At 60.8% G+C, this 57,671-nt stretch carries 49 protein-coding genes (1 of these 49 running past the window's edge); 20 read left to right on the top strand and 29 right to left on the bottom strand.

Translation table 11 applies throughout. The features are described 5' to 3' along the window. On the bottom strand, positions 1-311 hold the 5' portion of the coding sequence (gene rpiB / locus AO065_RS19400; RefSeq protein ID WP_004885473.1) for a ribose 5-phosphate isomerase B. 151 nt of this gene lie to the left of the window's left edge; the window shows 311 of its 462 coding nt (coding positions 1-311); it begins with the start codon at positions 309-311; its stop codon lies off the left edge, out of view. A gap of 278 nt (positions 312-589) precedes the next feature. Between rpiB and AO065_RS19395 the strand changes: the two genes are divergently transcribed. The 7 genes from AO065_RS19395 (at position 590) to dhaL (ending at position 8,000) form a co-directional block, all read left to right on the top strand. Beyond that, positions 590-2,077, top strand: a complete 1,488-nt coding sequence (locus AO065_RS19395; RefSeq protein ID WP_004885475.1) for a sugar ABC transporter ATP-binding protein — start codon at positions 590-592, stop codon at positions 2,075-2,077. Next, the gene (locus AO065_RS19390) at positions 2,074-3,051 is read left to right on the top strand and encodes an ABC transporter permease (RefSeq protein ID WP_004885477.1); all 978 of its coding nucleotides are present in this window, start codon (positions 2,074-2,076) and stop codon (positions 3,049-3,051) included. The genes AO065_RS19395 and AO065_RS19390 overlap by 4 nt, the downstream gene beginning before the upstream one ends. Before the next feature lie 52 nt (positions 3,052-3,103). Continuing rightward, on the top strand, positions 3,104-4,114 hold the full coding sequence (locus AO065_RS19385) for a substrate-binding domain-containing protein (protein ID WP_004885479.1): 1,011 nt from the start codon (positions 3,104-3,106) through the stop codon (positions 4,112-4,114). 285 nt (positions 4,115-4,399) lie between these two features. Next, on the top strand, positions 4,400-5,155 hold the full coding sequence (locus tag AO065_RS19380) for an SDR family oxidoreductase (protein WP_004885480.1): 756 nt from the start codon (positions 4,400-4,402) through the stop codon (positions 5,153-5,155). Between the two features lie 27 nt (positions 5,156-5,182). Beyond that, entirely contained in the window at positions 5,183-6,298 is a 1,116-nt protein-coding gene (locus AO065_RS19375; protein WP_004885482.1) for an erythritol/L-threitol dehydrogenase, read from the top strand. A 40-nt stretch (positions 6,299-6,338) separates the two neighbouring features. Then, entirely contained in the window at positions 6,339-7,340 is a 1,002-nt protein-coding gene (locus AO065_RS19370; RefSeq protein WP_004885484.1) for a dihydroxyacetone kinase subunit DhaK, read from the top strand. A 3-nt stretch (positions 7,341-7,343) separates the two neighbouring features. Next, positions 7,344-8,000 (top strand): dihydroxyacetone kinase subunit DhaL, encoded by a 657-nt coding sequence (gene dhaL / locus AO065_RS19365; RefSeq protein ID WP_004885485.1) that lies wholly within the window; start codon positions 7,344-7,346, stop codon positions 7,998-8,000. On the opposite strand, the gene AO065_RS19360 is transcribed toward dhaL, so the two are convergent. The 3 genes from AO065_RS19360 to AO065_RS19350 are packed head-to-tail and all read right to left on the bottom strand — an operon-like array spanning position 7,997 to position 11,585. Further along, positions 7,997-9,079: an aromatic ring-hydroxylating oxygenase subunit alpha gene (locus AO065_RS19360; protein WP_004885488.1), complete on the bottom strand. Its 1,083-nt coding sequence runs from the start codon at positions 9,077-9,079 to the stop codon at positions 7,997-7,999. The two genes, dhaL and AO065_RS19360, sit on opposite strands and share 4 nt — an antisense overlap. Continuing rightward, positions 9,076-10,668 carry a GH3 family acyl-acid amido synthetase gene (locus tag AO065_RS19355; RefSeq protein WP_004885490.1) on the bottom strand — a complete coding sequence of 531 codons (1,593 nt, stop codon included), beginning with the start codon at positions 10,666-10,668 and terminating at the stop codon, positions 9,076-9,078. Before AO065_RS19355 ends, AO065_RS19360 begins: the two co-directional genes overlap by 4 nt. After that, complete coding sequence (locus AO065_RS19350; RefSeq protein WP_004885491.1) at positions 10,668-11,585, bottom strand: fatty acid desaturase family protein; 918 nt, start codon at positions 11,583-11,585, stop codon at positions 10,668-10,670. Before AO065_RS19350 ends, AO065_RS19355 begins: the two co-directional genes overlap by 1 nt. 195 nt (positions 11,586-11,780) lie before the next feature. Between AO065_RS19350 and AO065_RS19345 the strand changes: the two genes are divergently transcribed. Next, positions 11,781-12,671 carry a metal-dependent hydrolase gene (locus AO065_RS19345; RefSeq protein WP_004885493.1) on the top strand — a complete coding sequence of 297 codons (891 nt, stop codon included), beginning with the start codon at positions 11,781-11,783 and terminating at the stop codon, positions 12,669-12,671. Continuing rightward, positions 12,671-13,591 carry a lipase family protein gene (locus AO065_RS19340; RefSeq protein WP_004885494.1) on the top strand — a complete coding sequence of 307 codons (921 nt, stop codon included), beginning with the start codon at positions 12,671-12,673 and terminating at the stop codon, positions 13,589-13,591. Before AO065_RS19345 ends, AO065_RS19340 begins: the two co-directional genes overlap by 1 nt. Before the next feature lie 9 nt (positions 13,592-13,600). On the opposite strand, the gene AO065_RS19335 is transcribed toward AO065_RS19340, so the two are convergent. Further along, positions 13,601-14,716: a hypothetical protein gene (locus tag AO065_RS19335; RefSeq protein ID WP_004885496.1), complete on the bottom strand. Its 1,116-nt coding sequence runs from the start codon at positions 14,714-14,716 to the stop codon at positions 13,601-13,603. Then, positions 14,710-15,375, bottom strand: coding sequence for a hypothetical protein (locus AO065_RS19330; RefSeq protein WP_032651903.1), 666 nt, complete (start codon positions 15,373-15,375; stop codon positions 14,710-14,712). Before AO065_RS19330 ends, AO065_RS19335 begins: the two co-directional genes overlap by 7 nt. Positions 15,376-15,593: 218 nt before the next feature. On the opposite strand from AO065_RS19330, the gene AO065_RS19325 reads away from it, so the two are divergent. Then, a complete protein-coding gene (locus AO065_RS19325; RefSeq protein ID WP_004885499.1) occupies positions 15,594-17,033 on the top strand; it encodes a fatty acid desaturase in 1,440 nt (479 codons plus the stop codon). A gap of 76 nt (positions 17,034-17,109) precedes the next feature. On the opposite strand, the gene AO065_RS19320 is transcribed toward AO065_RS19325, so the two are convergent. The 9 genes from AO065_RS19320 to AO065_RS19280 form a co-directional block, all read right to left on the bottom strand. Then, positions 17,110-17,709 (bottom strand): peroxidase-related enzyme, encoded by a 600-nt coding sequence (locus AO065_RS19320; protein ID WP_004885502.1) that lies wholly within the window; start codon positions 17,707-17,709, stop codon positions 17,110-17,112. Continuing rightward, positions 17,706-18,230: a CMD domain-containing protein gene (locus tag AO065_RS19315; protein WP_032651905.1), complete on the bottom strand. Its 525-nt coding sequence runs from the start codon at positions 18,228-18,230 to the stop codon at positions 17,706-17,708. Before AO065_RS19315 ends, AO065_RS19320 begins: the two co-directional genes overlap by 4 nt. A 71-nt stretch (positions 18,231-18,301) precedes the next feature. Next, positions 18,302-19,867 (bottom strand): ABC transporter substrate-binding protein, encoded by a 1,566-nt coding sequence (locus AO065_RS19310; RefSeq protein WP_004885505.1) that lies wholly within the window; start codon positions 19,865-19,867, stop codon positions 18,302-18,304. 57 nt (positions 19,868-19,924) lie between these two features. Beyond that, positions 19,925-20,938 (bottom strand): ABC transporter ATP-binding protein, encoded by a 1,014-nt coding sequence (locus AO065_RS19305; RefSeq protein WP_004885508.1) that lies wholly within the window; start codon positions 20,936-20,938, stop codon positions 19,925-19,927. Then, positions 20,928-21,932, bottom strand: coding sequence for an ABC transporter ATP-binding protein (locus AO065_RS19300; protein ID WP_004885509.1), 1,005 nt, complete (start codon positions 21,930-21,932; stop codon positions 20,928-20,930). The genes AO065_RS19305 and AO065_RS19300 overlap by 11 nt, the downstream gene beginning before the upstream one ends. Further along, positions 21,929-22,849 (bottom strand): ABC transporter permease, encoded by a 921-nt coding sequence (locus tag AO065_RS19295; RefSeq protein ID WP_004885511.1) that lies wholly within the window; start codon positions 22,847-22,849, stop codon positions 21,929-21,931. Before AO065_RS19295 ends, AO065_RS19300 begins: the two co-directional genes overlap by 4 nt. Beyond that, on the bottom strand, positions 22,846-23,820 hold the full coding sequence (locus AO065_RS19290; protein WP_004885513.1) for an ABC transporter permease: 975 nt from the start codon (positions 23,818-23,820) through the stop codon (positions 22,846-22,848). Before AO065_RS19290 ends, AO065_RS19295 begins: the two co-directional genes overlap by 4 nt. Further along, a complete protein-coding gene (locus tag AO065_RS19285; RefSeq protein WP_004885514.1) occupies positions 23,817-25,277 on the bottom strand; it encodes an NAD(P)-binding domain-containing protein in 1,461 nt (486 codons plus the stop codon). The genes AO065_RS19290 and AO065_RS19285 overlap by 4 nt, the downstream gene beginning before the upstream one ends. 213 nt (positions 25,278-25,490) lie before the next feature. Next, positions 25,491-26,441: a LysR family transcriptional regulator gene (locus tag AO065_RS19280; protein WP_004885517.1), complete on the bottom strand. Its 951-nt coding sequence runs from the start codon at positions 26,439-26,441 to the stop codon at positions 25,491-25,493. Between the two features lie 204 nt (positions 26,442-26,645). On the opposite strand from AO065_RS19280, the gene AO065_RS19275 reads away from it, so the two are divergent. Continuing rightward, on the top strand, positions 26,646-27,182 hold the full coding sequence (locus AO065_RS19275; RefSeq protein WP_004885519.1) for a sterol desaturase family protein: 537 nt from the start codon (positions 26,646-26,648) through the stop codon (positions 27,180-27,182). On the opposite strand, the gene AO065_RS19270 is transcribed toward AO065_RS19275, so the two are convergent. The 5 genes from AO065_RS19270 to fni are packed head-to-tail and all read right to left on the bottom strand — an operon-like array spanning position 27,112 to position 33,031. Beyond that, positions 27,112-28,065, bottom strand: a complete 954-nt coding sequence (locus AO065_RS19270; RefSeq protein WP_004885521.1) for a phytoene/squalene synthase family protein — start codon at positions 28,063-28,065, stop codon at positions 27,112-27,114. The genes AO065_RS19275 and AO065_RS19270 overlap by 71 nt on opposite strands. Next, a complete protein-coding gene (locus AO065_RS19265) occupies positions 28,062-29,552 on the bottom strand; it encodes a phytoene desaturase (RefSeq protein ID WP_004885522.1) in 1,491 nt (496 codons plus the stop codon). The genes AO065_RS19270 and AO065_RS19265 overlap by 4 nt, the downstream gene beginning before the upstream one ends. After that, positions 29,549-30,715, bottom strand: coding sequence for a lycopene beta-cyclase CrtY (gene crtY, locus AO065_RS19260; protein WP_004885523.1), 1,167 nt, complete (start codon positions 30,713-30,715; stop codon positions 29,549-29,551). The genes AO065_RS19265 and crtY overlap by 4 nt, the downstream gene beginning before the upstream one ends. Next, positions 30,705-31,985 (bottom strand): glycosyltransferase, encoded by a 1,281-nt coding sequence (locus AO065_RS19255; protein ID WP_054540850.1) that lies wholly within the window; start codon positions 31,983-31,985, stop codon positions 30,705-30,707. The genes crtY and AO065_RS19255 overlap by 11 nt, the downstream gene beginning before the upstream one ends. Further along, on the bottom strand, positions 31,982-33,031 hold the full coding sequence (fni, locus tag AO065_RS19250) for a type 2 isopentenyl-diphosphate Delta-isomerase (protein WP_004885527.1): 1,050 nt from the start codon (positions 33,029-33,031) through the stop codon (positions 31,982-31,984). Before fni ends, AO065_RS19255 begins: the two co-directional genes overlap by 4 nt. A 157-nt stretch (positions 33,032-33,188) precedes the next feature. On the opposite strand from fni, the gene AO065_RS19245 reads away from it, so the two are divergent. Then, complete coding sequence (locus AO065_RS19245; protein WP_100225938.1) at positions 33,189-34,100, top strand: polyprenyl synthetase family protein; 912 nt, start codon at positions 33,189-33,191, stop codon at positions 34,098-34,100. Here AO065_RS19245 and AO065_RS19240 read toward each other — a convergent pair. Beyond that, positions 34,072-35,163 (bottom strand): GGDEF domain-containing protein, encoded by a 1,092-nt coding sequence (locus AO065_RS19240; protein ID WP_004885529.1) that lies wholly within the window; start codon positions 35,161-35,163, stop codon positions 34,072-34,074. The two genes, AO065_RS19245 and AO065_RS19240, sit on opposite strands and share 29 nt — an antisense overlap. Before the next feature lie 315 nt (positions 35,164-35,478). Here AO065_RS19240 and yghX point away from each other — a divergent pair, with 315 nt between their 5' ends. Beyond that, entirely contained in the window at positions 35,479-36,366 is an 888-nt protein-coding gene (yghX, locus tag AO065_RS19235; protein WP_004885531.1) for a YghX family hydrolase, read from the top strand. A 263-nt stretch (positions 36,367-36,629) separates the two neighbouring features. Here yghX and ydiJ read toward each other — a convergent pair whose 3' ends face one another. Next, a complete protein-coding gene (ydiJ, locus tag AO065_RS19230) occupies positions 36,630-39,677 on the bottom strand; it encodes a D-2-hydroxyglutarate dehydrogenase YdiJ (RefSeq protein WP_004885537.1) in 3,048 nt (1,015 codons plus the stop codon). Positions 39,678-39,831: 154 nt separating this feature from the next. Between ydiJ and AO065_RS19225 the strand changes: the two genes are divergently transcribed. The 4 genes from AO065_RS19225 (at position 39,832) to AO065_RS19210 (ending at position 44,407) form a co-directional block, all read left to right on the top strand. Continuing rightward, positions 39,832-40,737, top strand: a complete 906-nt coding sequence (locus AO065_RS19225; protein WP_032651916.1) for a LysR substrate-binding domain-containing protein — start codon at positions 39,832-39,834, stop codon at positions 40,735-40,737. 12 nt (positions 40,738-40,749) lie between these two features. Next, positions 40,750-41,652 carry a LysR substrate-binding domain-containing protein gene (locus AO065_RS19220; RefSeq protein ID WP_004885542.1) on the top strand — a complete coding sequence of 301 codons (903 nt, stop codon included), beginning with the start codon at positions 40,750-40,752 and terminating at the stop codon, positions 41,650-41,652. A 188-nt stretch (positions 41,653-41,840) separates the two neighbouring features. Beyond that, positions 41,841-43,151 (top strand): MFS transporter, encoded by a 1,311-nt coding sequence (locus AO065_RS19215; protein ID WP_004885543.1) that lies wholly within the window; start codon positions 41,841-41,843, stop codon positions 43,149-43,151. Next, a complete protein-coding gene (locus tag AO065_RS19210) occupies positions 43,148-44,407 on the top strand; it encodes a metal-dependent hydrolase family protein (protein ID WP_004885545.1) in 1,260 nt (419 codons plus the stop codon). Before AO065_RS19215 ends, AO065_RS19210 begins: the two co-directional genes overlap by 4 nt. 249 nt (positions 44,408-44,656) lie before the next feature. Here the strand turns inward: AO065_RS19210 and AO065_RS19205 are convergent, their stop codons facing one another. Both AO065_RS19205 and AO065_RS19200 read right to left on the bottom strand, forming a co-directional pair. Further along, complete coding sequence (locus tag AO065_RS19205; RefSeq protein ID WP_004885547.1) at positions 44,657-45,556, bottom strand: polysaccharide deacetylase family protein; 900 nt, start codon at positions 45,554-45,556, stop codon at positions 44,657-44,659. A 90-nt stretch (positions 45,557-45,646) separates the two neighbouring features. Beyond that, on the bottom strand, positions 45,647-46,774 hold the full coding sequence (locus AO065_RS19200; protein WP_004885550.1) for a GNAT family N-acetyltransferase/peptidase C39 family protein: 1,128 nt from the start codon (positions 46,772-46,774) through the stop codon (positions 45,647-45,649). Between the two features lie 92 nt (positions 46,775-46,866). Here AO065_RS19200 and AO065_RS19195 point away from each other — a divergent pair, with 92 nt between their 5' ends. Continuing rightward, the gene (locus tag AO065_RS19195; RefSeq protein WP_032651919.1) at positions 46,867-48,453 is read left to right on the top strand and encodes a RimK family protein; all 1,587 of its coding nucleotides are present in this window, start codon (positions 46,867-46,869) and stop codon (positions 48,451-48,453) included. 6 nt (positions 48,454-48,459) lie between these two features. After that, a complete protein-coding gene (locus tag AO065_RS19190; RefSeq protein WP_004885554.1) occupies positions 48,460-49,389 on the top strand; it encodes a magnesium transporter CorA family protein in 930 nt (309 codons plus the stop codon). A 98-nt stretch (positions 49,390-49,487) separates the two neighbouring features. Here AO065_RS19190 and AO065_RS19185 read toward each other — a convergent pair whose 3' ends face one another. From AO065_RS19185 to lexA, 5 genes are all read right to left on the bottom strand, one after another. After that, positions 49,488-50,339 (bottom strand): urea carboxylase-associated family protein, encoded by an 852-nt coding sequence (locus AO065_RS19185; RefSeq protein WP_004885557.1) that lies wholly within the window; start codon positions 50,337-50,339, stop codon positions 49,488-49,490. Positions 50,340-50,410: 71 nt separating this feature from the next. Further along, positions 50,411-53,500 carry an error-prone DNA polymerase gene (locus AO065_RS19180; protein ID WP_004885558.1) on the bottom strand — a complete coding sequence of 1,030 codons (3,090 nt, stop codon included), beginning with the start codon at positions 53,498-53,500 and terminating at the stop codon, positions 50,411-50,413. Positions 53,501-53,502: 2 nt separating this feature from the next. Next, positions 53,503-54,918 (bottom strand): Y-family DNA polymerase, encoded by a 1,416-nt coding sequence (locus AO065_RS19175; RefSeq protein ID WP_004885560.1) that lies wholly within the window; start codon positions 54,916-54,918, stop codon positions 53,503-53,505. 7 nt (positions 54,919-54,925) lie between these two features. Next, complete coding sequence (gene imuA, locus AO065_RS19170) at positions 54,926-55,546, bottom strand: translesion DNA synthesis-associated protein ImuA (RefSeq protein ID WP_004885561.1); 621 nt, start codon at positions 55,544-55,546, stop codon at positions 54,926-54,928. Then, entirely contained in the window at positions 55,546-56,163 is a 618-nt protein-coding gene (lexA, locus tag AO065_RS19165; RefSeq protein WP_032651925.1) for a transcriptional repressor LexA, read from the bottom strand. Before lexA ends, imuA begins: the two co-directional genes overlap by 1 nt. A gap of 200 nt (positions 56,164-56,363) precedes the next feature. Here lexA and AO065_RS19160 point away from each other — a divergent pair, with 200 nt between their 5' ends. Then, positions 56,364-57,359, top strand: a complete 996-nt coding sequence (locus AO065_RS19160) for an aldo/keto reductase (RefSeq protein WP_004885565.1) — start codon at positions 56,364-56,366, stop codon at positions 57,357-57,359. The last annotated feature ends 312 nt before the right edge of the window (positions 57,360-57,671 follow it).

Here is a 57,671-nt window from a genome sequence, read left to right as displayed (position 1 = left end):
TCGTTGCTTTTGCGCGCCCGTTCTGCCGAATAAGTGTCATGGGCCTGCGCTGCACGAATGCCCAACACCTTGTTGGCCGAGATCGCCATGCCGATTCCCGTCCCGCACACCAGTATGCCCAGCCGCTGCTGCCCGGCATTGATGGCCGTTGCCACGGCAAGGGCAATGTCCGGATACAGCACCGGCGCTGTCGAGTGGGTGCCGAAGTCGGTTACCGGATGCCCCAGCGTTTCGATGTGCCGCTTCAACAACTCTTTGAGTTCATAACCCGCTTCATCGCACCCGATGGCCACCGGGAAAAGTGTGTTCATGGCGTTTGGCTCCACTGCCGGGGTCACATATCACTGACCAAATGTTCAATCGGTGAAATTCCGATCACTTATTTCTCAGATATTACCGGGATACTGTCAAGCAAGTTTTCGACGCAGATTCAAACGATCGCTTAAAAACCAGCTTTAACCGCGATTTAAAAGCCTTTCGAAATTTATCGAGGAAAGAGATTGACTGCACAGAATTTCATTTGATACACATATGCTCACTGAGCCACACCAGTGCACCTAATAAGAATTCACAGCACGAGGACACGCCGATGGCTATGCCATTACTGCTCCAGGCTGAACATGTCGCCAAGGCCTACGCCGGCATCCCTGCCCTGCGTGACGGTCGACTCTCATTGCGCGCAGGCAGTGTTCACGCCCTGTGCGGCGGCAACGGCGCAGGCAAATCGACCTTTCTCAGTATTCTGATGGGCATCACCCAGCGTGACGCGGGGACCATTCTGCTCAACGGCAATCCGGTGCAATTCAATCGCCCAGGCGATGCGCTGGCTGCCGGAATCGCGATGATCACCCAGGAACTCGAACCCATCCCGTACATGACCGTCGCCGAAAACATCTGGCTGGGCCGCGAGCCGCGTCGTGCGGGCTGCATTGTCGATACCCGCGAGCTCAACAGGCGCACCCGCGAGCTGCTTGAGAGCCTGGAATTCGAGGTCGAGGCCACCAGCCCCATGCATCGCCTCAGCGTGGCGCAGATTCAACTGGTAGAAATCGCCAAGGCCTTCAGTCACGACTGCGAAGTCATGATCATGGACGAGCCCACCTCAGCCATCGGCGAGCGCGAAGCGCAGACGCTGTTCAAAGCCATTCGCCGCCTGACCGCGCGAGGCGCCGGTATTGTCTATGTCTCACACCGCCTCAGTGAGCTGGCGCAGATCGCCGATGACTACACCATCTTCCGCGATGGGGCTTTTGTCGAAACCGGCCGCATGGCGGACATTGATCGCGCCCATCTGGTGCGCGGCATCGTCGGTCAGGAGCTGACACGCATCGACCACAAAGTCGGTCGCGAATGCGCTGCCGAATGCTGCCTGAACGTTGACAGCCTGAGTCGCAACGGCGAGTTCCACGACATCAGCCTTCAACTGCGTCAGGGCGAGATTCTCGGCATCTACGGCCTGATGGGCTCGGGACGCAGCGAATTTCTCAACTGTATATACGGACTGACCACGCCGGACTCAGGCACCGTTACCCTGCAGGGCAAGCCCATGCCGGTCGGCCTGCCCAAGGCAACGATACGCGCAGGCATGTCGCTGGTGACCGAAGACCGCAAGGACAGCGGCCTGGTGCTGACCAGCAGCATTCTCTCCAACATTGCCCTTTCGGCGTACAAGCGTCTGTCGACCTGGTCGCTGATCGACACACGCAAGGAAACCCGTCTGGCCGAAGACATGGTCAGGCGCCTGCAGATCAAGACCACTTCACTGGACCTGCCCGTCGCCTCCATGAGTGGCGGCAATCAGCAAAAAGTGGTGCTCGCCAAGTGCCTGTCCACCGAGCCCGTCTGCCTGCTGTGCGATGAGCCGACCCGGGGCATCGACGAAGGCGCCAAGCAGGAGATCTACCACCTGCTGGACCAGTTCGTGCGCGCCGGTGGCGCTGCCATCGTGGTGTCTTCGGAAGCGCCGGAACTGTTGCGCCTGAGTGACCGAATCGCCGTATTCAAGGCCGGAAAGCTGGTAACCATCAGCAGCGACACCGACCTTTCCCAGGAAGCCCTGTTGAGTCTTGCCTCATGAATGCCAAAACCGTCATCGCCCCCGCTAACGCTGCACCCCGAAGCCGCCTGCGTCTGTCCCTGGACCGTTTCGGCCTGCCGCTGGTGTTCATCGTGCTGTGTATCGTGATGGCGTTCTCCAGCGAATACTTTATGACCTGGCGCAACTGGATGGACATCCTGCGCCAGACCTCCATCAACGGCATTCTCGCGGTCGGCATGACCTACGTGATCCTGACCAAGGGCATCGACCTGTCGGTCGGCTCGATTCTGGCCTTCGCCGGGCTGTGCAGCGCGCTGGTTGCGACCCAGGGCTATGGATTGCTGGCGGCAGTGAGTGCCGGGATGTTCGCTGGGGCAATGCTCGGGGTGGTCAACGGCTTCATGGTCGCCAACCTGTCGATTCCGCCTTTTGTCGCGACCCTCGGCATGCTCAGCATCGCCCGCGGCATGACCTTCATTCTCAACGACGGCAGCCCGGTGACTGACCTGCCTGATGCCTATCTGGCGCTGGGCACCGGGCGAATCGGTCCGATTGGCGTGCCGATCATCATCTTCGCAGTGGTGGCGCTGATTTTCTGGATGGTGCTGCGTTACACCACCTATGGCCGCTACGTGTACGCCGTGGGTGGCAACGAGAAAAGCGCCCGCACCTCAGGCATCGGCGTGCGCAAGGTGATGTTCTCGGTGTACGTGGTTTCCGGATTACTGGCGGGTCTGGCCGGTGTGGTGCTGTCCGCCCGAACTACGTCCGCCCTGCCCCAGGCCGGCATGTCGTATGAGCTGGATGCCATCGCAGCGGTGGTCATCGGCGGCACCAGCCTGTCGGGCGGCACGGGCAGCATCGTCGGCACCCTGTTCGGCGCGTTGTTGATCGGCGTGATCAACAACGGCCTGAACCTGCTCGGCGTGTCCTCCTATTACCAGCAGGTCGCCAAGGGCCTGATCATCGTGTTCGCAGTACTGATCGACGTGTGGCGCAAGAAAAAACGCTAATCGCTTTTCCTCTGAATGAACGACTGACTACAACAATAACGGAGTTCTCATCATGAAATTCGGCACATCCCTGGCCGCTGTCGCGGCGCTCACCCTGCTTGCCAGCAGCATTTCCCTGGCAGCTGACGGCAAGACCTACAAGATCGGCGCAGCCGTTTACGGGCTCAAAGGCCAGTTCATGCAGAACTGGGTACGAGAGCTCAAGCAGCACCCGGCGGTCAAGGATGGCACCGTGCAAATCACCGTGTTCGACGGCAACTACGACGCGCTGACCCAGAACAACCAGATCGAAACCATGATCACACAGCACTACGACGCGATCATCTTCGTGCCCATCGACACCAAGGCCGGCGTCGGCACCGTGGCCCGCGCCATGGAAAACGATATTCCGGTCATCGCGTCCAACACCCGTGTGGCAGGGACCAAAGTGCCCTACGTCGGCAACGATGATGTCGAGGGCGGACGCCTGCAGGCTCAGGCCATGGTCGACAAGATCAAAGGCAAGGGCAACGTGGTGATCATTCAGGGGCCGATTGGTCAGTCGGCCCAGATCGACCGTGAAAAGGGTGAGATGGAAGTCCTGAAGAAACACCCTGATATCAAGATCATTGAAATGAAAACCGCCAACTGGTCGCGTGCCGAAGCGCTGGCCCTGACTGAAGATTGGCTCAATGCGCACCCTAATGGCGGCATTTCCGGGATCATCGCCCAGAACGACGACATGGCGCTCGGCGCCTTGCAAGCCGTCAAATCACGCGGCCTGACCCCTGCTGAAGTGCCCGTCACCTCCATCGACGGCATGCCGGACGCCATTCAGGCTGCCAAGAAAAACGAAGTGACCACCTTCCTGCAGGATGCCCAGGCCCAATCCCAGGGCGCGCTGGACGTCGCCCTTCGCGCCCTCGCCGGCAAGGATTACAAGCCGCAGTCCGTGATCTGGGAGCGTTACGCCAAAGACGTGAAATGGGGTGATGGCACCGACAAGAACTACATCCTGCCATGGGTGCCGGTGACCGACGCCAACGCCGATGCGCTGTATCAACAGGTGAGTGGCGGCAAGTAACCCTCTGCTGATCGTTCCGATGCGCTGCGTTCGGCGTCATACATAAGTCCTGAAGAGGCACAGAAGGTAGCCAAAACCAGAATGCCTGATTGGATGCACAACCTGTGGGAGGCGGCTTGCCGGCGATGGCGTCAGATCAGTCTCTGATGTGCAGCATCAAAAAGCATCGCCGGCAAGCCGCCTCCCACAGTCCGTTGGTTGCGGCAAGATTTGTGTATAGCGATGAGTAGTCAGCGTGGGAACGAGCATAGGCAGACAAAACCCTCAACAACAGGAGTCATGTTCATGTCTGGATTCTGGAATCAGGCCTTCGACCTTACCGGCAAATGCGCCGTCATCACGGGCGGCGCGGCCGGGATCGGTCTGGCCTGTGCCAGCCTGCTGGTCGAGCGCGGTGCGCGGGTTGCGTTGCTTGATCGTGACCCCGCAGTGGTTGAAGTCGCCGCACGCCTGGGCGACGGCCATCTTGGTATCGCCGTGGACCTGCGTCAGCTCGATCAGGTGCAACGCAGCGTCGACCACTCCTTTGACCACTTCAAGCGCCTGGATTACTTGATCAACAGTGCGGGCGTCGCCCTGCTGGACAAGGCCGTCGATGTCAGCGAAGACGCCTGGGACACCACGCTGGATATCAACCTCAAGGCCAGTTTCTTCGTCGCTCAGGCCTGCGCACGGCACATGCTCGCGCAAGGCGGCGGGCGCATTGTCAATCTGGCGTCACAGGCGGCAGTGATCGGCCTGGATCGCCACGTCGCCTACTGCGCCAGCAAGGCTGCGGTGGTCGGCATGACTAAAGTGCTGGCCATGGAGTGGGCGCCGCACATCAACGTCAATGCCATCTCCCCCACCATCGTCGAAACCGCGCTGGGCAAGAAAGCCTGGGCGGGCGAGCTGGGTGAAAAGGCCAGATTGCAGATCCCGGCGGGACGCTTCGCCCAGCCGGAAGAAATTGCCGGGCTGGCGCTTTACCTGCTCAGCGACGTCGCCGCCATGATCACCGGAGAGAACGTGGTGATCGACGGCGGCTACAGCATTCAGTAACCCCCTTTTCTGTCGCGAGGTTTCGTCATGTCCACCGCTACCGAACGCACCGCCGAACAACTCTCTCCCGTGATTCCCGCCACCATGCAGGCCGTGGTCTGTCATGGCCCGGAAGACTACCGGCTTGAAACGGTCGACGTCCCGACGCCCGGCCCTGATGAGATCCTGACCAAGGTCGAGCTGTGCGGAATCTGCATGGGCGACATCAAGACCTATCGCGGCGCGCCCTCATTCTGGGGCGATGCCGAGCAGCCGCGCTACGTCAAACCGCCTATGATTCCCGGCCACGAGTTCGTTTGCCGCGTGGTCGCCCTCGGCCCGGGTGCCGAAAAACGCGGGGTGAAGATTGGCGACCGGGTGATTTCCGAGCAGATCGTACCGTGCTGGGGCTGCCGCTTCTGCAACCACGGGCAGTACTGGATGTGCCAGAAGCACGACTTGTATGGTTTTCAGAACAATGTTCAGGGCGCGATGGCCCAATACATGATCTTCACCAAGGAAGGCATCATCCACAAAGTGCCCGACTCCATCGCGCCGGACGAGGCGATTCTGATCGAGCCGCTGGCGTGCTCACTGCACGCAGCAGAACGCGCCAATGTCGATTTCGACGACGTGGTGGTGGTTGCCGGGGCCGGCACGCTGGGCCTGGGCATCATCGGCGCGGTGCGCATGCGTAACCCGAAAAAGCTCATCGTGCTGGACATGAAACCCGAACGCGCCGCCCTCGCCCTGCGCATGGGTGCGGATGAAGTCTGGAACCCGGCCGAGGTCGATGTATTGGCAAAGATCCGCGACATCACCGAAGGCTACGGCTGCGACATCTATATAGAAGCCACCGGACACCACAAGGCGGTCAACCAGGGCCTGGCAATGCTGCGCAAGCTGGGTCGTTTCGTTGAATTCAGTGTGTTCAACGACGAGGCCACGGTAGATTGGTCGATCATCGGCGATCGCAAGGAACTGGACGTGCTGGGCTCACATCTGGGCCCCTATATGTACCCACGCGCCATCGATTTCATTGGCAATCGCAAGATCGACATGCGAGACGTGGTCACCCACAAATTCCCCCTCGCCGATTTCAAGGAAGCCTTCGCCGTGATGGAACGCGGCGATAAGTCGCTGAAAGTGGTGCTGGAACCGTAACACGCACGCTCCTTATAAAAAGAACACAGGAAACCGCGTTATGAATCGAGTCATCAACGATCCGGACCAAGTGGTCGAGGACATGCTGCGCGGCATTCTGGTTGCGCATCCCGAGCTATCGCAAGGCGACAGCAACCCCCGAGTCATCAGCAAAACCACGCCCTCACCCCACGGCCGGGTCGGCATCGTCACCGGTGGCGGTTCGGGTCACGAGCCCGCGTTTCTCGGCTATGTCGGCCCCGGCCTGGTCGATGCCGTGGCAGTCGGCGAGATATTCTCTTCACCTACCGCCAAAAGTTTCTTCGATGCCTTCCGCGCAGCGGATCGTGGTGCTGGCGTGGCCTGCCTGTACGGCAACTACGCCGGTGACAACATGAACGTAAAGCTGGCGATGAAAATGGCCGCCAGCAAGGACTTGCAGATTCGCACCGTGGTCGCCAATGACGACGTGGCCTCGGCACCCAAAGCCGACATTGCCAAACGTCGCGGCGTGGCCGGTGAGATCTTCATGTGGAAGACCGGCGGCGCTGCCGCAGCGCTGGGCTACGACCTGGACGGCGTGATCCGTGTCGCTCAGAAAGCCGTCGATCAGTGCCGCTCCATCGGCATCGGCCTGACGCCTTGCACCATCGCGGCAGTCGGCAAGCCCAACTTCCAGATCCCGGACGGCCAGATGGAACTGGGTATCGGCCACCACGGCGAACCCGGCATTGAGGTCATCCCCATCGAGTCCGCCGCCGCCATGGCTGAACGCATGCTGGCGCCGATTCTCGCTGACCGGGATTTCCATCAGGACGACAGCGTCGTGGTGCTGGTGTCGGGACTCGGCGCCACGCCGGTCATGGAGCTGTACATTTTCTATGCCGAAGTCGAACACCAGCTCAAGGCGTGCGGCCTGAATATTCATCGCTGCTACGTCGGCAACTACTTCACGTCCCTGGAAATGATGGGTGTGACCCTGACCCTGCTGGGCCTGGACGCCGAGCTGAAAACCCTGATCGACCACCCTTGCCGTTCCATCGGCATGACCCAGGCGGAGTGAACCATGAGCCAGCATTTTTCCTCTCGTGACGGCAGCGCCATCGTCACCGATCTGGTCACCGTGATCGTGGCCAACCGTGAATACCTCAGTGAAGTCGATGGTGCCATCGGTGATGGTGACCACGGCATCAACATGGCCAAGGGTTTTGCCCACTGCGGTCGCAGCATCGAGGGCCGACAACTGACCCTTGCCGAGGCGCTCGATGAACTTACGCTAAGCCTGATGGAAGGCATCGGCGGCTCCATGGGTCCGTTGTACGGCAGCCTGTTCATTGGGATGGCCGATGAAGTACGCGGCAGTGAGCAGATCGACGCAGCAACTTTCGCCCATTTGTTGCGCGGCGGGCTCACGTCCCTGCAGGACATCACCGAAGCGGGCGTGGGCGACAAGTGCCTGATGGACACCTTGATTCCAGCCGTCGAAGCCTTCGAACAGGCCCACGCCTCGGGCGCTTCGTTCAACGATGCGCTGGAAGCCATGAAACGCGCAGCCTCGCAGGGGCGCGACTCGACCAGGGACCTGATGGCCAAAATCGGCCGCGCCAGCCGTCTGGGCGAACGCTCTATCGGCGTACTGGATGCCGGCGCGGTGTCGTGTTGCCTGATCCTGACCCGGCTGGCGGATTCGGTGCAGCCACGGCTGGTCGGCGCCCTGCCCTAGAGTTCAAAACTGATTCGCTGCTCGCGGCGCTGGGCTGGCGGCAAGGCTTCGCCACGCCTCACCGCTGCCAGCATCTGCTCGACACCCATATGAATTGCATCGGCCGGAACATTGCAGGGTTTGAAGTTCGCTACATTATCCAGACCTTCCCGATGGGCACGGATGATCTTCACGTCCTGCTGGATAACGAGGTGCGTATAAAGGTGGATGAGCGGACGCATCAACCGTAGCATCCAGCGCAGCACTGGAAAGCGGTACGCGATATAGGTGTAGACCCTGGACTGACGTTCGTTTACCGGAGTGATCTGGCTAACGATCAGAAATCCCGAGCGCTGCCCCCACAGGTAGTCGCAAAACGTCACGTTGGGCGCCAGAAACCGATCAGTGTGAACAAGTGGTTCGGCATCCGGATTGGTCAGCCAGTGCAGGATGCCGATCTTGTCGGCTTCGTCGTGGTAGGACACTTCGATGCTGTGGGCCTTGCAGGCCAGCGTCGCCTCCATCGCTCTGCCGCTGCTTGACCTGAAAATACCCTCGTGAACAAACACTGTGTGGGGTACGTCCAGAAAGTTCTGTACCAGGCTGCCGACGTCTGCTTCGAAGGTATTGAGCATGAAGTAAGACTGCCACGGCTGCTCACCGTAAGCAGGCAACCTGAATATCGATTTGGCATGGGCCTCGCCCGTGCCGGTGTAGACCCAGACCAGACCGTCCTGCTCGCACACCGCAAAGTGCCGTTGCCGATAGTGGTAGCCCGGCGATCGCGGCGAGGCCTTATCGGCGTCGACGCTCGGAATATGGACCACGTGACCCTGCGCGTCGTAACGCCAGCCGTGGTAAGGGCATTCAAGGCAGTCGTCAGCGACCTTGCCTGCCGACAATCGCGTGCCTCGGTGTACACACTGATCGAGGAGCGCAACGACGTGCCCGCTTTTCTGCCGGAACAACACGATATTAAGGCCCAGGATCGTGGCGCGATGCGGCTTGCTCTTCAATTCCCTTGCGGTGCAGGCCACGTACCAGTGTTCGAGCGTCGCGTCATGAGGCGTTGGATTTTCGCGGTTCACGGGGGCAGTCACAGATCTTTTTCCGTCATGGCAAGGAGGGCTCGGGCAGTTTCCAGCCGACTGATCAGCCGGCCGGGCTTTACATCGCCAGCGCGAATCCCGCCGATTTCAGAAGCCCGTTGTAACAATCCTGCAAGCCGTTGCGCGCCCCCGCTGACGACGCGAACGCAGACCGGCCCCAACTGCCCCAGCTTTCGTGCCTGTGCGTAGTGAAAAGACGCTTGCAGCGCACGGTCGATTGCTTCCGCAAGACCGTTGACCTCGCCCGTGGCAGAGCTTGCCAGCAGGACGGTGTAGCTCGCTGGCGAGGCCTGTGCGTCGGCCACCAGGCAAGCGTCGTCGGCTGTGTCGAGGCAACCCTGCAAAACACGCTCGACGAATGGCTCATCCAGTTTCTCTCCCACCAGATCACAGGTGTTGGCGGCGCGGCCTATAAACTCCACGCGGGGTGTGCGTCCGGTGTGACCCACGACGCGAACCCTGTCGCCGAGGGCATAGCGATACAGCCCGCTCCCGGTGGTCAAAAGTACTTGGACAGTCTCACCCATACGCAGCGAGTGGGCACCACGCGACGAGCCGTTTTCGTCGAGAAATTCGAGGTGGTGACTGCCGATTGCCAGTGGACAACCCGGCCCGGCGCCCACCGGTATGCTGAGCACGCCTTCGGTGGCGAGCAAGCCTTTGGGCAGCCACCGGGCCTGAGGAAAATGCGACGCCAATCGCGTTGCGTACCCGTGGCTAGGCCCATCCATCCAGCAACTGACTGCTGCCAATCGTGGCCACAGGCGGGTACACAACCCGGTTGCTCTGGCATGGCGTAGCGCCTGTTGACGCTCGGCGGGTAACTGAGTCTCCACCCAGTCAAACACATGGCGGTTATCGGCCGAGTCGATGTCAAACAGCGGTTGCAACAGGCTGGTGAGAAAGGTCGGGCTCCAGACGCTGATAAAGCTCAGGTCTTCAGCGGCCACCAGCGCCAACAGTGTTTGCCTGCGCCAGCGCGTTGCGTCCTCAACCAGGTCGGGCATCAACAACGTACCCGCCAATGAAGCAATCGCACTGCCCTCCAGGTAGGCCAAGTCACTGGTCGAACCGATGGCGATGCCATTTTCGGCTATCGCCTGCGTCTGCATGGGCGGCGACATTGACCAATACCCGCTGCCGTCGCCTATTTCGGGAATCTGGCGGTGCATATCGGCAAGCCATACGGTCAGCGCACCCTGCAACTCGCCAAGGAACGAGCGTGTGTAGGGAATGTGTTTCGGAACAGCGCTGCTGCCGCTCGTGCGCTCGAAAAACAAGGGCGCCTCGCGGGTCAGTATCGGCCCCGACTCACGTTGGGCCCTCTGTATCCAAGGCGCAAGCTGCGTGTAGGTCTGCATTGCAACCTGTTCGCGGAACCGGGTCGAATCGGTTATGGAGGCGAATTCATGAGCGCGCCCGAACGCGCTGTCGCGGTTGGCGGCGAGCAAACGCTGAAGTATCCGCTCCTGAGTGAGCTCAGGCTCCTCGAACATTGCGTGCCAGTGATCGAGGGTGGACTGTGCGCCGTCAGAGAACGAGCGCCACAGCGCATGTTTTGATTGATCGACAGGTCGCATCAGAAATAGGTCTTGTCGAGCGACGACACATCTTCAGGCATACGCTGCGGCGGACTGAACACCTGTAACCAGCCGTACCACAGAGGCCGCGTTTCCTTCAGATTGGAGGCGGCATGCATGTGCTGCCAGTGCATGGAGGGATGCCGGTGGTGCGTCAGGTTGTAATTGAAATTCAGGAAGGCCCAGCGCACCACACGCGGCGCGCGCAAATTATAGGCCCCCTCGACAACATCGATCGGTGTGCGCATGTGATAGACCCATTGCAGCGATGACCATGAAAAACCGAACGCAATGTAGGCAATCAGCACGACGTGCCACGTCCAACCCAGCACCAGGGCGGCCAGCAGCCAGGCGCTCACGCTGGCGACGACTTCGAGGCGAATGCGCCGAAAATCCTGGACGGAAAAGTCCTTGAACGCGGCCGCATAGGTATTGACCTCACCCCGTTGCGCCCATCGATCAGCGAAACGTGCGGGCAGCAACGGGAGTAACAGGCTGCCAATAAACGCCGCCAGCCATATTCCGCCGAGCACGGCGAAGTAATATTCAAGCCGCTTTCGCAGCAGGGATTCGTCGGGCATCGCGAAATCAGCCAGTTCTGCGCGAGTGCGATTACGCGTGTGGTGCCCCAGGTGGTTGACGTGGATCAGCGTGGCAGAAGCGCCAAACAAGGTCGAGGCCCACCACATGATCAAATAGTTGGTCGTTTTCCTGCTGTGCGCCAGACCATGAAAGGCCTCGTGCATCATGGAAAAGACGCCCTGCATGATCAGGCAGAACGGAATCAGCACCAGCCATTTCCAGGCACCTGAATGAGCGTGGGACAGCCAGGTCAGCGTTGTGGCCCATAGCAGGGTTTGTGCGCCCACAACGCTCAGGTTAGCGATGTCGAACCGTTGTGATGGCGAAGTATCCATGATCAAGCACACCCTGTCCCTGTGACAAACCACGGAGTATACCGGTGCGCCAACAATGTATCGAACCCTCTGAGGGTCCGGCGCCATTCGGGGCCTGCAGCTGTGCATGCCGACTCTATGGGTACGGTACTGTCGCATCGACACCGCCAAACGCGGTAGCCTGTGCGCCTTGATGATTAAGGTAATCTGCGCAACATGTCGATTTTCAAACGCCTGCTGTCCAAACGCTCGGCGGCGCAGATAAACGCCGTGGAAATCCCCCATAGGTCCGTCCGCTTCATGCTTGACGAGAGCATCCCTCGCCACTGGCATCATCGTCGTCCACACATCACCCGCTTTTTTGACGGCCTGTCGCTGATGTTTCCGGTTGGCGAAAGGGTTTTCATTGAAAGCGTCATGCACTATCGCCCTCTTATTCAACGAAACCCCACACTACTCAAAGCGGTTGACGGTTTCGTCTATCAAGAGGCCACGCATATTCGTGAACATCGGGCTTACAACCTGTGGCTGAAGGCTCAGGGCGCACCCGTCGAGCAGCTTGAAAGCCTGTTGCAGCGGCGCATCGAGAGAAACGATTGGCTGCCTGCACCGATAAGACTGGCCCTGACGGCGTGCCTGGAGCATCTGACCTCGATCATCTCCGATCAGGTATTGCGTAACCCCGGCGTGCTGGCGGGTGCGGATCCGGTCATGGCCAGACTCTGGCGTTGGCATGCCATTGAAGAGACTGAGCACAAGGCGGTGGCGTTCGACGTCATGTGCGTGGTCGAAACCAACCGGTTGCGAGGTTATCTGCGGCGCTGTGCATTGATGTTCATCGTGGCAGCCAGCTTCCTGTTCGACCTGACGCATTTCACCTACATACTGGTGCGAAGTGATCGGCAACATCACAATTGGCGGGAGTGGTTGCGATTGCAGTGGTGGCTGTTCGTGAATCCCGGCCTGCTGACGCGCATCGTGCCGGCAGCGCTGCTCTGGTTCGTGCCAGGCTTTCATCCGGACCGACTGGACAGCCGCGACGTGCTTGAGGATGCCCGTCGGGCCTTTGACGAGTCTTTCGTGCCCGCTGCGCAGGCAGAGCACTGATGGCGCGACCGACCTGGACACCCGAAGGCTTCGATGACTGGCAATCGTTCTTTCCGGCAACCGGGTTTGTGCGTCCGCCAGCGCCTCTGGACTTGACTGACCGTTTTATCAGTTGCTGGCATCAGCCTGAGGCTCGACTCCCGAAATCCACGTTGATTGTGCTGATCGCGGGCCTCTATTCGGAGTTCATGCCTCGCTGCTTCCATGGCGTTCCTCGGGCGTTGAAATCGTCAGGCCATGAAGTGTTGCGTGTGCCCGTGCGCTCATCCAGAGGTGTCATGGCGCAGGGCTCGCATATCAGCAAAGTGCTCGCGACTCATCTGAGGCAGGGTCAGCGCTTTGTGGTGCTGGCCCACAGCAAGGGGGGCCTCGATGCGCTCGCCGCGCTGGCACAGTCTAATGAACTCCAGAAAGCCTGTGACGGCATCGCACTGGTCCAGCCGCCTGCTGGCGCTTCAACGCTGGTGGATGAATTGCTGGACCGTACACCCGGCATCGGCCGAACGGGCCTCCCTGCCCCATACTACCGGTTTGACCGGCTGCGCCGTACGCTGGTCAATACGCGCTGGCTGGCAGGCGCGACACGGGACATCAGCAGTCGCCGCGACCCGAAAATAACCCAGCTGCTCGATGAGTTGCCCGGCAATCTGAACGCCGTGCATGTGGTCAGTTGGTCTGCGTCAGGGCATTCATTTCTCGACACCCATCACACGCGGCTCGACAGATTGCGCCCTCGACACGCCCACGACGGTCAGTTCTATATCGAACGATTGTGCCTGCCCAACGTGCCGCAGATCTGCCTGCCCCATCTGGATCATGGCCAGCCAGTGCTCGGGGGCGGAGGTTTCGATCAGGTCCGTTTCTGGATGACGCTGCTGGATGTTCTTCAGCCGTCCAGCCGGAATCCGCAGGCCAATTAGACTTGACGGCTACACCAGATAGATTTCGAAACCTGGAATCCGATCCGCGTTTTCACTGAGAAACGGCCGCGCCTCGGGATTACAGGGTGCCGTGTACAAATCCATCGCGGTAGAGATTGAGCGGTAGCGATTCATCGCGGGCCAAAGCGGATCACCGTCGTACAGACAAAGTTGCATCAAGGCGTACTGCCCACGAACTTGTGCCCAGGCTACATCCAGCAGAGCGGCAAACACCGCCGGGTCACGTCGTTTTATCTGTAGGTGGGTCAGGTAGATATCCTGTAGCGCGTCACCCGGCGCGGCAATGCCCGGTCTGCCTGCGAGCGGTGCAAGTGCGTTGTATCCGCGCCGCAACAGTTGGTGTCCTGCCGGTAGCTGCTCAACCACGATGCGCTTGATCTGTCCGGAATCCCACGGCGCGACACATCCCAGAATGTTGTCGCAGGGGTCTACCGCGATCAGGAATGAATCAAGGCTGAAACCAGGCCAGTCTCGCAACCTTCTGCTGAACTCTGTCTCGCTAAACACATTGCCAAACGGCTGCTGAGCCGACTCGTCGTCGATAAACGCTCTTAGCGCATCAAGATGGCTCGGCGTTGCCTGTATGACGCGCACATGGGCCGGGATGCGCGGCGCACTGCCCCAACCACGTTGGGCGTAAATCGAAACGTTGCTGTAGCCGCGCCAGTGCGCGAGCTTGAGGGGGTTGGCCTGGCGACGTCTGAGCAGCGACCGTGTCGCCAGCGTGTTGTCGCGGATGACGCAGCAATAGGCGTGTTGAACACCGGTTTCCAGTGAAAGCTCGCCGAGTCGCGACTGCACTTGCGCCATCCATGAGCGGGACAGTGCCCGGTCAGGCACCAGACGCAAATCACCCAGATAGGCCACCTGCTCGACACCGTGATGCATATAACCCTCACGAACAACCAGGCTGGCGGTGCCTTTCACAACCCCGTCCTCGCTTGAGGCCAGCCAGGTGCGGTGGTCGGGTGCGTGGCAGCGATGCAAGGCAAAATAATCCGGGCTGCGATCAAAGCGCAGAGGTACACGGCCAGGCATCGCGTGGCGCTTCTGAAAATCAAGCAGCTGCGGATTGTCCGAAGGGAGCGCCTGACGAATCAACACGCAGAAGGCTGCGCGGTGACAAACAGGCGTCGGGCGAAGGGGCGCAGGTTTTCAGGCGTAAGCTGGCACAGGCATACCAACTCGTCCCCGTTGGCATAGCCCGGGTTGCGCTCCAGAAAATAGGCGACCTCCTCAAGCCTTGAGTGGCTCTCCGGCACCTCTGCCAGCATTGGAACGAGGCGACCTTGAGGCGTCTGGAAGCGCAGCAAGCCTGTCGTCGAGTCGTACGCATCACCGAAGTGGGTGGTGGCCAGATGATCCATTAACGCCTGCACGTCCGGAGCTGTCACCTGGCCTGCACGCGGCGCATAATTCAGTATCATGGCGCGCAGATAGCGATACGTGCGATGCCCCTTGCAGATCAGAAACCAGTAAAAAGGCACCTGCGGACGCTGTCGCCACAGATCGCCCACGAGCCGCGACCAGGCAAACGTCAGTTGCTGACTGCCCCAGTGCTCGGGATCGATGATTGTATCGCCGGAGAACACAAATCTTTTCAGTTGGTTCTGCCAGAGCATCTCGAACAGCTTCAACGTCGTAAAACCGACGATTCGATCACCCGCGTCACGCAGAATGACGCAATGCGTCTTGTCATCAAGATCGTGTCCAAACCGAATCCGGCAGGTATCCTGATAGCAAGCCGAGTAAAGTTCGAACATCTGCTCGATTTCATTCAGTGACAGATCAGCACATTCAACGGTGGTAGCGCGCAAACTCATGGAAGACTTCGATAGTTGGAAACACACTGGCCGGATTCTGACGGGGTGGACCGTTCAGGGCAATCAAACTGTCTGCCGTTTTGACGTTGCAGCCCCGACTGCGAGCGGATCCCCTCGGTTACCCGCACTTGCCAACCTTTGATCCAGGCCGTCCGTACATGTCCCCTTCTCGACTCGACCCGAACCCAGTCACCCGCCCTTTTGCCTGGCTGATCGCCTACCTGTTGGTCACCGGCGTGCTGTATTTCCTGGTGACGCATTTTCCAATGGGCGTGGTTAACGTCATCGAGCCGGGGGCCGTCGACCGCTATATCCCTATGCTGCCTTTGTCCCTGCCGCTCTACTTGAGTTACATGCTGGTGATGCCCGTGCTTGTCTTTCTGGGGCGCACGTCAGACTGGCTGCTGCCAGTATTTTTTGCTGGCGCACTGGCCGCCGGGCTGTGTCTGGTCTGCCACTTGTTTTTGCCGACCATGATCGTACGCCCGGACAGCCTTCATGCGGCGCTCGACTGGCTGTATCACTTGGACAAACCATTGGCAGCGTCGCCCAGCGGGCACGTGGCGTTGCCCGTCGCAATCGCCCTTACCCTGTTCGGCCTAAGGGTGCGCCATGCCTTGGCATTTGCCGTGTGGAGTCTGGTGCTGATGATGAGCGTCATGACGACCGGGCAACATCTGTTCGCCGACATGGCCTTTGGCGTTGCCATTGGGGTGGGCTGCGCAGCGCTGACGCTGTTGTTCAGACGCTTTGCCATAGACCTGCGCACGATGGGAGCACTGTTGCTGGAGTGGCTGTGCATCATCGTTACACTGCGCATTGCGCTGTATATGGCCGACTGGAGAATCTGCGTCGCGGCCATGATCATCATCGCCGCCCGACAGCATGCCCTGTTTGTTTTGTATCACGATGCCACGCACTACCACCTGACGCGTCGGCGCAGCGTCAACGACTTTCTGATCAATGCCGCCATCGGCGTTCCGGGGCTTGTTCCAATCGAGTTCTACCGGCCTCTGCACCTTGAGCATCATCAACATCTTGGCACCGAGCAGGATCCAGAACGGCGTTTTCTATACCACCGTCAACCCTGGCGCTTCACACCGTTGGGTGCCGGGCCGTTGCTCAGGCAATTGGCGGGCGACCTCCTGCTGGTCAACACCGTGCGCAACCTGATCGCTTACCGGACCAGCGGGGGTGCGCCGTTGCCGGTCACGCGTCCTTTGATTGCGGGCGTACTGGTGTGGGTTTCCATTCTGGCGCTTCTTGTCTGGCAGTGTTCGGCGCACCAGCTGGCGCTATTGGCCATGCTGTGGTTCGTCCCGCTCGCCACGCTCGGCGCCCTGCTTCAGAAAATCCGCAGCATGGCCGAACACAGCGGCGGTCCCGGCTCCACACCCGGCTGGCAGGCATGGACCTACTCATGGCGCGTGGGCTGGCTGGGACGGTTCTTCATCTGGCCCTATCACATCAACCTGCACCTGCAGCATCACCGCGCCGCAGGTGTTCCGTGGCATTCACTGCCCACGACAGTCAGCGCCGACGAGGCACTGATAGCGTCCCGCAAGCTGACCGACTTGATGTGGTCCAGGCGCCGTTAGCCTGGTTTGCGGCACACCTGCCTGGGTCAGGCAAATACCCAGGCACGTCGAATACGCCGGTCTGATTGCCGAAGGCTCAGCTTTCTGAGCACACCTCGGGAAACACCGGCTCCCCCAGATTCAGCATCAACCGATTGGCCCAGGCGAAAATCGAGATCGCGTGGATCAGGTCCAGTATCTGTGCGTCGTCCAGCCCCTGCTCGCGTAGCGCGCTGATACTTCCGGCATTGAGCGAAGCGGGTTCAAGCGTCAGGTCGATGGCGAACCGGACGATAGCGCGCTCCCGATCATTGGTCCCTGCGGTCGCCGGGTCGGCGAACACCTGAGCGATGACGTCGTTGCGCTTGGCCAGTTGCTCGAAGCGCTGCGCATGCACCGAGGCACAGTACACACAGCGGTTGATGCGAGAGACCACGGTGCTGGCCAGTTCCCGCTCGGCGCGGGACAGACCACCCGGCGCGTACATGATGGCGTTGAATGCCTGAGAACGCTGACGAAGAATCGCCGGGTGATGCGCCAGGGTCAGGTAGTAATCCGAGGTTTTGGCCTGCGGATGGCTTTCTTCAAGCACGGCGAGCTGTTCAGGCGTAGCGCTGTTCAGATCGACAGTGGGCAGCCAGGCTTTCCAGCCAAGCACCTGATTGGTGAAGCCATTGCTTTCGATAAGCTCGCTCATTGAGCTGCTCCGGCAGAGTGCAGTGCAGCCAGCCCGGCGGCCAGACGCACTTGATAGGACATGAACGCAATCAGCTGTGCGAGCACCACGATTTCGGCGGTGCTCAACCCTTCGTGCTGCAATGTCAGCAGCGCGGCCTGATCACCATGCACCGGCGACTCGATCAACGTGCGGGTGAAACGCAGAATCGCCGCCAGCCGTGCATCGTCCAGTACATCAATGGCGCCCGCATCGACGTCGGCCAGTACCGATGCTTTTGTTCCCAGAGCCTGCAATTGCTTCAGATAATGCGCGGTCAGCGTGGCCTGCTCGCCGAGCCTTGCGGCGTAATAGGCCACCCACAGGCGCTCGCTCAGCGACAGGTCGTTATCCAGCGCCGGATCGAAAAACAGGTTCTGACTGCCTTGGGTTGCCGAAGCCACTTTTTCACGCGCGTGGCGGATCTGGTGCACAGGGCTGCCTGGCGCAATATTCAGCAGACTGTCGAGCAGATCCGGCTGTGGGTGAATTTCAGTCGTCAACGTCATGGGCATTCTCACTGTGAGTGTGGCCTTCGCACCGCGCGTCAAATGCTGATGCGAAGGCAGAGAGATCAGGGTTGTTCGGTGACCATGGTCGCAGCTGTGCGGTCGCTGACCAGTGGCTCGACTTTCAGGCCTTTGCGCGCTGCCCAAATGTTCTGATAGTGGAACAATGGAATGATGCCCACGTCATCGCTGACGACCTTGACCGAGTCCTGAAGAATCTGGCGGCGTTTGGCTTCATCGAATTCGGCGGTCGAATCGGCGAGCGCCTTGTCCACCAGCGGGTTGCTGTAATGACCCCAGTTGGATGCGCCCTGCCCTTTGGCGCTGTCGACGGTGGTCAGGATATTGGTCAGCGCGTACGCCGCCTCGCCCGTTCCGTTACCCCAGGTGATGACGCTGATCGCCAGTTCGTTCTTGTTGGCCTTGCCGGCATAAACCGCCCATGGCAGCACTTCAAGCTGGACCTTGACGCCAATGCGCGACCAGAACTGCGCGACGGCCTGCATCACTTCCGGTGCCTGCGGGTAGCGATCGCCAGGCACATGCACGGTCAACTGAAAGCCTTCGGGAAAACCGGCCTGTGCCAGCAGGTCCTTGGCCTGCTTCGCGTCATACGGGATGTTCTTCACGTCCGGGTTGTAACCGAAGGTATTGGCTGGCATCCACTGATTGGCCTCGGTCACGGTGCCTTGCATGATGCGTTCATTGATGGCCTGACGGTTAATGGCCAGCGACAGTGCCTTGCGCACCCTGACGTCGAGCAGCGGGTTTTCGGGCAGCGGCTTGCCCGCATTGTCGCGAATGAACTCGTTGGGGCCAGCGCGGAAACTCGGCTGAATCAGCAACGCCCGCAGGCCCTGATAGGCATAGACCTTGACCGTCGGTGTCTGGCGCAAGCGTGCCACATCGGTCGGAGAAACCTTGTCGATCACGTCAACGTCACCTGCCAGCAATGCAGCGGTCCGGTTGGCCGCGTTGGCGATGAAGCGGTAATCGACCTTGTCCCAGGTCGGCTTCGCGCCCCAGTACGCGTCGTTACGCTCGAAAACCGTCCGGTCGCCCGGCACGAAGGACACGAAGCGATAAGGTCCGGTGCCGACCATGGCCTTGCCGGAGTTGTAGTCGGCACTGCTGGCGTTGGCGCCTGCGTGACGGCTGACGATGTAGATCGAATCAACATCCGGCAGCAGGTTGGCGTTGGGCAGGCGGGTCTTGATGATCAGCGTGTGGTCGTCCCTGGCGGTCACGGATGCAACCGTGCGCGTGGCCCCGGCGTAGGACGCCACGCTGCCCGGCACGTTGCGGGCGCGCTCGAAGGAGAACATCAGATCATCCGCAGTCAGTGGCTGGCCGTCCTGCCATTTGACGTCATCACGCAGGTCGAACTCCCACGTGGTGTCATCGACCACTTTCCAGCTTTTCGCCAGGCCAGGCAGCGTCTTGTCGTCGCGGCGGCTGACCAGCGACTCGAACGCATGCAAGGCGACGGAACGGTCTCCTGCGTAGTTGTTCAGTTGCGGATCAAGGGATGAAATCGGGTCGGCATAGCCGATGCGCAGGCTCTGTGCGGCCGCACTGCCTGCGGCCAGAACAAGCGCTGAAGCTAACAGGGAACGAACAAGTGGTTTCATGAGAATTCCTGGTACGCAATCAATGGCAAGAGGGAGCACGAGCATCTGCGCGCTCGTTCAGAGGTTGTCGTTGAGGTGACACGCGCTCCGGTGGTTCGGCGAAACCTCCCTCAGCGCTGGAACTTCTTCGCGGCAGCGCGCCATGGCGTGCGGGCAGCGAGGATGGAAATGACACCCGGCAGGCGGGTTCAGCGGGCTGGGGATTTCCCCTTTGATCGCGTCATAACGGGTACTGCGGATATCGAAACGCGGGATCTGCGCCAATAACGCCTGGGTATAAGGATGATTGGCACGGGCGAACAGATCGTCGACCGATGCCGTTTCGACTACCCGGCCCAGGTACATCACGACGACCCGGTCACACAGGTGCTCGACCACCCCAAGGTCATGGCTGATGAACAGATACGTCAGGCCCAGCTCATCGCGCAGGTCCATGAACAGGTTGAGAATCTGCGCCTGGATCGACACGTCCAGCGCGGCGACCGACTCATCGCACACCAACAGCTCGGGCTGCACGGCCAGCGCTCTGGCAATACCGATGCGCTGGCGCTGACCACCGCTGAACTGGTGCGGGTAACGCTGGCGCAACTGCGGACTGAGCCCGGCGCGCTGCAGTTGCGCACTGACGTAGTCGTCCATGCCTTTGCTGTCGGTCAGGCCATGCAGCAGCGCACCTTCGCCGACAATACGGTCGACCCGCAGACGCGGATTGAGGCTCGACGACGGGTCCTGAAAGATCATCTGTACCTTGAGGCGCAACGCCTTGCGCTCGCTGGCCGTCAGGTTGTCGACGGGCTTGCCGTCCACCGACACCGAGCCCGAAGACACCGGCAGCAGTCCGGCGACCATGCGCCCGAGTGTCGACTTGCCGCAGCCGGACTCCCCGACCAGTCCCACCACCTCGCCCCGTGCGATGCACAGGTCCACGCCATCTACCGCATGGGTGACAGGTCTGGGTCGCGTCAGGTGCAGGCGCTGCAGAACGCCTTGAACGGAGCGTTCAGCCACCGGCTTGCCGAATGTCTTGCTGACCTGATGCAGTTCGATCAGGGGAATCTGTTCACTGGACATCGGCGGCTCCCGGATGAAAACAACGCACCGTCTGGCCGGGCGCGATTTCGCGTGGCGCAGGTTCCTGCGCACAGACCGACGAGGCTCTTGGACAACGGGCGGCAAACGCGCAGCCTTCCGGCATCGACAGCAGATCCGGCGCCATGCCGGGAATCTGCCGCAGGCGCTGACCTCGCCGGTTACGACTGGGCAGGCTGTCGATCAGCCCTTGGGTATAAGGATGTTGCGGGCGGTCCAGCACATCGGCGACCGAGCCCTGTTCGACGATGCGCCCGGCATACATGACCGCCACGTCGTCGGCCAGCCCGGCCACCACGGACAGGTCGTGGGTGATCCAGATCAGCGACGTACCCTGCTCCCGGACCAGCTTCTGCACTTCGCTGAGAATCTGCGCCTGAATGGTCACGTCCAGCGCGGTGGTCGGTTCATCGGCAATGATCAGGTCCGGGGCGTGCAACAGCGCGATGGCAATCGCCACACGCTGACGCATGCCGCCGGACAGTTGATGCGGGTAGGCGCGCAGGCGCTCTTCAGGGCTGGCAATGCCCATCAGCGCCAACGTGCGGCTGGCGTGCTCACGTGCTTCGCGTTTGCTGAACGGACGATGCGCGCGGACGGCCTCGACCATCTGCGTGTCGATCCGCAGGACAGGATTGAGGGTCATCATCGGGTCCTGAAAGATCATCGCGACCCGATTGCCCTGCACGTCGCGCAGTTGCGAGGCCGTGAGTTTCGTCAGGTCACGCCCCTTGAACAGCACCTGACCTGCGCTGATACGGCCCGGCTCGTCGACCAGCCCCAGAATGGAAAACCCCGTCACCGATTTGCCCGATCCCGATTCACCGACCAGCCCGAGAATCCGGCCCGGTTGCACGCTCAACGACACATCACGCACGGCCGGTAGCACGCCTGCACGGGTGTAGAACGAGGTGCACAGCCCGCGCACATCAAGGGTCGGCTGTTCAGCCATCGGTGTTGTTTCAAGCGGGTTCATCGCTGCAACCTCGGGTTCAGCACATCACGCAGACGGTCGCCCACCAGATTGATCGCGACGATGGTGATCAACAGCGCCAGCCCCGGAAACAGACTGATCCAGTATTCATTGCTGAGCATGTACTGGAAGCCATTGGCGATCAGCAGCCCCAGCGAAGGTTCGGTGACCGGCACACCCAGGCCGAGAAACGACAGGGTCGCTTCCAGCGTGATGGCGCGGGCAATCTGCAGTGCGCCAATCACGATCAGTGGCGGCAAACAGTTGGGCAGGATGTGGCCAATGACAATGCGCCATGGACCAATGCCCTGCCCGCGCGCCGCGTCGACGTATTCACGACGGCTTTCAGTAAGGGCCTGGCCCCTTGCAGTGCGGGCGTAATACGCCCATTCCAGCAATACCAGGGTAAGCATCACGTTACCGACGCCTTTGCCCAGCCAGGCGAGGATCATCAACGCCATGAGAATCACCGGAAACGACAGCAGCAAGTCCACCAGACGCATCAACAGCGCATCGACCCAGCCGCCGGCATACGCAGAGACCAGCCCCAGCAACGTGCCGATCACAGCGGCGATCAGTGCCGAACCGATCCCGACCCACAGACTGATGCGCAGGCCGTAAATGATCGCTGAAACCAGATCCCGCCCTTGCCCGTCAGTGCCCAGCCAATAGGTGTAACCGGTGTCCATGTTCGGACTGCCGGGCGCCATGCGGGCATCCATGACGTTCAACTGCATCAGGTCGTAAGGGTTCTGCACCAAGATCCAGGGCGCCAGCGCGGCGACCAGAATGATGATCATCAGAACCACCAGACCCAACATGGCAGACGGCGAGCGGGTGAACTCGACCGCCACGCGCCGCCACGGCGACTGCACTTGCAGACCGACGCTGGCGGTGGCTGTTTTGGAGATGGCATTCATCGGGAAGCCTCGACGCGTACGCGGGGATCGAGCAGGTAATACAAGCCGTCGACGATCAGGTTGAGCACCACGAAAATCACCACGACGACCATCAGGTAAGCGACCACCACCGGGCGATCCAGCATGTTGATGCTGTCCAGAATCAGCTTGCCGGCGCCGGGCCAGGCAAAGATGCTTTCAGTGACCACCGCGTAGGCAATGGTCGAACCCAGCTCCATGGCCAGTACCGTCACCACAGGGATCATGGTGTTGCGCATGACGTGCATGCACATCACCCGCAACGGCGACAGGCCCTTGGCCCGGGCAAATTTGACGAATTCCTGGGGCAGCACCTCACGCACACCGGCGCGGGTCAGGCGCAACACCAGCGAAATCTTGAACAGCGCCAGATTCAGCGCAGGCAGCAGCAGGTGCTGCAAGCCGTCCAGCGTCAGCCATGACCACTGCACGCCCAGCCATTCGCGAGTCTCGCCGCGCCCACTGGCGGGCAGCCAGCCCAGCGTGATCGAGAACAACATGATCATCATCAATGCCACCCAGAACGCTGGCAGCGAGAAGCCGACAATGCTGCCCGCCATCAGCAGCTTCGAAACCGGATGATCCGGCCAGGTCCCGGCAAACATGCCCAGCGGCACGCCGATCACCACGGCCAGAAACAGCGCGCTGAAAGCCAGCTCAAAGGTTGCTGGCAGGCGTTGCAGAATCAGGCGCATCGCGTCTTCGTGATAGACGAAGCTCTGGCCGAGATTGCCGTGCACTGCGCCCTTGAGAAAGATCAGGTATTGCTGCCACAGCGGCTTGTCCAGCCCCAGATGCGCAATCGCCTGCAGGCGCTCGGCCTGATTGAGGTCTTCGCCCACCAGAATGTCCATCGGATTGCCAATGGCGTTCAGGCCGATGAACACCACCAGGGTCATCAGCAGAATCACCAGCAGCGACTGTGTCAGCCGACGCAATGCCCAGCCGATCATGAGCGTAACTCGTCGGCATTCGGCTGGCTGGCGACCCACTCGTCACCCAGCAATTCCGGATCGGCGTAGTCGCGCATGGCCTGAAAGTGCAACGTCACGTCTTCATTGAACAATTGCCCGACCAATGCGTGCGCCAGTCGCTTGGAGCCTTCGCTGATCGCCGGGATGTCACCGGACACCGCGCCGTAGCTCAACGCTGCCGGGTAGCTGAAACAGTGAATGTGCTCGATTCCGGGGCAGGCACCTGGCGTTTTCTCCTGAAATTCGAAACAGTTGCCCAGATCCGGCAACTGAGCCAGTTCCGCATCCTGTTCATCGGCAGCCGCCTTGAAGCGGTCCTGCCAGACGCGAATGTGCGCCGAGAACGGTGCGAACTCAGGCCGCTGCGCAAAGTCGGTCCGAAAACCTGTCGCAAACACCACAAAGTCCGCCTCGATCCGTGCCGACGGCGTGTCCAGCCATACGCCACCCGCAGGATGCTGTTCGACACCCACCAGCGGACACCCAAGTAGAAACCGTGCCTTGCCCGAGCCGGAGACCCGCAGCGTACTGCCGCGTGGCGGCGGAACCTGTTGAGTGTTGAGGTAATGACGCAGGCGCCACTTCCACTCATCCGGCAGGCGCCAGTAACCGTGGACCATTCCCGGATTACCTGCGCCCTTGCCCTTGTTGACGCGCGGCAGCACTGCACGGCGAATCAGCAGATCGACGCCTGTCGCGCCCGCTTCCAGCGCAGTCGCGGCGCTGTCCATGGCCGAAGCGCCACCACCGATCACAGCGACACGCTTGCCCTCGAACCAGTCGTCCTGCAAGCCGTCAGCGGAGTGAGCCCAAAGATGACGAGGCAGCGATTTCGCGAACTCAGGCACCCAGGGACCGCCCAGTCCGTCACGGCCGGTCGCCAGCACCACATGGCGTGCCTCGAAGAAAAGAGTCTGCGACGGTGTTTCGATATCCAGCGCGACCAACCCGTCCGCCCTGGGTGCGACCCGGCTGACACGGTGTTCATTACGCACATCCAGACTCAACACCTTGCGGTACCAGCGCAGGTAGTCGGCCCATTGCAGGCGCGGAATCTTGTCCAGCGTCGCCCAGCCTTCGGTGCCGAACTGCGCTTCGTACCAGGCACGGAACGTGAGCGCAGGAAGCCCGAGCGCCGGACCCGTGAGCTGTTTGGGCGAGCGCAGGGTTTGCATGCGCGCCGTGGTCGCCCAAGGGCCTTCATAGCCTGCGGGCGACTGATCGAAGATCACGGCGGCCACCCCCAGATGGCGCAGCTCGGCAGCCAGCGCAAGCCCCGCCATGCCACCGCCGATGATCGCAACGTCCAGCACGGCCCTGCCCTCGCTCTGGCGTGGTTTGACCCACGGGTTGGCCGGCAGGTCCAGCCAGGCCAGGTCCTGACGCAAGCGTGCTTCCAGTGCTGCAAGACCTGCAGGGGCATCTACATGAGGCATTGATCGGTACTCGGTAAATGATCGGGCAGACAACCCGAGCTTTCATTCAACCTTTCAAAATCCATTCCAATAACGAAATAAATGAATTCAATAAGGCTTTGAATGCGAAAACCGAATACTAAAAAGCTTTTTTTATTCCAGCAACGCGCAAAATTGCATATTGATATTCCTGAATGTCAGGTCGTAACGATCTCTACCAACATCCGGACGGTCTTATTCGGCGTAAATGCTCTGCAACAGGGCGTCGTGAGCACTGGCTTCATGCATGACCATGTCCGGCAACAGCGTCTTCGCGGTGGTAGCAATTTCATCGATCAGCGCCAGGGCCACATCGGAGTGCGGGCTGGCGAACGCCGAAATCAGGCCGAAGAAAAACGGGATATTGCAGGCAATCGGCCGCACCACCACACCCTGAATTGGCACTCCCATGGCCGTGAACGGATCGACCAGTGCGACTCCGAGCCCGGCCCTGGCCATCTGCATGGCGATCAATGACGTGTTGGTGTCGAGCATGTGCGGCAACTCGCCGCCCGCTGCCTGAAACGCTTTGTCGATGCGCCGACGAAACCGATAGGGATTGGCCATGGTGATCAGCGTCTGACCCGCCAGCACGTCCAATGGCAGCACGTCATAAGCGGCCAGCTCTGAATCGGCCGGCAATACGGCGACGCAAGGTGCTTCGCCTATCCAGTGAATCTCCAGCCCGCGATGCTCCAGCGGCAGGCTCACCGCCCCCAGGTCCGTGGTCTTGGACAGCACCGCCTGCACCACATTTTCCGGCGACATGCTCTGCAGCTGGATCTGCCGTGGCTTCAAGTGCTCGGGCAGGCGTGCCAGCGCAGCGGGCAGCAGCCCGGCGGCCAGGGCCGAAATCGCCACCAGCTTGATCTGATGATTCTCTTCCTCGGCGATATGCTGTGCGCGCTGGCGAATGTTGCGAATGCCCAGCAGCGCACTTTCTACCTCGCCATACATCATGAAGGCCTTGTGCGTCGGCGTGACCTTCGGCCCGCTGCGCTCGAACAGCGCAAAACCCAGCTCCTGCTCAAGTTCCTGAATCACCCGGGTGACCGACGGCTGCGAGCGGCCGAGCATCTTGCCAGCGGCGGTGACACTGCCTGCTGACATCACTGCCGCAAAGGCTTCAAGTTGACGCAAATCCATAAGAACCCTTGATCGATACCGATGATGGCCGGAGCGCGCGTTGCGCGGCTTTGCCGTTCGAGTGGCGAAAGTCTACACGCAGTGTGGAGCGGACGCGCCTGTACGGAGTACGATTTGCAGAGCCAGCACTGCCGCCCGAGAGCCCGACCGAACGCCGCCACTCTGCCACAGTCTCAACCCGGGCAACCCTGGAGGACAAAACGGATGATTTTCAACTCGCTGGTGTTTCTGGCCACGCTGATCGGCATGGAAGGCTTTGCGTTCCTGGCGCACAAGTACGTCATGCATGGCTGGGGATGGGGCTGGCATCGCTCGCACCATGAGCCGCGGACCGGCTGGTTCGAAAAGAATGATCTGTATGCAGTGGTGTTTTCCGGCGTCGCCATCGTGCTGATTGCGCTGGGCACCGGGGGTTATCATCCGCTGGAGTGGATCGGTGCAGGAATGACGGCCTATGGCCTGTTGTATTTCGTAGCGCATGACGGACTGGTTCACCGGCGCTGGCCGTTCAGCCTTGTGCCACGCGCAGGCTATGCCAAACGGCTTTATCAGGCGCACCTGATGCATCATGCGGTGTCCGGCAAGGAACGCTGCGTGTCATTCGGCTTTCTTTACGCGCCTTCTGTGGCGAAGCTGAAGGCGCAACTGCGTGAACTGCATGGCGGGCCGCTCAATAGGCACGACGAGGACGTTTCCACAGGTCGGTCGGACGTCGGGGATAGCGCTTCCCGCGCGAAATAGTGGCCTGCCATGCGCCGGCGGCGACCAGTCTGAGCTTGTCGAGTTTTGAGGTCGATTGGCGTGAGTCCCACGCCTGCGCTCCGGCCTCCCGCACCTTCACGCCTATCTCGCGGTAGACACCTCTGGCGGTGGCCACTGCCCAGGCCGAGCGCCACGGCAACGCGGCCAGTCCGGCATGCGCGCTGTCATAGAATGGCTCAGCCATGTCTAACAGCCGCCGGGCTAGCACGGCAATGCGCTGGCGATATTCCGGCTCGGCCAGCCGGTCACGCGGTATGTCCAGTTCGGTCAGCCAGTCGGCGGGCAGATAGCAGCGTCCGACGGCAGCATCTTCGACGATATCGCGGGCAATGTTGGTCAACTGGAACGCCATGCCCAGATCGCAGGCCCGATCCAGGGTCGCTTCGTCACTGACGTTCATGACCTGCGCCATCATCAACCCGACGACCCCGGCCACGTGGTAGCAGTATTCCAGCGTGTCTTCGATGCTGCGGTAGTCCCGTTGATTAACATCCATCGCAAACCCTGCGAGGTGATCCAGCGCGTAGTCCTGACGTATGCCGTGGCGGTAGACCACGTCCTTGAACGCGGCGAAGGCCGGGGTCTGCGGGGGGATGCCTGCGTAGACGTCATGCGTCCGGGCGATGAGCCCGGCCAGACGCTGGCGTACTTCAACGGGCGAGACGACCGTTGCGTCATGCCCCGCTTCCTGCCCATCGATGACATCGTCACAGTGACGGCACCAGGCGTACAGCATCACGGCGCTGCGGCGTGTCAGCGGATCGAACAGTTTCGAGGCGGCCGCGAAGCTCTTCGAACCGACGGCAATGCTCTGTAACGCATGGTCTACCAGTTGCTGATCCTGTGTATCCGGTGCAGTCATGCGTGGACGCCCTCCAGCATCAAGCCTGCGGTGGCCTTGGCCGAGCCGATCACACCGGGAACACCTGCGCCCGGATGCGTCCCGGCGCCGACCAGATACACATTGGCCAGATTCGCGTCGCGGTTGTGAGGCCGAAACCAGGCACTTTGCTGCAGGACCGGCTCCAGCGAAAAGGCCGAGCCCAGGTGCGCATTCAGCTCATCGCGGAAATCGTTGGGCGTGAAGATCCGGCAGGTCACCAGGTCTTCGCGCAGGCCGGGCATGTAGTACCTCTCAAGGTATTCAAAGATCCGGTCCCGGTAACGCGGCCCTTCGATTTCCCAATCAATCGGCGCATTGCCCAAGTGCGGAACCGGTGACAGCACATAATGGCTGGAACAACCCGGTGGTGCGAGGCTCGGGTCGGTGATGCAGGGTGCGTGCAGGTAGAGCGAGAAATCCTCGGCCAGTGCGTCGCCTTTGAAGATTTCCTGGATCAGTTCGCGGTAACGCGGCCCGAAGCATACGGTGTGGTGCTGCAATTGCGGCTGTGGTCGCCTGAGGCCGAAATGAATGACGAACAACGAGTTGCTGAACCGTTTTCGCTTGAGCCGCGCGCCCTCCTTCACGCCTCGCGGGTGCTGAGCAAGCAGATCGGCGTAGGTGTGCACCACGTCGGCATTCGAGGCCACGCAGTCGGCGTTCAACACCCGGCCGTCATGCAACCGCACACCCGTGGCGCGTGCGCCGCTGACTTCGATGCTGGCGACTTCGGCATTGAGTTCGATGCGTCCGCCGATGTCCTCGAACAGTTTGACCATTCCCTGCACCAGTGCGCCGGTCCCGCCCTTCGGAAACCAGACGCCCCATTGGCGCTCCAGCGCGTGAATCAGGGTGTAAATGGACGACGTTGCAAACGGATTACCGCCCACCAGCAACGAGTGGAACGAGAACGCCTGGCGCAGTTTCTCGTCTTCGATGAATTCGGACACTTTGGAGTAGACGCTGCGCCAGGCCTGAAGACGCGCCAGTTGCGGACCGGCCTGAATCATGTCGCGAAACGACAGAAACGGCACAGCGCCCAGCTTCAGATAACCCTCGTTGAACACCGCTTTCGAATACGCCAGAAACCGCTGATAGCCCGCGACGTCCCTGGGGTTGAGCGCGCCGATCTGGCGATCCAGAGAAGCCTGATCATTGGCGTAGTCGAACTGCGTGCCGTCTTCCCAGCACAGACGGTAGAACGGCGAGACCGGCAACAGGTCGACGTAATCCTTGATCGATTTACCGGCCGCCGTGAACAACTCTTCGATGGCCGAGGGGTCGGTGATCACCGTAGGCCCTGCATCGAAAGTGAAACCCTCATCTTTATAGACGTAGGCCCTTCCGCCCGGCTTGTCGCGCTTTTCGAGCAGGGTTGTCTGCAGGCCTGCGGCCTGAAGCCGGATCGCCAGTGCCAGGCCGCCAAAACCGGCGCCAATCACCACGGCGTTTTTTGCTGGGGTCATAGAGAATTCTCGTAATGTCTGGGCAGATAACGTACGGCGGCACGCATGGCTTCAGCGACCGGCACGGGAGGCTTGCCGACCAGCACCCGGACCTTGTCGCGGGCGAGCGTGTCACCGGCGTAAAAGCGGCGAATCAGGTTGTCGGGCAACCCGTAAAAGCGTTGCATCACTTGCCAGCGATCCTGAGGTCGGCCAGCCAGAAACAGCATCCGGTTGAGCAGCCGATAGAAGCGCTGACGCTGCCATTGGGCCTGCGCAAAGGCGCGAATGCCCTGCGCCAGCGACTCGGCTTCGAAGTTTTTCTGATGAGTGATCCAGTCGGCCAGCCTCACGGCCAGTGGCAGCGAGTAGCCGGTGGTGCAGTGGAACAGTCCTGCGCGCAGACCTGAACGCGGCTGGCCCGGATGTTCGTTCCAGAACGCATTGAAATCGCCGGCCAGCGTAATGGGCAGCACGCCCTGCTCCTCGCGAAGGCAGGTCTGAATCGTCCAGCCGTGCTGACGCGCATAGTCGGCAATGTGCCGACGCAACTCATCCGGTGACGACGATTGCCGATCCACGTAATGGGTGTCCTCGATCAGCAGCGTATCGCGGGTGAACGGCAGCACGTAAACGAAGCGATACCCGCTTTCCTGCGGCACGCGGGCATCCATGATGATCGGCATGTCCAGCCCGTGGGGATGCTTCAATTGCAGCAACTGACCCAGAAACGCCTGCTGTCCCAGCACCAGATGCGCACTGGGCTGCACGCCACGCCCATCGATCACGGCGCGGGCCTGCAAGCGCTCGCCATTGTCGAGCAGTACCGAGTTCGGGCTGACTTCAGTGATACGCGTTCCAGTCATCAGGCTATCGCCCAGCGCAGGGCCAATGACCTGAGCGAAGCGCTCGGAAGTGATACTCGCGTAGCCACTCTCCATTCGCCGCGCGCGCTGTGGAAAGTAGACGTCGTAAGCAGGCCAGGTCTTGACCACCAACGGGCGGATCCATTGATGCTGGTCCGGGCTCAGGTCGCCGTCATGAAAGGACCAGGTGTGGTTGCCGCCCAACTGCGGCTGCTCCTCGATACACAGGATATTCAGCTCGGGCCGACGCTGCTTGAGTCGCCAGGCGATCAGCCCGTTGGCCAGCCCGCCGCCCGCCAGGATCAGGTCATAACGCATGAACGCCTCCTGCGAACACCGGTTGGCGCGTGCGAAGCACATCCTCGACGATGTTGGCGGCCTTGAAGGTTCCGCCTGCCGAATCCAGTTCAGTTGCCAACTGACGCAGCGGTTTGTCGGCGTGCACAAGCAGGTTTTGCAACTGGGCCTGGATCTTCGCCGCTCGGGCGCGACGATGCAGCTGCTTGCCCAGCCTGTGATAACAGACCCTGGCCGCCACACCGGGCTGATCGAAGGCAATCGGCATGACCAGCATTGGCGTGCCGGCGGCGATCGCATCCATCACCGTGTTCAGGCCGCCATGGGTAATCACCACATCGGCCTGCTCCAGCACCCACTGCTGAGGCGCGAATGCCGTCACCCGAACATCGCCCATCTGTCTGAGCGTCTGTTCCTGAGCGGCATCAAGGCCGCCACAATGAGCGATCAGCAGTTGGGCGTTCAGACGCTGACAGGCAATCACCATCTGTTTGAACATACCCAGCCGACCACCCTGCAAGGTGCCCAGACTGACGAAAATGAACGGCCGGTTCGGATCGATGGACCACTCGCCCTGTACCTGATGGGGCGCGGATCGCAGCGGGCCGACTGTATGAAAATGCGCAGGCCGGTTCTCACGGGGGAAATCGAAACCGTCCAGCGTCTGGCTGATCTGCGCAAACGGCGACAGGTACTCGTGCATGCCATTGCGCGGGGTCACGCCCAATCGATGGGACGCGTCGTGCAAGACCTTGCGCAGCGGGCACATCATCCAGTCGTAAACCCGAGTGCTTGCCTCGTACAGGCGTCTGCTGCGCGCATCGGTGCCGTAGGCAAACGGCATCACCGGCAGCGGCAACTGGGGCTCGCGGTTGATCGGCAGTGCGCAGGCCACTGAAACGAATGGCAGACCCAGCGCCTCCGCCACCAGACCGCCGCCCGCCTCCATCTGGTCGCACAGCAGTGCGTCGATGGCTTCGTGCGCAAGTGCGGCAGGCAGTTCGGTACAGAACATGGCTGTCGTACTACTCAGGTCGCGAATCACGCGGCGCAAGCCCAGCGGGCCGTGCGGAGCCGCAGCCCGGCGCAACGACCCGGCCAGACTGCCAGGCGGGTGGCTGATGGCACCCAGGGTGTAAAAGCCAATGCGTGGATCCGTCAGCCAGCGATGGGCATCGGCCTGATGAAAGAACGTGACCCGGTGACCGCGCTCAATCAATTCCAGCGCCAGGGCCTGGAGCGCCTGAAAGTGGCTGTAGAACGCGGGTGCCACGACGCCGAAATGACTCATGAAGCACGCTCGCTCGACGGGAGTGGATCGAGCAGTCGCGCCTCACGCAGTGCAGCCAGATCTCTGGAGCCGGTACAGAAGCAGGCGATGCGCAACTGGCGAATTATTGTTTCAAAATGTTCAATCACGGCGGAATCCGATTCCAGCGCCTCGGTAAGCACACCGGCAGCCTGTCCGACCAGATCCGCTCCGAGACGGATTGCCCGGGCAGCATCTATGCCGTTACGAATGCCTCCGGAGGCAATCAGCGTCGTGTGCGGCAGTGCCTGCCGGAGATTGATCAGACTCGTGGCCGTCGGTATGCCCCAGTCTGCAAAGGCCATCGCTACCTCTCGATCCGCCGACCGGGTGGCGCGCTCGCCCTCGATCGCTGCCCAGCTCGTGCCGCCCCTGCCCGCCACATCCAGCACCTGTACGCCGTGGGCAACCAGCGCTCGGGCGACCGGGGCCGACAATCCGGCACCGACTTCCTTGACGATGACCGGCACGCCCACACTTTCGACCGTGCGCGCAATCGCCTCCAGTACGCCGCGCCAGTTCTTGTCGCCCTCCGCCTGAACGGCTTCCTGCAAGGGGTTGAGGTGGATGATCAACGCATCGGCCTGCAACGCATCCACTGCCCGGCGTGCCAGATCAAGGCCGTCCGCTTCCAGCAACTGCGCCGCGCCGATGTTGCTCAGTAACGGGATATCCGGGGCCAGACGTCTGAGTTCGCGGGTCAGGCCCTGATCGTTGGGGCTGCGCAATCCGACTCGCTGCGACCCGACGCCCATGGCAATCCCCAGCCGTTGCGCGGCCTGGGCCAGATGCCGGTTGATCGCTGTCGAGCGCTCGGCACCGCCGGTCATCGAGCTGATCAACAGCGGTGCGCGCAGGGGAATACCCAGCAGACTGCTGCTTAAATCAATGTCGCCAAGGTTCAGTTCCGGCAACGCGCAATGTTCGAAGCGAACCGCTTCAAGGCACGTGCCAGAGCCTGTGAAGCTTTGTTTGAGGACGATATCGAGGTGATCATCCTTGCGCCGACTGAGGTCGATGTTGTCCATGACAGCTCCGATTTAGCTGGATCATTTTTCCGAGCGTGTGGTCTCTAGATTCTTGAGGCACTCAGGAGCGGAGGTCGTTCCGTTTGATTGAAAGCCAGGAAATGAGCCTGAGACGAGACAGTTGGACTGTCGAGCCTATATAGCCAGAGTAGAAGCAATGACAAAAATGGAAATGGATGCCTCCCTCCATAGCGGACTGATCAAGCAGCTGGCAGACATGCGTGAGCGCATCGAGAAGCGTCTGGATGAATTGCTGCCGCAGGAAGGTAACGAGCGCGACCTGGTTGCGCTGGCCATGCGCGAAGGCACGCTGGCTCCCGGCAAACGCGTGCGCCCCATGCTGTTGATGCTGGCTGCCGAGGGGCTGGGTCATTCCGACCGCCAGTCTGAAGGCGCGTCGCTGGATCTGGGTTGTGCCGTGGAGATGATCCACGCAGCCTCTCTGGTGCTGGACGACATGCCGTGCATGGATAACGCGCAGCTAAGACGAGGACGTCCCACCGTGCACCTGAAATTCGGTCAGGATGTGGCGATTCTCGCGGCGATCGCTTTGCTGAGCCGGGCATTCGGCGTGGTCGCGGCGATCAATGACGTGCCGCCTGCGAACCGTACCCGGATTGTTGAAATCCTCGCCGACACAGTGGGCATGCAAGGGCTGGTCCGCGGACAGTATCAGGACTTGCGCGAAGGTCAGCACAGTCGCTGTGCCGAAGAGATCGCCCTGACCAATCGGCTCAAGACCGGCGTTCTTTTTGGCGCCATCATGGACATGGCCTGGCTGATCGGCAGTGACGACGAGCGCGTACGGCTCGAGCTGCAGGGATTTGCCACGGAGCTGGGGCAGGCTTTTCAGCTCTACGACGATCTGCAGGACGATGCGTTCGACAACGCCAAGGATCAAGGCAAGGACAAGGGCAAGTCCACGTTCGTTTCCCTTTATGGCCAGCAGAAAGTGGCTGAACAGCTTCATGCCCATCTGTCGATGGCGGAGAAACACCTCGACCGGGCCTACGGCGATGCGCAAGCCATCAGCGCCTACCTCAGGCTGGTTTTTCTGAAAGCGTTGTAACACAGGCTGCCTGTTCGGCCGTCATCACTCGATTTCGGCCTTGTTCCTTTCCCTGATACAGCAACGCATCCGCACGATTGAGCGCAACCTGAAAGGCCTCGCCCGGATGAATGACCGCCGTCGCCAGCGTCGCCGTCACGTCCAGCTTGCGGGTGTCGATGTGCCCTGCTTCCTCACGGATTCGCGCCCAGATACGTTCGGCCACCTTGCGCGTATCGGCCAGCGAAGTGTCCGGCATCAGCACCAGAAACTCTTCGCCACCCCAACGCGCGGCCATGTCGTTCTGACGCACGCAGGTGCTGATGATGCCTGCGACCCGCTGCAGAATGAGGTCGCCGGATTCGTGGCCGTGAAGGTCGTTGATCTGCTTGAAATGATCAATGTCGAGTAATATCAGTGATGCGGAAAGCCCCTGGCGCTGCGACTCCATCTGTCGCACGCGATGCAGGATTCGGCGCCGGGTGTAAAGGTTGGTGAGGCTGTCCCGATTGGCGATATGAAACAGGCTCAATTGCATCGAAGAGGTAAAGCGTACCGACAATGCCGTGGCGTAGATCGACAGCGATGTGGCGATCAGCACGTTGGCGATGCCAAACATATCCAGCACCTCCCTGCTCAGCCCGGACGAGAGCCCCATGTGACGGCGAAACGCGAAACAGCCGACGGCCGCCATCAGGATCGACAGGCTGTAGACCAACCGTCGGAACGTGGCCAGTTGAAAGGTGAAGGCGATGATCGGCACGACGCAGAACAGGTAGAAACTGAAATTGCTGTCCCAGCCTAGCACCCAGGTGGCCAGAATCGCGTGGCCGATGATTTCAAGGCTCATCAACTGACCCGCCTGCCGGTAGCGGCGACCGCGTATCAGGTACAGGCAATTGATGTAGATCAGCGTGCTCAGGAAGTTGGCGCCCCAGAGAACGGGCACGTCCAGTGCGATGAACAGCCCGAACAGAACAAAATGGATCAGGAGCGCGACGTACACGATGGGAATGATGTGTTTCCAGAACTGGACAGCAGTCTCCTTGAAGAGCTGGGAACGGTCATCGGGGGAGAGGATCATCACGTTATCTCGAAAGTACAGGTTGAATACGACCGTGGGGTATCAAGGCGTGATTCATGTCGTATTGTCGGCATGAACAGGCTGCGCTTGATGCGTCCCAGCAACAATAATTGTCGTTGCAACCGGGCTGTGAGGCTCTTGTTTGAAGGCATTGGCCCTTGAAAGTGCCCGTAGGGCCACAGAACAATTCGCTCGGGTGCTCTGGCATGCGGCTTGTGAAGGTGAAATGCCTCATGCAGGTCAAACACTGCTTTAATGGAACGCTGCTTCCCCAGCGCATGGCTGGCCTCGAATGACTGATAAGGAAGGGTACGGATGGAACGTCTCACAGCGAAAGACTTTGCACCTGAACTGCTCGAACTTTACGACTATTACGCCCATGGCAAGATCAACCGACGCGAATTTCTCGACCGCGCGGCAGTGTTCACCCTGGGCGGCCTTACCGCAAGCGCCCTGCTCGCTTCCCTGAGCCCCAACTATGCGTTGGCCGAGCAGGTGGAATTCACCGACCCGGACATCATCGCCGAATACGTGAATTACCCCTCGCCCAAAGGCCATGGTCAGGTGCGCGGCTATCTGGTGCGTCCCGCCAAGGCGACCGGCAAGGTTGCCGCCATTGTCGTGGCGCATGAAAACCGCGGGTTGAACCCGTATATCGAAGACGTTGCCCGGCGCGTGGCCAAGGCAGGCTTCATCGCCCTGGCACCGGACGGACTGTCATCGGTGGGCGGTTATCCGGGCAATGACGACAAGGGCCGCGAGCTTCAGCAGAAGGTCGACCCTGAAAAACTGATGAACGACTTCTTCGCCGCCATCGAGTGGCTGATGAAGCACGACGCAACCACGGGCAAGGTCGGTATCACCGGATTCTGTTATGGCGGTGGCGTCACCAACGCAGCGGCGGTGGCCTATCCGGAGTTGGGCGCGGCGGTCTCGTTTTACGGACGCCAGCCGAATTCGGAGGATGTGGTGAAGATCAAGGCGCCGATCATGATCCATTACGGCGAGCTGGACACCCGCATCAACGAAGGCTGGCCTGCTTATGAAAAGGCCCTGAAAGCTGCCGGCACGACTTACGAAACCTACATCTATACGGGCGCCAACCACGGTTTCCACAACGACTCGACCCCGCGCTACGACGAAGCCGCCGCCAAACTGGCCTGGGAACGGACGCTGGGGTGGTTCAGGAAGTACTTGGTTTGAGTGTGGAGCAGGGCTTTCGCCAAACTGATCGTGCCCATCGCTCTGCGTGGGCATGCCTCCCGTGACGCTCCGCGTCACAAATGGCACAGACTGCGGATTCAGTGAGCCGAGCGCATGACGTGGATAACGCTGGTGCTTGGCCACGCATGTGCGCCACATTCAAGAGCGGACGCGGAGCGTCCTGAGAGGCATTACCACGCTGGAGCGTGGGAACGATCAGCTGATCTCAAGCACGCCGATCATGCCCATGCCTGCGATCAGCGTTACCCCGCCCGCATCCGCTCCAGCAGCACTTGCAACGGATGCCTGATGACCTTGCCATCCTGACGCTTGACCTGACTTCTGCACGAGTAACCATCGGCAACCAATCGGTCACCCCCACCATGACGCGCTACCAGCGGCTGCCAGGACTGGCTGTAGATGGTTTTACTGGTCTTCACGTTGCGGGTTTCATGGCCGTAGGTGCCGGACATGCCGCAGCAGCCGCTTGGCAATACCTGCAGAGTCAGGCCGTTACGGGCGAAGGCTTGCTGCCAGAGGCCGACGCTGGCCGGTTCGTTGGTTTTTTCGGTGCAGTGCGGCAGGAAGTAATACGTTTCGCTTTCGGCTTCCGAACCCTGCTCGACCAGCGCCGAAGCCAGCCATTCCTGCGGCAGCATCACGGTCGGCACGTTTTCGCTGCCCAGGGTCTTGCTGTATTCCTGGCGATAAACCAGCGTCATTGCCGGATCAAGGCCAATCAGCGGAATGCCGGAATCCTGAAGCTTGCGCAGTGACTGACTATTGAAACTCGCTGCCTTTTCGAACGCTGCCATGAAGCCCTGAACCTGCAAGGGCTTGCCGTTGGGGGCGAATGGCGCAAGGTAAACCTGGTAACCCATACGCGAGATCAGCTCCAGCCAGTCGGCCGCCAGCGGGGTTTCGAAGTAACGGGTAAACGCGTCCTGCACCAGCACCACCGTACGCTGGCGCTCCTGCTCAGTCAGCGCCGCGAGACGCGCAGGCGTTGCAATGCCGACGTTCCAGCGCGCGCAGGCCGCACGAAAGTCCATCAGGCTCAGCAACGGGCTGTCGACCATGCCCGCCACATGCTCAAGCAGATAACGGACCGGCTTTGCCCCCATCACGCCGTTGTACAGCCTGGGAAAACGCGCCAGATGCGGAATGCTGAACTCCAGCGAACCGATCAGGTAATCCTTGAGCGGACGCAGATAGCGGCTGTGGTACAGCTCCAGAAAACGCGATCGAAACTCCGGGACATTGACCTTGACAGGGCACTGACCAGCGCAGGACTTGCACGCCAGGCAACCCGACATGGCGTCGTAGACTTCGTGGGAGAAGTCTTTCTGCCCCGCCACTCGGGCCACGCTGTTGACGGTGCGCTCGGCCAGGCTCTTCACCACATTGGCCGTACGCGCCCTGGCGCTTGCAGTCAGCACGTTCACATCCTGCTCGCCCTGCAGACGCAACCATTCCCGGACCAGCGACGCCCGACCCTTCGGTGAATGAACGCGGTCGCGTGTGGCTTTCCAGGACGGGCACATCGCATCGTCGGGATCGTAGTTGTAACAGGCGCCATTACCGTTGCAATGCAACGCCGTGTCATAGCTCTGCCAGACACGCTCGTCGATGGTCCGGTCCAGATCACCCCGCAGTTTCACCTCGTCCACCAGGGTCAGACGCGCCTCAGGCACCGAAGCAGGCGTGGCGATCTTGCCGGGGTTGAGCTGGTTGAACGGGTCGCAGGCAGCCTTCAACGCCTGAAGCGCAGGATACAGTTCACCGAAATACTCGGGCACGTACTGTGAGCGCAGGCCCTTGCCGTGCTCGCCCCAGAGCAGACCGCCGTAACGCTTGGTCAGCGCAGCGACGGCATCGGAAATCGGACGAATCAAGGCGGCCTGCGCCGGGTCTTTCATGTCCAGAATCGGCCGAACGTGCAGCACGCCCGCGTCCACATGGCCGAACATGCCGTACTGCAGACCGTAGCTGTCCAGCAGCGCACGGAATTCCTGAATGTAATCGGCCAGGTTTTCCGGCGGCACGGCCGTATCCTCCACGAACGGCTGCGGCCGCGCCTCGCCTTTGACGTTGCCCAGTAAACCGACAGAACGTTTACGCATGGTGTAGACGCGATTGACCGCCGCACTGCCGGTCGCCAGGGTGTGGCCGAGGCGCACGACCGAGGTATCCGTCTGCAGGTGCGCGACAAACGCATGCACCCGCTGCTCGACTTCGTTCAATTCGTCGCCACTGAACTCGATCAGGTTGATACCCAGCGTCGGCGTGGCCGGATCCTGAGGAAAATACTCGGCAACGCCGTGCCAGACGATGTCCTGCATTGCCAGCATCAAGACCTTGGAATCCACCGTTTCGATGGACAGCGGCTTGTGCGCCATCAACGCCTTGGCGTCGCGCAACGCGTCCATGAAGCCTGCGTAACGCACATTGACCAGAATCGAATGCTTGGGGATCGGCAGCACGTTCAGCCTGGCTTCGACGATAAAGCCCAGTGAACCTTCGGAACCGCACAGCACGCTGTTGAGGTTGAAGCGCCCGTCTTCCTCACGCAGGTGCGCCAGGTCATACCCGGTCAGGCAGCGATTGAGGGGCGGGAAAACGTCCTTGATCAGTTGCGCCTGAGTGTCGGCAATCTGCTGCGCGCAGCGATAGACGTCGCCTGCACGATCAACACGCGCCTGTTCGCGCATCAGTTGCTCGGCATCCATGGCCTGGGTGTTCACGTATGAACCGCCCAGCAACACGGTGGACAGTTCCAGCACGTGGTCACGGGTCTTGCCGTAGGTGCAACTGCCCTGCCCGCTGGCGTCGGTGTTAATCATCCCGCCCACCGTGGCACGGTTGGACGTCGACAGCTCAGGCGCGAAAAACAGCCCGTGGGGCTTGAGCGCGGCGTTGAGCTGGTCCTTGACCACGCCAGTCTGGACGCGCACCCAGCGCTCCTCGACGTTGATTTCGAGAATATTGTTCATGTGCCGCGACAGATCGACCACCACGCCATCGGTCAGCGACTGGCCATTGGTGCCGGTGCCGCCGCCCCGGGGGGTCAGGACGACCTCTTTATATTCGGGGCGGGCAGCCAGCCGGGCGACGATGGCCACGTCATGGCTGTCCATCGGGAACACCGCAGCCTGTGGCAGGCGCTGGTAGATGGAGTTGTCGGTGGCCAGCACGGTGCGTGAACCCATGTCCCGGGCGATTTCCCCGCGAAAACCGCCCTCGCTCAGGGCGTTGAGGAAACGGTCGTAGTGACCGACCTGTTCGGACGTGGGCTTCAGCAGCGCAATCATGGTGGTGTTCCTGACGGGTTAGGCTTTTTATATGCAAAGCACGTATGCTTCGAAGGGCTCGCAAGCACGGCAATATCAACGGTTGGCGTGATTCTCCGGCCTGCGGCGCCGCAGTGCAAACGTAAAACATGCCGTTTTTCCATGAGCTTTATGAATGAACCCCAGAAGACTGACGCCTTCGATGTCGCTGCTGATCGCTTTCGAAGCGGCCGCCCGGCATGGCAGTTTTACCAAGGCCGCCGATGAACTGACCCTGACCCAGAGCGCGGTGAGCCGTCAGGTGCAGGCGCTCGAAGCCCAGCTTGAGGTCGAGCTGTTCAAGCGCGATGGCCGGCGTATCGAGCTGACCACCGCAGGGGCGCTGTACCAGCACGAACTGGCCGCAGCCCTCGGTCGAATCCGCAGCGCGACGCTGCAGACCATCGCTCACAAGGCCGAAGGCGGCACCCTGCATCTTGCCGTGCTGCCCACCTTTGGCTCCAAATGGCTGCTGCCGCGCATGAATGACTTTTACGCGAGGCATCCGGGCTATGTGGTGCACGTGCATTCGCGCATCGTGCACGCCGACCTGACGCCAGCCGCCAGCGAGATGAACGCCATCATCTGCGCAGGCACCGGCAACTGGCCGGGCTACATCGCCCACCCGCTGGTCAGTGAAAAGCTGGTACTTATTGCCAGTCCCGGCGCGCTGAAAGGGTATGCATCCATGACCCCGGCACAGGTGGCGCACTACTCGCTGCTCAGCGTGGTGTCGCGTCCCAACGCCTGGTCAGACTGGTTCGAGCGTAACCGGCTGGATCATCATGTGATGCGCCCCGGCCCGAGTTTCGAGCTGACCTCACACCTGATCCAGGCCGTGGCGGCAGGCATCGGTATCGCGCTGGTGCCACGCATTCTGGTGCTGGACGAACTCGCAAGCGGCGAACTGGTGACGCTGTTCGAACCGCTGGACAGCGGCCGTAACTATTACCTGGCCTACGCCACGCGCTTTCAGAACCTGCCGTCACTGTGCGTGTTCAGGGACTGGCTGCTGTCCATTCCGTTTCCCGACAGCCTTTGATCCGGAGTCTTCATGCGCATCGAACCGCTGCCACCCTTGCAGAACCTGATTGCTTTCGAGGCCACCGTACGCCATGGCAGCTTTACCCGGGCGGCGACCGAACTGCACCTGACGCAAAGCGCGATCAGTCGGCAAGTGGCGCAATTGGAAGAGTTTCTGGGCAGAGCGCTGTTCCGTCGCGAGCACAAGCGCATTCACCTGACCGTTGCCGGGCAGATCTACGCCGAACAGATTCATCGTGTACTGACCCTTTGTGCGGAGGCCACTGCTCAGGTCATCACCCACAGTGGCGAGCAACAACTGACACTGGCCTGTTCCAGCGGCGTCGCGGCCTTGTGGCTCGGTCCTTTGCTGGGCCGTTATCGGGATGAATTTCCCGGCGTCGATATCCGGCTGCGCGTCGTCGACGGGCTGGATTCGCTGATCCGTGCCGAGTTCGATCTGGCTTTGTATTTTCTGCGTGAAAGCTCGCCTGCCGGGCTGGACAGCCGGTTGCTGTTTGCCGAGTCGGTCAACGCCTATTGCTCGCCTGAGTATCTGAACGGCCAACTGCTCGAACCTGCGCAATTGCTCGACTACTGTCTGCTGATGCTGGAAGACGGCCAGCGCCAGTGGCTGTCCTGGAATGACTGGTTCGGCCGTCAGGGCGTGGATGCCTCGCTGATCCGCAAGCGCATGACGGTCAACCTGTATCCGGTGCTGGTGGATCTGGCAATGTCCGGTCATGGCATTGTGCTGGGTTGGCAGCCGATGATCGACAGGCATGTGCGTTCCGGCGCGCTGGTGCCTGCGTGCAGCACAAGTGTCGGCGCGGTGGGCGGCTATTACCTGCTGACGCCCAGCGGCAAGATGCCCCGCCGCGCGGCGCGTGCCTTCGAGAAATGGCTGAGCGACGAGATCAGTTCGCAAGGCTGATCGTTACAGAGAGCACCTGCATGCGTGCCGCGCATGCAAACCTGCGTAAAGAGCGTTTTCTCCAAACCGGGCATAAGCCTACTCTCAACCCTAACGGGCGCTAGACCTGATTCTGTTTCACCTTCCGACTCTGCCCCCTTTTCAATGCAGGGTCGTTCCCTGCGTGTATTGCATGCAGGAGCTAAAAAGTGAGCACACTACAACAATCCCTCACACATCCCCAGAACAGGCAGGCGCGCCGCGCCATCACTGCCACGGTCATCGGCAATGGCCTGGAGTGGTTCGACTTCACGGTCTACAGCTTTTTCTCGGTCATCATCGCCAAGGTGTTCTTCCCGACCGGTAGCGAACTGACGTCCTATCTGCTGGCACTTGCGACCTTTGGCGTGGGCTTTTTCATGCGTCCGGTGGGTGGCATCGTGCTGGGCATCTACGGCGACAAGCATGGGCGCAAGGCGGCCTTGTCGCTGACCATCCTGCTCATGGCCTTCGGAACGCTGATTATTGCCCTCACGCCGAGCTTCGCGCAGATCGGCTACCTGGCCCCGGTGCTGATCGTGCTGGCGCGTCTGCTACAGGGTTTTTCCGCCGGCGGCGAGATGGGCAGCGCCACGGCGTTTCTGACTGAACATGCGCCGGCCGGCCGTAAAGCGTTCTACTCCAGCTGGATTCAGGCGAGTATCGGCGTCGCCGTGCTGCTCGGCTCGGCACTGGGCGCGATTCTGTCCAGCTACCTGACCCAGGCACAGCTGGAAAGCTGGGGCTGGCGCGTGCCGTTCCTGATCGGCACCCTGATCGGCCCGGTGGGTTTCTACATTCGCAGCCGGGTCGACGAGACCCCTGCCTATACCGCCAGCAAACCGGTCGATTCGCCGCTGCGTGAAGTGATCAAGACCTACCCGCGCCAGACCCTGATCAGCTTTTCGCTGGTGGTGCTCTGGACCGTCTGCACCTACGCGATTCTGTTCTACATCCCCTCTTACGCCCAGCGCGTGCTGGGCCTGCCGTCATGGATGGGTTTCAGCGCGGGGATGATGGGTGGCGCCGTGTTGATCGTCGCCACACCGCTGGTGGGCGCCATGGCGGATCGCAGCGGCAACCGTTCATGGCTGCTGGGCTCGGCCATCGCCATTTTCTTCAGCGCTTACCCGATGTTCCTGTTCATCAACCAGATGCCTGGGCTGTTCTCGCTGCTGATTTTCGAACTGGTGCTGGGTCTGCTGATTTCCGGCTACATCGGCTCGATTCTCGCCGCGTTCGGTGAGTTGCTGCCGACCCATGTCCTGTCCACGGGTCTATCGGTCGCCTACAACTTCGCAGTGACCATTTTCGGCGGTTTCGCCACCTTCACGATCACCTGGCTGATTGCCTCGACCGGCAGCAATCTCGCGCCGGCCTTCTACATCATGTTCGCGGCGATTGTCAGCGGCATCGGCGCGATGCTCTATCGCGACCCTGCCCCTGCCGTAAATCGCCCTCTGACTGGAGCCTATCAATGAGTACTGCTGAATCCCCACGCCTGATCCTGCGCAACGGCCGCATTCTGGACGTTGAACTGGGCAAACTTGTTTCAGGTCAGGAAGTCGTGATCCAGGGCGAGCGCATTGTCGATGTACGCGCCGAAGGCGAGCCTGCCGGACCGGACGATCAGGTGATCGATCTGGGCGGCAAGACCCTGATGCCGGGCCTGATCGACTGCCACGTTCACGTGCTGGCGTCCAACGCCAACCTGGGCATGAATGCGCTGCAACCCAACGCAATCATCATGTACCGCGCCCTGCCGATTCTGTCTGCAATGCTGGATCGCGGCTTCACCACGGTGCGTGACGCAGGCGGCGCTGACTGGGCGCTGGCGCGTTCCATTCAGATGGGGCTGATCCCAGGGCCAAGAATCTTTGCCTCGGGCAAGGCGCTGTCCCAGACCGGCGGCCACGGCGACATGCGCGCCCGTGGTGAACTGCTGCTCAACGAGCCCTGTTCCTGCTGCTTCCGGGCCGGTGCTATTGCCCGTGTAGTGGATGGTGTCGACAACGTACGCCTGGCCGTGCGTGAAGAGCTGCAACAGGGCGCGAACCAGATCAAGATCATGGCCTCGGGCGGTGTGTCTTCGCCGACCGACCCGATCGCCAACACCCAGTACAGCGAGGCTGAAATTCGCGCGATTGTCGATGAAGCGGCGGCGGCCAACACCTACGTCATGGCTCACGCCTACACCGCACGCGCCATTCGCCGGGCCATCGAGTGCGGCGTGCGGACCATCGAGCATGGCAATCTGGTGGACGCTGACACGGCGCGGCTGATGGCCGAAAAAGGCGCGTTCGCCGTGCCGACCCAGGTCACTTACGAAATGCTCGCCGAGTACGGCGAACGCTTCGGTCTGCCGCCGGATTCAGTGGCCAAGATCGAGGACGTCCGTCAGGCCGGGCGCAACGCGCTGGTACTGTTCGCCGAAGCCGGTGTGCCGATGGGATACGGCTCCGATCTGCTGGGCGAAATGCATGAGTACCAGACTCACGAACTGAAAATCCGCGCCGAAGTGCTGGGCAATCTGGCGGCATTGCGCAGCGCAACCAGCGTGGCGGCGCAGATTCTGCAGCGCGAAGGCGAACTGGGCTGCATCGCCAAGGGCGCGATTGCTGACGTGCTGGTCGTGGACGGCGATCCGCTGACCGACATTCACTGTCTGGTTGGCCAGGGCGAACGACTGGCGATGATTGTTCAGGGTGGCAAGGTGCGCAAGAACACGCTGATCTGAATGGCCAAACCGGCTCGGCCCTTGATCCAAGGGCCGAATGTCTCTGGTCAAACAACCCGTAAGCCACTTGAGAGAAGCGATTTCTTTCGTGGGAGGCGGCTTGCCGGCGATGCAGTCGACGCGGTACTTCAGAGAAACCGCGTCATCGTTCATCGCCGGCAAGCCGCCTCCCACAGTTTGTATTTGCTGCCAGATAGCGCTGTGTCAGAGACAGAGAAGTATCTTGCGCAGTGGGATACCGACAGGGGCTCAGTCGGCGTTGTGATCCCAGATCCAGTTCCACAGTCCCGGTAGCTTCACGGATTCGTCTGCGTCCCTGACGGTGCGGGCCATTGCGGCGCGCTGCAACTGTGCGCTGTCGTCGTAGAACGGTTTGGCAGACAGTCGCACGCCGGTCTGATTGGCACTGTCGACCAGAATCTGCAGGTACTCACGCGCATGCCGGGCCGTGTAGCGGTTCAGGTCATGGAAGGTCACCACTACCGGAATCACACCATCGACTGCAGGCAACTCGCCCGCAGCGATGCGTTCACGTACCTGAGACAACTGGCTGACCATGTTCGAGCGACGTCTCAGGCTGAAGTTGTAACCCCAGATCTTCCCGTCATTGGCACTCAGGTCGGTCAGCAGTACATGCAGCCCGTGCTGCTGATAAATGCCGAAGGTGCGCTTGTCGTAGTTCCAGAATGGCGGACGCAGCAGAACGGTCGGCGTATCGGTGATCGACTCAATGATTTCGCTGCCCTGAGTCAGCGACTGATGGAGTTCTTCAGAGGTCAGCGAGCGGTGGTTGGTGTGGTGCGGCGTTGCAGTGTGAAAGCCCAGCACGTGACCTTGCGCGTGCTCACGCTGCATCAGCGCCCTTCCCTCATCACTGTTGCCCGCCCCGGTTGCGCCGGTCTGCACGAAAAACACCGCTTTGATGTTCGGTTCCAGCGGATTGTCGGCCAGGCTGTCGAGCACGGTTGCCGTCGGGTTGTAGAAGGTTGTCGCGCTGGGGCCGTCATCGAACGACAGCAGGAAACGTACTGGCGGTTGCTGACGAAGCCGCTCGGCGGTCTCTGTCGTCAGCGGCACAGGCGAACTGATGCAGGCCGACAAACTCAAGACAGTGATCGAGGTCCACAAGACGGCAAAAGCGGTTTTCATGAGCGTGTGTTCCGAATGACCGGGCAATGAACATTCACCGGTACTGCGGCGCACACACTAGCCGCGCGTCAGGATTAAAGCCATAGCGGTTCATGAAACCTGCGCACAATCAGGTTCCCCAGGTCCCGACGGGTAAACGATCACGGCTGCCCGCAGCTTGTCAGTCCCGAAGCAACTCATGCGATTGAAGTCAGCGTGGCTCACCGGCAAATGCTGGCAGTCGATGGCCTGGCGGTGCAGGCTGTGATCGATATCCGGATCATGCAGATAGACGAAATCGGCGTCGCAGTCCGTGACCATCACCCAGTGCGGAGCCTTGGAGCGGGTCAGGCGGTAGCTGCTGATCAGCACCAGCGGTTTGCCGCCTTCCGCCAGCACACGCGGCAGGTTCAAGGCATGATCGGCCAGCGCCTGCACGTCGGAAGCGTCAAGTTCGCGGCAGAACTGTTCGTGGACCAGACGCACCACCTGTTTCTTGGTATCACTGCGCACGCCGTTCAAAAACAACGGCCCGGCTATCGACACCAGCAGCTTCACGGCAAAGCCGCGCCGCCAGGCCGCCAGCGCCAGCCCTTGCGGACTGCAGCCGCCATGGCCCGACGTCATGAATACGGTGGTTGCTTCACGCCAGATCTGCAATTCCTCGGCACGCACCATCAAGCGCTCGGGCTGCAAGGCTTTCATGGCCATCAACAGGCAGGCCGGGCCGCAGGTAAAGTCCAGTGTCTGCTGGTAGTAAGGGACCGAGCGGCCGTTATGCCGGGCATGCTCGACAATGCGCTTTTCATAACGCAGCGCGGGTGCATGGTCCTGATAGTAATCGTCGACCTGAGCGAAGCGCCGATAGCCACTGCGTTCATAAAGACCGATGGCTGCAAGGTTGTCGGGGCGCACTTCCAGACGCAGATACGCGCAATCGCGCTCGACCGCCCGCTGTTCGGCATGCTGCAACAGCTGCTTGCCAAGCCCCAGCCCTCGCGCCGCATTGGCGATGGCCAGCGAGTACAGACGCCCCAGCGACGTGCCACGGTGAAACAGCACCAGCGCGTATCCGGTCAACTGCCCAGCCCGCTCGGCCACGATCAGGCAGGCGTTGGCCCGGCGGATCATCCAGTTGAAACTGCGTGCCGTCAGCCGGTCGCCTTCAAAGCACTGGTCCTCCAGAAACAGCAAATACTCGACATCGGAATCCACTGCATCGCGAAATATAAAATCCATCTGCACCGCCGTAAAAGTTGTGTAACGAAACGGGACATTTCAATAAGCACATGCTTAATAGAAAGGACTGTTTCCCATCGGATCGATTACACATGTCAGCGGCGCAGGTGAAGATGAACGAAGTATCGGCTCAACGTGCAGTTTCAGCAACTACGAAACGTGCTTATCCCGCAGTCCCTTTTGCAGCACAAAGCCAGGTAGTCATTATTGTCGAGCGGTTGGAAGACTGGGCATCCTATTTCCCGAGTGAAAACCTGATGACGGCGCAGGACTATCTGGAGAAGCCGCTGCAAGCCACGGCTGGCAAGCGCGTACAGGTCATCAACCTGTGCCGGAGCTATAAGTACCTGGGCCACGGTTATTATTGTTCTCTGCTGGCCGAAGCGCGTCAGCACCATGTCATTCCCTCCGTGCGTACTATCAGTGAGCTGACACGCAAATCATTGTATGGACTGGCACTGGATGATCTGGACAAAGTGTTGGAAACCGCACTTCAGGATCACCCGTATGACAATACCGAAGGTTTTACCCTGACACTTTATTTCGGCCAGACAACACTCGCACCTTTGAATGATCTGGCGCGTCAGTTGTTCGAAGCCTTTCCCTGCCCGATTCTGCTGGTTGAATTTCGCAAGCGCGAAAACTGGCATATCGCAGGTATCAAGTCCGGTGCCCTGCCCCGTTTGCGTGACGATCAACAGGACGAGTTCGCCCTTGCGCTGGACGGCTTCAGTCGCAAGGTCTGGCGTCAACCAGGCTCGCGCCGCGTGGCACGTTACGACCTGGCGATCCTGCACGACCCGCAGGAACAATTGCCACCCTCCAACGCAGAGGCCCTGGCCAACTTCATTCGCGTCGGCCAGCGTCTGGGGATCGATGTCGAATTGATCGAAAAGAAGGACTACTCGCGACTCGCCGAATACGACGCGCTGCTGATCCGAGAGACCACGAGTGTCGACAACCACACCTATCGTTTCGCCAAGAAAGCTGAAAGCGAGGGGCTGGTGGTCATGGACGATTCGACGTCCATTCTGCGCTGTACCAACAAGGTGTACCTGACCGATCTGCTCAAAAGCCATGACCTGGGCATGCCGCGTACCGAAATCCTCTACAAGGACCGACCCGAAGAGCTGGAGAATGTCGCCAGACGGTTGGGCTTTCCGTTGGTGTTGAAAATCCCTGACGGCTGTTTCTCACGCGGTGTGATCAAGGTCGGTACAGCTGAAGAAATGCACACCGCCACTGCGCAGTTGTTCGAGCATTCGGTACTGCTGCTGGCGCAGGAATTCTTCTACACCGAGTACGACTGGCGCATCGGCATTCTTAACCGCAAGCCGATCTTTGCCTGCCAATACTTCATGTCCAAGGGGCACTGGCAGATTTACAACCACAAGGCTGTCGGGGCCGAAATCAACGGTGAATGCCGCACCCTGGCGGTTCATGAAGCGCCGAGAGCGGTGGTTGAACTGGCGCTCAAGACCGCCAACCTGATTGGCGACGGGCTATACGGCGTTGACCTGAAGCAGTCTGGCGACAAGGTGGTGGTGATCGAAGTCAACGACAACCCCAACCTCGACGCCGGTATTGAAGACGCCTACCTGCAGGACGATCTGTACGGTCTGATACTGGAAGAATTCATTCGCCGCCTGGACATCAAACGTCTTGGCCAAGCCTGGTAATCACCCATGATCAAAGGCCTGAAACTCGACGCCAACCGCCTTCAAGCCTGCGACCCACTGATGGCGCAGGTGCTGTGGTTCAGCAAACCGGACGCCGGCGAACGCACGCTGCTGGCCGAGCGCTTTCACCTGGATGAGCATGCTGTGGCATCGGCGCTGGACCCGGATGAAATTTCCCGCATCGAGTTTCATCCCGATGCGCTGTTTCTGATCTGGAAGCGGCCTGAAAACTATTCAGGCAAGGACAGCTTTTCGTTCGATGTCTCGTCATTCGGTGTTTTGCTCAAACAGGATCAGCTGTTATTGATCTGCGACGACGATCAACCGCTGACGTCACTGTTGACGCAACGCCCGCTTGAACAGCCGTTGGATATTCTGCTGGAGATGCTGTTCAACAATATCCATCACTATCTGGGCCACTTGAAGGTGATCAAGATGGTGGCGCGTGAACTGCAGCAGAAATTCAATTCATCACTGGAAAATCGTCACCTGCTGCAAATGTTCAACCTCAGCGAAAGTCTGGTGTATTACATCAACGCGATTCACAGCAACGGCGCTGTCCTGACCCGGCTGCGCAATCATGCGCAGGGCAAACAGTACGGCAACGCCAGCCTGGCGCTGATCGACGATATGATCATCGAGAACGATCAGTGCTACAAACAGGCCGAAATCTATTCAACGGTCTTTGCCGGACTGATGGATGCGCGGGGCAATCTGGTCAACAACAGCACCAATAACCTGCTGCGCAAGCTGACCCTGATCAACGTGGTGTTCCTGCCGCTCAACCTGATTGCCGGGATCGGCGGCATGTCGGAATTCAGCATGATGACCGCCCCGCTGCACTGGTGGGTCAGCTATCCCGCACTGCTGGTAGCCATGCTGGGTATGGGCGTCGCGATGATCTGGGGATTGCGCAGGATGGCGCGCTCAGCATGAGCCGGTCTTTACCTTGGGAGGCATCGCCACGTCGTCGACGTAGTGCTGTCGTGTGGCAAACACCGGACTGTGGGAGGCTGCCTGCTGCGTCAGAAAACCTATACCTCCCATTCGGCCTTGGCGATCTGCAACCCATGCAGTCCGTTGTAAGCCGCGCGCTGGGGTGGTTGCCAGCCTTCCAGCAGGGACGCCTCCAGGTCGTAGATTTCCACGCCCAACGGCCTGCACACGCTCAACGGATCCTGCGCATCCGGTCCCCACATCGGTAGCGACAGATCGCCACCCGGGCAGGTCGACAACGCGCACAGCAAATCGATTTCGGCGAAGAACTCCAGGTAATCGCCCTTTTGTGCCGGGCAGGCTTTCATGAAGTACATGTCGTCATGGTTGAGCCCGGTGCATTGGAAGATGTTCAGCACGTCGTGTACATCGAACTCGGTCAGACCGTGCGGCAGCACTGCGCGCGTCAGGTTCGAATGACAATGATGATGAAAGTCCTCGCCGGTCAGCATTTTGTTGACGTAAGGATCGCAACGCGTGCCCAACAGGTCGTGCAGGCGTCCGCCATGCTCGTCGATGCCGTAGCCGGCCAGGCTGTCGTCGGTGATGGTGACCATAGGCCGCAGGAACGGCAGGTTCGACCAGAGCCGGTCATGGGTGCTGACGTGCGCGCCCTGCAGTTGCCGGGTTCTGGCGGCCCACATGCGCTCACGAGGATCGTCGGCGTTCCAGACGTTGAAATCGCCCACCTGCGGGCCTACCGGTGTGGTGACACGAAACACCTGTCCTGCCTTGACCTTCCACGCCCGCCCGGTACGGATCGGTATTTCGAACTGCTCGGTCAGCGTGCGCTGCTGCATATTGGCGCGTATGCGCTCGTAAAAGGCCGTATCCACTTGCAGCGCGGCACCTTTACTCACCTGATAGGCAGCGGGATAGTCTTTGTACATGCGGACCTCTCGTGGGCAGTCTGGAAAGGTTCTCAACGCTGCAAATTGCGAGCCCGTTTTGCTCCCTTCACTCACTGGAAATCCCGACTGCGCACATCCAGCCCCGTCAGCAGCGGCGTCAGATCATAGAGACGCTGGGCAATCAGATGCCGCACGCCGCTCTTGGACTCCAGACGGCCGAACACTTGCAGCAGCTGTGAACCGACCAACACCTTGCGCTGCCGCTCGGCCAGATCGCGCCAGACCACGACGTTGACCATTCCGAACTCATCCTCCAGCGTCACGAAGGTCACGCCGCTAGCCGTGCCAGGGCGTTGTCGGCCAATGACCAGCCCGGCCACACTGAGGGTCCGGTCATTCTCCAGCGTAAGCAGGTCCCGCGAGCTGCGAAAGCGCTTGGCAGCCAGTTGCCGGCGTAACAAGGCCAGCGGATGTGGCCCCAGCGTCGTGCCCAGCGTGGCGTAGTCGGCGACCAGGTCTTCGGCCACGGTCGGCAGCGGCAACGTGACCTGATGCTCTTCGCTGGGCAGATCATCGAACAGCGGCCGCTGCGCTTCCACGCCAGCCACTTCCCAGCGGGCGCGATGCCGGTGACCGATCAGGCCGCGCAACGCACCGGAATCGGCCAGCGCCTCGGCAGCACGGTTGTCCAGTCCGGCGCGAATCGTCAGGTCAGTGGCATCCGAAAACGCGCGTGTCGCTCTGGCGCGTTCGATACGCAGCGCATCGTCTTCCCGAAAGCCGCGCACCATGCGCATGCCCAGACGGATCGCCAGATTGCGTGTGTAGTCAGGGTGTTCGATGGGCTCCAGCGAGCAATCCCAGTCGCTGTAACGCACGTCCACCGGACGGATTTCGATGTGATGACGACGTGCGTCCTGCAACAGTTGGTCCGGGCTGTAGAACCCCATGGGCCAGCTGTTGATCAGCGCACAGGTGAAGGCGGCCGGTTCATGGCACTTGAGCCAGCAACTGGCGTAGGTGAGCAAGGCGAAGCTGGCAGCGTGGGACTCGGGAAAACCGTAACTGCCAAAGCCCTTGATCTGCTCGAAGATGCGATCGGCGAAGTCCTGTTCGTAGCCGTTCTTGAGCATGCCCTTGGTCAGACGCTCCCGATGCGGCTCAAGCCCGCCGTGGCGTTTCCAGGCAGCCATCGACCGGCGCAACTGATCGGCCTCGCCGGGCGTGTAATCAGCGGCGATGATCGCCACTTCCATGACCTGCTCCTGAAACAGCGGCACGCCGAGGGTACGCTCGAATACCTTCTTCAATTTTGGAGGGTAGGTGATGGCTTCCTCGCCATTGCGCCTGCGCAGGTACGGATGAACCATGTCGCCCTGAATCGGCCCCGGTCGAACGATGGCCACCTCAATCACCAGATCGTAGAACTTCTCGGGCCTCAGGCGCGGCAGCATGGCCATCTGCGCGCGCGACTCGATCTGGAACACGCCGATGGTGTCGGCGCGGCTGATCATGTTGTAGGTCGGGCGGTCATCGGACGGCATCTCGGCCAGTGTCCAGCGTTTACCGCGATGCAAATGCACCAGATCGAAGGTTCTGCGCAACGCGCTGAGCATGCCCAAGGCCAGAATATCGACCTTCAGCAGGCCGACCAGATCCAGATCGTCCTTGTCCCACTGAATGATGGTGCGCTCGGCCATCGCTGCGTTCTCGACCGGCACCAGAGTGTCCAACGGATGCTCGGAAATCACGAATCCCCCCGGATGCTGCGACAAGTGTCGGGGGAAGCCGATCAGTTCGTCACTCAGGGCCAGCACGCGCTTGAGCATCGGCGCTTCAGGGTCCAGGCCGTATTCGCGCAGCCGCTCGGGGGATGGCAGCGTATCGCTCCAGCGGCTGAAGGCATCAGCCAGTGCGTTGATCTGATCCGGCGGCAAGCCCAGCACCCGCGCCACGTCACGCATTGCGCCGGAACCGTGATACGTGCTGGCCACGGCGGTGAGCGCTGCCCTGCCCCGACCATAGCGCCGGAACACATACTGAATGACCTCTTCGCGGCGGTCATGCTCGAAATCCACATCAATGTCAGGCGGTTCGTTGCGTTCCCTGGAGATGAAGCGCTCAAACAGCAGGTTGCTCTTCTCCGGATTCAGCTCGGTAATCCCCAGCGCATAACACACCACCGAGTTGGCCGCCGAACCTCGCCCTTGGCAAAGAATGTGCTGGCTGCGAGCAAATTCGACGATGTCGTGGACCGTCAGGAAATAGCTGTCGAACTTCATTTCCGCAATCAGGGCCAGCTCCTTCTCGACCTGCTCACGGGTTGTCGGGCGCAGGCCGTCTGGCCAGCGTTTGCGCACGCCCCGTTCGGTCATTTCGCGCAACCAGGACGACGGCGTCTGGCCCTTGGGCACCAGCTCATGGGGGTATTCGTACTTCAAGTCGTCAAGGTCGAATGTACAACGGCGGGCGATGCGTACCGATTCGGCCAACAGCCAGTCGGGGTACAGCTCGGCGAGCGCATCCGGTGTGCGCAAATGGCGCTCGCCGTTGGCAAACAGCAGATGCCCGGCCTCGGCCACCGTCGTGTGGTGACGGATCGCAGTCATGGTGTCCTGCAACGCACGTCGTCCTCGGGCGTGCATGTGGACGTCGCCGCTGGCAACCGCCGGAATGCTCAGGGACTGCGCCAATGCCAGCAGATCTGCAAGACGTTGTTCGTCATCCGGTCCTCGATGCAGCTCGACGCCGAGCCACAGGCGTTCGGCAAACCGTTCGCGCAACCAGTTGCCCTGAGCCAGACAGGCTTGCGTATCGTTCTCGATATCTGGCAGCCAGACCGCCAGCAAACCGTTGGACGCTATCTCGAAGTCATCGGGCAACAGCCGGTACTCGCCCTTTTTGGCGCGACGCCGGGCCAGGGTGATGATCCGGCACAGCGTTTGATAGCCGCCGAGGTCTTCTACCAGCAGGACGATCTTCGGCCCGTTTTCGATCTGCATCTCGCTGCCGATGATCAGTGGCAGACCACTGTCTTTCGAGGCCTGCCATGCACGTACGATCCCGGCCAGCGTGCATTCGTCGGTGATCGCCAGCGCTGTATAACCATGTCGTTTTGCCCTTTGAAACAGTTCCTGAGCGCTTGAAGCGCCACGCTGGAAGCTGAAGTTCGACAGGCAGTGCAGCTCGGCGTAATCCATGTTCACGCGAACCAGCCGTGCAGCAGCAGTTCGCCGCTTTCGCCCACCGTGCGGTAGGCCCAGGCGCGTTGGCCGCTGAGGGTTTCCACCAGGTAATAATCGCGTCGCACATCACCACCGTCCCACCAGCCTGACTCGATGCGCTCAGGCCCGGCCACGATGCGGGTGGTGTGTGCAGGCAATGGCTGTGGTTGGTGCAGCAACCAGCCCGGACGCGGATGACCGTGGACCTGCGCAATGACCTTGCTTTCAGCCACAGGCCGCCAGGCGCACTCGGGACGATGATCGGCAAGCGCTCGCAGGCCGTTGACCGACTCGTCGCCCAGCCGTGCCCGCAGGCGCTCGCGCAACTGCTCCCAGGGCAGCGTCTGTTGTTCGCGTTCATCGAACAGGGTTCGGTGCGTCGGGACGAAATCCGGCAAATCCTGCGCCAGCAAGCGCACCGCCCGCACCGGAGAAGCCACCAGCACCTGCTCCAGCCTGCCGCGGGCCAGCTCGAACAGCATCGAGGCATCCCGTTCGGCGCTGAGCAGACCGACCTGCACGACGGAATCCGGCCCGTCCACATGCTCCAGGTACAGGACAAAACGCTGCACGCCGCTGTCGCGACCAGTCAGGAACATGGCCAGATCGGCAATCAGGCGCTTGAGCGGGAACAGAAGCGCCTGATGCGATTCGACGTCGAAATTCAATTCGATGCGCAGGTCGAAAAAGTCCGGTGGCGTGTAGCACTCCAGCGCCACCGACCGCTCGCCGAGCAGTGTGTCGAGGTGCTGCAGCACGCTGGCAGGAAAGCGCCGCGCCAGGGTATCGCGTGGCAGGGCCAGCACCTGCCGGACATTGCGCAGCCCCATGCGGGCCAGTGCGATTGCCACTTCGCGAGCGAGACCGATGCGGTCCACCGGCATTTGTTCCAGGGTGCGACGCAGGTCATGCGGGCAATCGATACTCAGCCCGTCGTGCATGTTGGCCAGCATGCGCGCCGCAATCGGGTTGGGTGCCACGACGATGCGATGACGAAAGCCGAGTCCGGTCAGCTCTTCACGCAACCTCGCCTCGAACACCGGCCACGGCCCGAACAGCTTCAGGCTGGACTCGATTTCCATCAGCAGCACGCGTGGGTATCTGAGGCTGACATTGGAGCTGAAACCATAGGCCCAGGCGGCCAGCAGTTGCTGCAAACGCTCGGTTTCAGTCGGGTCATGCGGGACCATGGTGAAGCCTGATACCAGCGCCTGCGCCGCACTGAGCGATTGACCGGGTCGCAGGCCCAAGGCTCGAGCGGCCGGATTGACGGCCTGCAACACCCGACGTTGCGCACTGCCGCTGATCAGGGCCAGCGGTTCATCCGGATCGGTATGGCGGCGCATGACGCCGTCGAGTGCCAGTTGCGGCAGCAAGACACAGGCCCACAGCATAAGAACCTCAAGCGTCGGTCGGGAAAGGTATCGGCAAGGCGGGAGCAAGCCCGCCACGGCATTTGAGCACCCGTAGTTGTGCAGGACGGGTATCGACAGCAATGCGCAGCGCAGCGGGCGACGGGTTGGCAGCGGCCAGTTGAGGCCGGCAGGCGAAGGCCAGGGTCTGCCCGGTTTCAGCAGCCACTTGCAGGCGACGCAGCGCACGGTCGTCGACCATGCCGGGCCAGCACACCACGGCGCCACAACTGCCGGAACGCAAACATTGTTCGGCGGCCCACAAGGCATCCTTGCTGCCAGCCTCGATCAGGGTCATTTGCCGCAGGTCGACTCCAGCCGCCAGCCAGGCCTGCGGGTACGGCAGGTAAGGCGGCGCGACCAGCACGATGCGTTCGCCTATGCCGGACAGCCTCGCCAGACTGGGCCACAGCAGACGCAATTCACCACTGCCATTGGCCGGAATCAGGATTTCAGTCAGCGCCGATGGCGGCCAGCCGCCTGTGGGCAGGACGCTGTCGAGCAAGGCATGGCCGCTGGGCTGCGGGCTGACCTGCGGCGCAGACTGCTGACGCCCTTTCCAGACCCTGCGCTCGTCCAGCAGGCTGTCCAGGCTGACGACAGCGCCCATCATTCGCGCCGGACCAGACCGCAGAACACGCCTTCGATGGCGAAGTCCTGATCCGGCGTGACAATGATGGGCTTGTAAGCGGGATTGCGAGGCAGCAACTGCAGCCCGTCTGCACTGTGCCGCAGGCGCTTGATAGTGACTTCGCCATCCAGCCGGGCGACAACGATCTGGCCGTCGCTGGCCTGCGGGTTGCGGTGCACGCCAACCAGATCGCCATCGAGAATGCCGTCTTCGATCATGGAATCGCCCTGTACGCGCAGCAGGTAATCCGGCAAGCGGGTAAAAGTGCTGCGATCCAGATGCAGCGTGGCGTGCATATCGAGGTCTGGCCCGATGGGCGCACCGGCAGCGACCCGGCCCAACACAGGGATTTCCAGCAGCTCGGGGCGGGTTTCGTTCTGCACCAGACGAATGCCGCGTGCCTGATGCGGCACGACTTCGATCAGCCCCGCTTCGGTGAGGGCCACAATGTGTTTGCGTGCCACGCTGCGTGAAGCAAAGCCGAACGCTTCGGAGATTTCCGCCAGGCTCGGCGATTGCCCTTGCTGCGCGATGCGATCGCGGATGAAGGTAAGGATGGCGCTGCGACGGGGAGATAATGTGCTCATGGAGTACATTTGTACTCTTTTGCGTTTTTTCTGGCTAGTGCGTTTTGTCGGATCAGCAATGCCTTCCGATGATCATTGCCATGCTTGCAGACGATAACGTTCTTACATTATTTAGATAATCTGAACAGTTAAATCAAAAACAGCCGGTTTATTGCGCAATGCGAAGAGTACACACTTGATCTGTCTTTTCATTCCAGGGAGAAAGCATCGTGATCACACGTCAACTGGGCCAGCATGGCCCGCAGGTTTCTGCAATCGGACTGGGCTGCATGGGCATGTCGGACTTCTACACCACGGGCATCGACGAACAGGAGTCCATCGCGACACTGCATCGCGCTCTGGAACTGGGCGTCAGCTTTTTCGACACTGCCGACATGTACGGCCCGCACACCAATGAAGCCCTTCTCGGTCGTGCCTTGCAGGGCAAGCGCGACAGTCTTTATCTGGCCAGCAAATTCGGTATCGTGCGCAGCGATGATCCGCATGCCCGCGGTGTCGATGGCCGTCCCGAGTATGTCCGCCAGGCCATCGATGGCAGCCTCAAGCGCTTGAACACTGACTATCTGGACCTGTATTACCAGCACCGCGTCGACCCGAATGTGCCGATCGAGGACACCATCGGCGCCATGGCCGAGCTGGTGAAGGCTGGCAAGGTGCGCCACATCGGTATTTGCGAAGCCAGCGCAGAGACCATCGAGCGCGCCCACAGGGTACATCCACTGGCGGCGGTGCAAAGCGAGTACTCGCTGTGGTCGCGCGATCCGGAGCAAAATGACGTGCTTGCCACCTGCCGTCGCCTGGGCATCGCGTTTGTAGCCTACAGCCCGTTGGGACGAGGGTTTCTGACCGGAGAACTGCGCGCCCCCGAAGACTTTGCGCCAGACGACTACCGTCGCTTCAGCCCGCGCTTTCAGGGTGAGAACTTCAACCGCAATCTGCAACTGGTGGAAAAGGTCAAAGCCATCGCGGCAGCCAAGGGCATCAGCGCCTCACAATTGGCCCTGGCCTGGGTTCTGGCTCAGGGCGAGGACATCATTCCGATCCCTGGCACCAAGCAGCGCAAGTACCTGGAAAGCAATGTGGCGGCTGCTACGGTGGCGTTGAGCAAAGACGAACTGGCGCAACTGGATGCGATCTTTCCGGCCGAGGGTGCCGTGGCGGGTGAGCGTTACAGTGCAGAATCGATGAAGTTTGTAAACGGCTGATCGGGCGGATCTGATCAACCATCAACAGCCTGACTGAAGAAACACGCTATGTGGGAGGCATCACCATGTCTTCGACGTAGCGCTGTCCCGTAGCAAACACCCGGCTGTGGGGGGCGGCTTGCCGGCGATGCATTCGACGCGGTGTTTCAGGAAAATCGCGTCATCGTTCATCGCCAGCAAGCCGCCTCCCACGGTCCGGTGTTTGCCGCGCGACAGCGCTCCGTCGAAGACGTGGTGGCGTCTCTTATCAAACATAAAATAACCCATTGTTTTTGCTCTTAAAACTCAAGCCGCTTTGACCAGTTGCAATCC

Source organism: Pseudomonas viridiflava, assembly GCF_001642795.1.
Lineage (GTDB): Bacteria > Pseudomonadota > Gammaproteobacteria > Pseudomonadales > Pseudomonadaceae > Aquipseudomonas > Aquipseudomonas viridiflava.
Note: the sequence above shows the minus strand (reverse complement) of the source record. Positions and strands in the feature narration are given on the sequence as shown.

What these genes read in the sequence shown, in the direction of transcription:
- AO065_RS19395 (WP_004885475.1), top strand. Translation starts at nt 590, where the DNA reads ATGGCTATGCCATTACTGCTCCAGGCTGAACATGTCGCCAAGGCCTAC.
- AO065_RS19390 (WP_004885477.1), top strand. Translation starts at nt 2,074, where the DNA reads ATGAATGCCAAAACCGTCATCGCCCCCGCTAACGCTGCACCCCGAAGC.
- AO065_RS19385 (WP_004885479.1), top strand. Translation starts at nt 3,104, where the DNA reads ATGAAATTCGGCACATCCCTGGCCGCTGTCGCGGCGCTCACCCTGCTT.
- AO065_RS19380 (WP_004885480.1), top strand. Translation starts at nt 4,400, where the DNA reads ATGTCTGGATTCTGGAATCAGGCCTTCGACCTTACCGGCAAATGCGCC.
- AO065_RS19375 (WP_004885482.1), top strand. Translation starts at nt 5,183, where the DNA reads ATGTCCACCGCTACCGAACGCACCGCCGAACAACTCTCTCCCGTGATT.
- AO065_RS19370 (WP_004885484.1), top strand. Translation starts at nt 6,339, where the DNA reads ATGAATCGAGTCATCAACGATCCGGACCAAGTGGTCGAGGACATGCTG.
- dhaL (WP_004885485.1), top strand. Translation starts at nt 7,344, where the DNA reads ATGAGCCAGCATTTTTCCTCTCGTGACGGCAGCGCCATCGTCACCGAT.
- AO065_RS19355 (WP_004885490.1), bottom strand. Translation starts at nt 10,668, where the DNA reads ATGCGACCTGTCGATCAATCAAAACATGCGCTGTGGCGCTCGTTCTCT.
- AO065_RS19350 (WP_004885491.1), bottom strand. Translation starts at nt 11,585, where the DNA reads ATGGATACTTCGCCATCACAACGGTTCGACATCGCTAACCTGAGCGTT.
- AO065_RS19345 (WP_004885493.1), top strand. Translation starts at nt 11,781, where the DNA reads ATGTCGATTTTCAAACGCCTGCTGTCCAAACGCTCGGCGGCGCAGATA.
- AO065_RS19340 (WP_004885494.1), top strand. Translation starts at nt 12,671, where the DNA reads ATGGCGCGACCGACCTGGACACCCGAAGGCTTCGATGACTGGCAATCG.
- AO065_RS19330 (WP_032651903.1), bottom strand. Translation starts at nt 15,375, where the DNA reads ATGTTCGAACTTTACTCGGCTTGCTATCAGGATACCTGCCGGATTCGG.
- AO065_RS19325 (WP_004885499.1), top strand. Translation starts at nt 15,594, where the DNA reads ATGTCCCCTTCTCGACTCGACCCGAACCCAGTCACCCGCCCTTTTGCC.
- AO065_RS19320 (WP_004885502.1), bottom strand. Translation starts at nt 17,709, where the DNA reads ATGAGCGAGCTTATCGAAAGCAATGGCTTCACCAATCAGGTGCTTGGC.
- AO065_RS19310 (WP_004885505.1), bottom strand. Translation starts at nt 19,867, where the DNA reads ATGAAACCACTTGTTCGTTCCCTGTTAGCTTCAGCGCTTGTTCTGGCC.
- AO065_RS19305 (WP_004885508.1), bottom strand. Translation starts at nt 20,938, where the DNA reads ATGTCCAGTGAACAGATTCCCCTGATCGAACTGCATCAGGTCAGCAAG.
- AO065_RS19300 (WP_004885509.1), bottom strand. Translation starts at nt 21,932, where the DNA reads ATGAACCCGCTTGAAACAACACCGATGGCTGAACAGCCGACCCTTGAT.
- AO065_RS19295 (WP_004885511.1), bottom strand. Translation starts at nt 22,849, where the DNA reads ATGAATGCCATCTCCAAAACAGCCACCGCCAGCGTCGGTCTGCAAGTG.
- AO065_RS19290 (WP_004885513.1), bottom strand. Translation starts at nt 23,820, where the DNA reads ATGATCGGCTGGGCATTGCGTCGGCTGACACAGTCGCTGCTGGTGATT.
- AO065_RS19285 (WP_004885514.1), bottom strand. Translation starts at nt 25,277, where the DNA reads ATGCCTCATGTAGATGCCCCTGCAGGTCTTGCAGCACTGGAAGCACGC.
- AO065_RS19280 (WP_004885517.1), bottom strand. Translation starts at nt 26,441, where the DNA reads ATGGATTTGCGTCAACTTGAAGCCTTTGCGGCAGTGATGTCAGCAGGC.
- AO065_RS19275 (WP_004885519.1), top strand. Translation starts at nt 26,646, where the DNA reads ATGATTTTCAACTCGCTGGTGTTTCTGGCCACGCTGATCGGCATGGAA.
- AO065_RS19270 (WP_004885521.1), bottom strand. Translation starts at nt 28,065, where the DNA reads ATGACTGCACCGGATACACAGGATCAGCAACTGGTAGACCATGCGTTA.
- AO065_RS19265 (WP_004885522.1), bottom strand. Translation starts at nt 29,552, where the DNA reads ATGACCCCAGCAAAAAACGCCGTGGTGATTGGCGCCGGTTTTGGCGGC.
- crtY (WP_004885523.1), bottom strand. Translation starts at nt 30,715, where the DNA reads ATGCGTTATGACCTGATCCTGGCGGGCGGCGGGCTGGCCAACGGGCTG.
- AO065_RS19255 (WP_054540850.1), bottom strand. Translation starts at nt 31,985, where the DNA reads ATGAGTCATTTCGGCGTCGTGGCACCCGCGTTCTACAGCCACTTTCAG.
- fni (WP_004885527.1), bottom strand. Translation starts at nt 33,031, where the DNA reads ATGGACAACATCGACCTCAGTCGGCGCAAGGATGATCACCTCGATATC.
- AO065_RS19245 (WP_100225938.1), top strand. Translation starts at nt 33,189, where the DNA reads ATGACAAAAATGGAAATGGATGCCTCCCTCCATAGCGGACTGATCAAG.
- AO065_RS19240 (WP_004885529.1), bottom strand. Translation starts at nt 35,163, where the DNA reads ATGATCCTCTCCCCCGATGACCGTTCCCAGCTCTTCAAGGAGACTGCT.
- yghX (WP_004885531.1), top strand. Translation starts at nt 35,479, where the DNA reads ATGGAACGTCTCACAGCGAAAGACTTTGCACCTGAACTGCTCGAACTT.
- ydiJ (WP_004885537.1), bottom strand. Translation starts at nt 39,677, where the DNA reads ATGATTGCGCTGCTGAAGCCCACGTCCGAACAGGTCGGTCACTACGAC.
- AO065_RS19225 (WP_032651916.1), top strand. Translation starts at nt 39,832, where the DNA reads ATGAACCCCAGAAGACTGACGCCTTCGATGTCGCTGCTGATCGCTTTC.
- AO065_RS19220 (WP_004885542.1), top strand. Translation starts at nt 40,750, where the DNA reads ATGCGCATCGAACCGCTGCCACCCTTGCAGAACCTGATTGCTTTCGAG.
- AO065_RS19210 (WP_004885545.1), top strand. Translation starts at nt 43,148, where the DNA reads ATGAGTACTGCTGAATCCCCACGCCTGATCCTGCGCAACGGCCGCATT.
- AO065_RS19205 (WP_004885547.1), bottom strand. Translation starts at nt 45,556, where the DNA reads ATGAAAACCGCTTTTGCCGTCTTGTGGACCTCGATCACTGTCTTGAGT.
- AO065_RS19200 (WP_004885550.1), bottom strand. Translation starts at nt 46,774, where the DNA reads ATGGATTTTATATTTCGCGATGCAGTGGATTCCGATGTCGAGTATTTG.
- AO065_RS19195 (WP_032651919.1), top strand. Translation starts at nt 46,867, where the DNA reads ATGTCAGCGGCGCAGGTGAAGATGAACGAAGTATCGGCTCAACGTGCA.
- AO065_RS19190 (WP_004885554.1), top strand. Translation starts at nt 48,460, where the DNA reads ATGATCAAAGGCCTGAAACTCGACGCCAACCGCCTTCAAGCCTGCGAC.
- AO065_RS19185 (WP_004885557.1), bottom strand. Translation starts at nt 50,339, where the DNA reads ATGTACAAAGACTATCCCGCTGCCTATCAGGTGAGTAAAGGTGCCGCG.
- AO065_RS19180 (WP_004885558.1), bottom strand. Translation starts at nt 53,500, where the DNA reads ATGGATTACGCCGAGCTGCACTGCCTGTCGAACTTCAGCTTCCAGCGT.
- AO065_RS19175 (WP_004885560.1), bottom strand. Translation starts at nt 54,918, where the DNA reads ATGCTGTGGGCCTGTGTCTTGCTGCCGCAACTGGCACTCGACGGCGTC.
- imuA (WP_004885561.1), bottom strand. Translation starts at nt 55,546, where the DNA reads ATGGGCGCTGTCGTCAGCCTGGACAGCCTGCTGGACGAGCGCAGGGTC.
- lexA (WP_032651925.1), bottom strand. Translation starts at nt 56,163, where the DNA reads ATGTACTCCATGAGCACATTATCTCCCCGTCGCAGCGCCATCCTTACC.